General features: G+C 46.2%; 40 protein-coding genes and 1 pseudogene (1 of these 41 running past the window's edge). 34 read left to right on the forward strand and 7 right to left on the reverse strand.

Going from position 1 to position 57,671, the window contains the following annotated elements:
• The 6 genes from AC0YOB_RS23185 to AC0YOB_RS23210 form a co-directional block, all read left to right on the forward strand.
• A partial coding sequence (locus tag AC0YOB_RS23185) for a hypothetical protein (RefSeq protein WP_475794765.1) occupies positions 1–219 on the forward strand: 219 nt, incomplete at its 5' end.
• Positions 220–240: 21 nt separating this feature from the next.
• On the forward strand, positions 241–882 hold the full coding sequence (locus AC0YOB_RS23190; RefSeq protein ID WP_475794766.1) for a nucleotide-binding protein: 642 nt from the start codon (positions 241–243) through the stop codon (positions 880–882).
• 392 nt (positions 883–1,274) lie between these two features.
• Positions 1,275–3,380 carry a sensor histidine kinase gene (locus tag AC0YOB_RS23195; RefSeq protein WP_475794954.1) on the forward strand — a complete coding sequence of 702 codons (2,106 nt, stop codon included), beginning with the start codon at positions 1,275–1,277 and terminating at the stop codon, positions 3,378–3,380.
• Positions 3,381–3,385: 5 nt separating this feature from the next.
• A complete protein-coding gene (locus AC0YOB_RS23200) occupies positions 3,386–5,596 on the forward strand; it encodes a hypothetical protein (RefSeq protein WP_475794767.1) in 2,211 nt (736 codons plus the stop codon).
• A gap of 733 nt (positions 5,597–6,329) precedes the next feature.
• Positions 6,330–7,382 carry an N-acetyltransferase gene (locus AC0YOB_RS23205; RefSeq protein ID WP_475794768.1) on the forward strand — a complete coding sequence of 351 codons (1,053 nt, stop codon included), beginning with the start codon at positions 6,330–6,332 and terminating at the stop codon, positions 7,380–7,382.
• Positions 7,360–7,731, forward strand: coding sequence for an ASCH domain-containing protein (locus AC0YOB_RS23210; protein ID WP_475794769.1), 372 nt, complete (start codon positions 7,360–7,362; stop codon positions 7,729–7,731). Before AC0YOB_RS23205 ends, AC0YOB_RS23210 begins: the two co-directional genes overlap by 23 nt.
• Before the next feature lie 22 nt (positions 7,732–7,753).
• Here AC0YOB_RS23210 and AC0YOB_RS23215 read toward each other — a convergent pair whose 3' ends face one another.
• A complete protein-coding gene (locus AC0YOB_RS23215) occupies positions 7,754–7,939 on the reverse strand; it encodes a hypothetical protein (RefSeq protein ID WP_475794770.1) in 186 nt (61 codons plus the stop codon).
• A 29-nt stretch (positions 7,940–7,968) separates the two neighbouring features.
• On the reverse strand, positions 7,969–8,313 hold the full coding sequence (locus AC0YOB_RS23220; RefSeq protein WP_475794771.1) for a helix-turn-helix domain-containing protein: 345 nt from the start codon (positions 8,311–8,313) through the stop codon (positions 7,969–7,971).
• 219 nt (positions 8,314–8,532) lie between these two features.
• On the opposite strand from AC0YOB_RS23220, the gene AC0YOB_RS23225 reads away from it, so the two are divergent.
• From AC0YOB_RS23225 to AC0YOB_RS23290, 14 genes and pseudogenes are all read left to right on the forward strand, one after another.
• A complete protein-coding gene (locus tag AC0YOB_RS23225; RefSeq protein WP_475794772.1) occupies positions 8,533–8,976 on the forward strand; it encodes a HEPN domain-containing protein in 444 nt (147 codons plus the stop codon).
• 768 nt (positions 8,977–9,744) lie between these two features.
• Positions 9,745–10,746 carry a restriction endonuclease gene (locus tag AC0YOB_RS23230; RefSeq protein ID WP_475794773.1) on the forward strand — a complete coding sequence of 334 codons (1,002 nt, stop codon included), beginning with the start codon at positions 9,745–9,747 and terminating at the stop codon, positions 10,744–10,746.
• A 793-nt stretch (positions 10,747–11,539) separates the two neighbouring features.
• A complete protein-coding gene (locus AC0YOB_RS23235) occupies positions 11,540–12,523 on the forward strand; it encodes a hypothetical protein (RefSeq protein ID WP_475794774.1) in 984 nt (327 codons plus the stop codon).
• An 888-nt stretch (positions 12,524–13,411) separates the two neighbouring features.
• On the forward strand, positions 13,412–14,680 hold the full coding sequence (locus tag AC0YOB_RS23240) for an IS110 family RNA-guided transposase (RefSeq protein ID WP_475794775.1): 1,269 nt from the start codon (positions 13,412–13,414) through the stop codon (positions 14,678–14,680).
• 405 nt (positions 14,681–15,085) lie between these two features.
• The gene (locus AC0YOB_RS23245; RefSeq protein WP_475794776.1) at positions 15,086–15,622 is read left to right on the forward strand and encodes a hypothetical protein; all 537 of its coding nucleotides are present in this window, start codon (positions 15,086–15,088) and stop codon (positions 15,620–15,622) included.
• A gap of 1,019 nt (positions 15,623–16,641) precedes the next feature.
• Positions 16,642–17,502 carry a hypothetical protein gene (locus AC0YOB_RS23250; protein WP_475794777.1) on the forward strand — a complete coding sequence of 287 codons (861 nt, stop codon included), beginning with the start codon at positions 16,642–16,644 and terminating at the stop codon, positions 17,500–17,502.
• Between the two features lie 137 nt (positions 17,503–17,639).
• Positions 17,640–18,701, forward strand: coding sequence for a hypothetical protein (locus AC0YOB_RS23255; protein WP_475794778.1), 1,062 nt, complete (start codon positions 17,640–17,642; stop codon positions 18,699–18,701).
• Positions 18,702–18,766: 65 nt separating this feature from the next.
• Positions 18,767–19,030: pseudogene (locus AC0YOB_RS23260) on the forward strand (HNH endonuclease); the annotation flags it as partial.
• Between the two features lie 21 nt (positions 19,031–19,051).
• Positions 19,052–22,201: a DEAD/DEAH box helicase gene (locus AC0YOB_RS23265; protein WP_475794779.1), complete on the forward strand. Its 3,150-nt coding sequence runs from the start codon at positions 19,052–19,054 to the stop codon at positions 22,199–22,201.
• 12 nt (positions 22,202–22,213) lie between these two features.
• A complete protein-coding gene (locus tag AC0YOB_RS23270; protein ID WP_475794780.1) occupies positions 22,214–22,594 on the forward strand; it encodes a (deoxy)nucleoside triphosphate pyrophosphohydrolase in 381 nt (126 codons plus the stop codon).
• 265 nt (positions 22,595–22,859) lie between these two features.
• Positions 22,860–23,036: a hypothetical protein gene (locus AC0YOB_RS23275; RefSeq protein WP_475794781.1), complete on the forward strand. Its 177-nt coding sequence runs from the start codon at positions 22,860–22,862 to the stop codon at positions 23,034–23,036.
• A 196-nt stretch (positions 23,037–23,232) separates the two neighbouring features.
• The gene (locus tag AC0YOB_RS23280) at positions 23,233–24,123 is read left to right on the forward strand and encodes a glycerol kinase (RefSeq protein WP_475794782.1); all 891 of its coding nucleotides are present in this window, start codon (positions 23,233–23,235) and stop codon (positions 24,121–24,123) included.
• Positions 24,124–24,354: 231 nt separating this feature from the next.
• Positions 24,355–24,900, forward strand: a complete 546-nt coding sequence (locus AC0YOB_RS23285; protein WP_475794783.1) for a nuclease-related domain-containing protein — start codon at positions 24,355–24,357, stop codon at positions 24,898–24,900.
• Positions 24,901–25,415: 515 nt separating this feature from the next.
• Positions 25,416–28,793 carry a DUF4832 domain-containing protein gene (locus AC0YOB_RS23290; protein ID WP_475794784.1) on the forward strand — a complete coding sequence of 1,126 codons (3,378 nt, stop codon included), beginning with the start codon at positions 25,416–25,418 and terminating at the stop codon, positions 28,791–28,793.
• 226 nt (positions 28,794–29,019) lie between these two features.
• Here AC0YOB_RS23290 and map read toward each other — a convergent pair whose 3' ends face one another.
• The gene (map, locus tag AC0YOB_RS23295; protein WP_475794785.1) at positions 29,020–29,766 is read right to left on the reverse strand and encodes a type I methionyl aminopeptidase; all 747 of its coding nucleotides are present in this window, start codon (positions 29,764–29,766) and stop codon (positions 29,020–29,022) included.
• 27 nt (positions 29,767–29,793) lie between these two features.
• A complete protein-coding gene (locus tag AC0YOB_RS23300; RefSeq protein WP_475794786.1) occupies positions 29,794–30,528 on the reverse strand; it encodes a TetR/AcrR family transcriptional regulator in 735 nt (244 codons plus the stop codon).
• 568 nt (positions 30,529–31,096) lie between these two features.
• On the opposite strand from AC0YOB_RS23300, the gene AC0YOB_RS23305 reads away from it, so the two are divergent.
• The 9 genes from AC0YOB_RS23305 (at position 31,097) to AC0YOB_RS23345 (ending at position 41,476) form a co-directional block, all read left to right on the forward strand.
• Positions 31,097–32,290: an MFS transporter gene (locus AC0YOB_RS23305; RefSeq protein WP_475794787.1), complete on the forward strand. Its 1,194-nt coding sequence runs from the start codon at positions 31,097–31,099 to the stop codon at positions 32,288–32,290.
• 11 nt (positions 32,291–32,301) lie between these two features.
• A complete protein-coding gene (locus tag AC0YOB_RS23310) occupies positions 32,302–33,468 on the forward strand; it encodes an iron-containing alcohol dehydrogenase (protein WP_475794788.1) in 1,167 nt (388 codons plus the stop codon).
• 202 nt (positions 33,469–33,670) lie between these two features.
• Positions 33,671–34,186 carry a hypothetical protein gene (locus tag AC0YOB_RS23315; protein WP_475794789.1) on the forward strand — a complete coding sequence of 172 codons (516 nt, stop codon included), beginning with the start codon at positions 33,671–33,673 and terminating at the stop codon, positions 34,184–34,186.
• A 411-nt stretch (positions 34,187–34,597) separates the two neighbouring features.
• Entirely contained in the window at positions 34,598–35,551 is a 954-nt protein-coding gene (locus tag AC0YOB_RS23320; protein WP_475794790.1) for an aldo/keto reductase, read from the forward strand.
• A 123-nt stretch (positions 35,552–35,674) separates the two neighbouring features.
• Positions 35,675–36,706 carry a sugar phosphate isomerase/epimerase family protein gene (locus AC0YOB_RS23325; RefSeq protein ID WP_475794791.1) on the forward strand — a complete coding sequence of 344 codons (1,032 nt, stop codon included), beginning with the start codon at positions 35,675–35,677 and terminating at the stop codon, positions 36,704–36,706.
• A 21-nt stretch (positions 36,707–36,727) separates the two neighbouring features.
• Positions 36,728–37,633, forward strand: a complete 906-nt coding sequence (gene garR, locus AC0YOB_RS23330; protein WP_475794792.1) for a 2-hydroxy-3-oxopropionate reductase — start codon at positions 36,728–36,730, stop codon at positions 37,631–37,633.
• Complete coding sequence (locus AC0YOB_RS23335; protein WP_475794793.1) at positions 37,630–39,078, forward strand: four-carbon acid sugar kinase family protein; 1,449 nt, start codon at positions 37,630–37,632, stop codon at positions 39,076–39,078. The genes garR and AC0YOB_RS23335 overlap by 4 nt, the downstream gene beginning before the upstream one ends.
• A gap of 247 nt (positions 39,079–39,325) precedes the next feature.
• Positions 39,326–39,877, forward strand: coding sequence for a GNAT family N-acetyltransferase (locus AC0YOB_RS23340; protein WP_475794794.1), 552 nt, complete (start codon positions 39,326–39,328; stop codon positions 39,875–39,877).
• A gap of 273 nt (positions 39,878–40,150) precedes the next feature.
• The gene (locus tag AC0YOB_RS23345) at positions 40,151–41,476 is read left to right on the forward strand and encodes an ATP-binding protein (RefSeq protein ID WP_475794795.1); all 1,326 of its coding nucleotides are present in this window, start codon (positions 40,151–40,153) and stop codon (positions 41,474–41,476) included.
• A gap of 101 nt (positions 41,477–41,577) precedes the next feature.
• Here AC0YOB_RS23345 and AC0YOB_RS23350 read toward each other — a convergent pair whose 3' ends face one another.
• Together AC0YOB_RS23350 and AC0YOB_RS23355 are read right to left on the reverse strand one after the other, a co-directional pair.
• On the reverse strand, positions 41,578–42,672 hold the full coding sequence (locus AC0YOB_RS23350; RefSeq protein ID WP_475794796.1) for a sensor histidine kinase: 1,095 nt from the start codon (positions 42,670–42,672) through the stop codon (positions 41,578–41,580).
• The gene (locus AC0YOB_RS23355) at positions 42,669–43,355 is read right to left on the reverse strand and encodes a response regulator (protein ID WP_475794797.1); all 687 of its coding nucleotides are present in this window, start codon (positions 43,353–43,355) and stop codon (positions 42,669–42,671) included. The genes AC0YOB_RS23350 and AC0YOB_RS23355 overlap by 4 nt, the downstream gene beginning before the upstream one ends.
• 152 nt (positions 43,356–43,507) lie before the next feature.
• Here AC0YOB_RS23355 and AC0YOB_RS23360 point away from each other — a divergent pair, with 152 nt between their 5' ends.
• The gene (locus tag AC0YOB_RS23360; RefSeq protein ID WP_475794798.1) at positions 43,508–45,574 is read left to right on the forward strand and encodes a multicopper oxidase family protein; all 2,067 of its coding nucleotides are present in this window, start codon (positions 43,508–43,510) and stop codon (positions 45,572–45,574) included.
• Here the strand turns inward: AC0YOB_RS23360 and AC0YOB_RS23365 are convergent.
• Positions 45,563–47,131, reverse strand: a complete 1,569-nt coding sequence (locus tag AC0YOB_RS23365) for a histidine kinase N-terminal 7TM domain-containing diguanylate cyclase (protein ID WP_475794799.1) — start codon at positions 47,129–47,131, stop codon at positions 45,563–45,565. The genes AC0YOB_RS23360 and AC0YOB_RS23365 overlap by 12 nt on opposite strands.
• A gap of 297 nt (positions 47,132–47,428) precedes the next feature.
• On the opposite strand from AC0YOB_RS23365, the gene sigJ reads away from it, so the two are divergent.
• The 4 genes from sigJ to AC0YOB_RS23385 all read left to right on the forward strand — a co-directional run.
• Positions 47,429–48,286 carry an RNA polymerase sigma factor SigJ gene (sigJ, locus tag AC0YOB_RS23370; RefSeq protein WP_475794800.1) on the forward strand — a complete coding sequence of 286 codons (858 nt, stop codon included), beginning with the start codon at positions 47,429–47,431 and terminating at the stop codon, positions 48,284–48,286.
• Between the two features lie 634 nt (positions 48,287–48,920).
• Complete coding sequence (locus AC0YOB_RS23375; RefSeq protein WP_475794801.1) at positions 48,921–52,397, forward strand: PA14 domain-containing protein; 3,477 nt, start codon at positions 48,921–48,923, stop codon at positions 52,395–52,397.
• A gap of 27 nt (positions 52,398–52,424) precedes the next feature.
• Positions 52,425–54,101 (forward strand): S-layer homology domain-containing protein, encoded by a 1,677-nt coding sequence (locus AC0YOB_RS23380; protein WP_475794802.1) that lies wholly within the window; start codon positions 52,425–52,427, stop codon positions 54,099–54,101.
• Between the two features lie 26 nt (positions 54,102–54,127).
• On the forward strand, positions 54,128–57,671 hold the 5' portion of the coding sequence (locus tag AC0YOB_RS23385; protein ID WP_475794803.1) for a GH92 family glycosyl hydrolase. It continues 2,258 nt past the right edge of the window; 3,544 of the gene's 5,802 nt are visible here — the first part of the coding sequence; the start codon lies at positions 54,128–54,130; its stop codon lies beyond the right edge, outside the window.

Here is a 57,671-nt window from a genome sequence, read left to right on the forward strand (position 1 = left end):
GAAAATGTCTGGGCATATGCTGGCTGTTTACTGGGCGCTGGTGCAGAGGAGTTGTCTGGAGGAGCCAATGCAAGGGTCGTAGAAGGAAAATGTCTGGGCATATGCTGGCTGTTTACTGGGCGCAGGTGCAGAAGAGTTGTCTGGAGGAGCCAATGCAAGGGTCGTAGAAAGAAAGTACCTGGGGAGAAACTTGAAGGATGTATCATAATTTTAATATAGAGTAATATGGAAGGGGCTCCAATGAAACCAAGAGTATTTATAGGGTCATCCGTTGAAAGTTTGGATATTGCTAAAGCATTACAATCTTCTTTAGATTATGATTGTGAAACTGTTGTCTGGAATCAAGGAGTTTTTAAATTATCTAGTACAACAATGCATGATTTATCAAAAATTGAAGATATTGATTTTGCAATATTTATATTTTCTCCGGATGATTTAACTATCATAAGAAATCAAGAATACAAATCTGTTAGAGACAATTTAATTTTAGAATTCGGAATGTTTGTTGGGAAGATTGGCCTGAATCGAGTCTTTTTTGTTATACCTAAAAATACTGATCTTCACCTACCAACCGATATACTAGGCATCACACCTGGATATTATGAAGCAAATCGAAAAGATAAAAATATATTAGCGTCTTTAGGGGCTGTTTCAACACAAATATTAATTCAAATAAAGCAATTAGGCAAAAATATTTTACCCATATCGGAAGGAAGATGGGAGATTATTTTTAACAATAAGAAATGGGTCTGGAAAAGATACTCAACTAATGGGAAATTAATTGGTGCTTCTTGTAGTGAGTACGTTAGGAAAGAATATTGTATTGAAAATGCTCGTTTACATGGTTATTCTGTTCCTAGTAACTATAGGATACCTGATTAGTAATTAAATCGATAAATTTGACTTGTTTTTAAAATATTGTCTTTATGGAGTTCATTTTGATGTATTTTGTCCTCAACCCAAGCTGAAATGAAGCATCTTGAAGGACTCTAGTCAAATGTGGAGAACCTTATTTAGTGTGGTTGATAGCAGGACATTTTTTCCACTTTGTACCTATCTTGGTTGTGTCTGAACAGTAACGTGATTCCGTAATACCAAATACTTAGTGCAAATTAAATAGGAAGGATCCAAGTTATTGTGTTGGAAATCCTACTGAGAGGGCAGCTTATTTTAAATCCATCTAGAGAAGCATAGCCCGGACGATTCGGTTTGGCTGACAAGACAAAATATCAATTATTACTTTTTTATCACTTTACTGGGGGTGAAAATTGGAAATGGCTCAATTTCGACCTATGGCAAGGATTATTTCCCATTTAGGAGAAAGATTAATAAGTAGTAGTAAGGTTGCAATTTTAGAACTAATAAAAAATTCGTACGATGCAAAGTCAAAATTTGTTGAAGTAACCATTGATCAAAAAAATAATAAGATGATTATTTATGACGAAGGCCATGGGATGGATAGTTATACATTAGAAAATTATTGGCTAGTGGTGGGAACAACTCATAGATTGGAGGATAAAAGACAAGTAAATGAAAATTCTGAAGAAATTCCACTTGGAGAGAAAGGTCTTGGAAGATTCGCAACAATGAAGTTAGGAGATTTCTTAGAAGTAGAGACAACAACCTCTAAATCTGATAGAGTGTGGCATCTAGAGATAGATTGGAAAAAGTATGGGTACAGAAGTAATTATTATTTAGAAGAAGTAGAAAATAAGTTGTATTCAAGTGAGAAAGAAGAATTAGACAAATCTTTCACTAGGATAACTATTCATGGTCTTAAAGATTTTCTGGATGACAGTTGGACAGAAACAGAACTAGAGAGTTTCGTTAGCGATACTGCATTTAAATTCTCTAATCCATTTCTAGAGCTTCCAAGAAAATTTAAAGTGAAATTGATCCTTATTAATAAATATGGTAAACGAATACCAAAGACAGTTGGCAATGCAGATGTCACTTTATTAAAACAGGCGCATCACGAAATATTTGGAGAGTATAGAGCCGGCAAATTGACTTATGGATATGTCATAAGGAGAAACGGCCAAGTTATTGAGGAGGATAGAGAATTAGAGGATCAATTTGATTCGAAAATAGATGTTAAGAATATTAATGATGAAGGTTATGTTGGTGCGTTTAAATTCCATTTCTATGTATTTAACAGAAGTAGGCTTAAAGAAATACGAGGGTTTGAAAGTATTGCTCTCATTAGAGAGATGCTTAATAGATATACTGGTGGTCCAATGATTTTTAGAGATGGGTTCAGAGTATATCCGTATGGAGACCCGGGAGATGACTGGTTACAACTGAATAAAGAGAAGTTCAGACAAGGCAAGGTTAAGATCGTCGGGGAACAAACGACAGGATATATATCAATTAATTCATATAAGTCCCCGTACTTAATGGATCAAACTAACCGTGAAGGTTTAGTCAAAAATAAAAGCTATGATAATTTCCATGGAATGGTTAGATCGATTTTCACTACTCTAGTTTCTATTGTAGTTAGAAATGAACCTAAAGAAACCTCTTCAGATATTACTACTTTTGCTAGAAAATCAGCAGATAATATTGAAAAAGCTGTATCGAATATTAAAGACAGTGGAAATATTAATCTGTCTCAGTATAAGTTGATAATTAGTGAATCTAAACAGATTAAAAAAGGGATTTTAGAAATAAAGAAACGAGAAAGGGCTATGGTTGAAACTTCTGCTGTTGGAATGACTTCAATGCAGATTGCTCATGAAATTCATAACTTTATTAGCAAATTATATTCTAATCTTGAAGAATTGAAAATTGTAGTTCCTGATTCTGCGAAAACAACAATACTTATGTTGGAAATGAATCTAAGGTCCTTGCGAACACTTATTTCTCAAATTGATGAGCAGGCAGCGACCTTGAGAAGGGCAAAGTCGACTATTAATTTAGTCACACAGCTAAAAGAAATCATAAAAGCAATGCAACCGGTAGCTAATACACATGATAATTATACTATAAAGATCAATTTTTTTTCAGAGACTGATGAGTTTTTAGTAAAAGTTAATAAAGGATTGATTATCCAATTGGTTGATAATTTATTATTGAACTCGATATATTGGATAAATTCATTAGGTCCTAGTGATGGCTCATTGGAGGGCAGGATTGATATTCAACTCGGGGAAGATGGTATCGTTGAAATCAGTGATAACGGTCCTGGTATATCGAAAAATGATGCTGACTCAATTTTTGAACCTTTTTTCTCAAGGAAAAAAGGCGGGAAAGGGCTTGGCCTTTTTATTTCAAGAGAAATCGCAGCTTTTCATGAAGTCGATCTTCAGCTACTACCCAATACTAATAGTAAAAACAGGTTATATTGTTTTCAGTTAAATTTTGATAAAGTTAGGGGCTAAGTTATATGGAACAACCTATAGCTTTACAGGATACATTGATCGAACGACTAGGGATTGGAAAAGTTATTTATATTGACGATGAAATTAAAAAGATAACTACAGGGCAAATAGAGACTCTAAAGGAATACTTAAAGCATTTTGCTGAATCGAATTCGTTAATTGATATTTTTGGTGAAAATACCGAGATAATGGAAGCTGTAGAAGAGATGTATGAGTCTGGGGATTTCAGTAAATTTGACAAAGATACTGAGTTGCAATTTACTTCTAAGAAAGCATTATTGTCAAAAATGCCCGAGTTAACGACAGAACTTGCATCCACAGCGGATAACATTTCTACTTTATTAAGTTCGTATTTTAAAAATATACAAATGACAATAAGCGATAGTCTAACTGAGAATATTTCGGATTTCGAATTAATAATAATGGACTATGATTTTTCAAACAAACTAAATGCCTTAGAACAAATTCAGCAAATGAGTTTAAATGAAAATAAATTTTATTACATTATTTTTGTTAGTTCTCATGAATATTTTGATTATGATAACAAGCAATTTCGAATGCTTAATCCTGAAACAAAACAGGATCTTTTTAGAAAATATGTAGGTGATAATAATCTTCATTTTCAAGCAGTTCTAAACTATATCCATAAACCTCACGCAATTGAAATTGGGATGTTATCGGCGGAATTAAACAAGATATTCGTTGAATTTGAAGCAACACAGATAATCGTGGATGTAATGAATGAGATAAAGAAGCTTCTTAGGGGTGGTAGTGAAGAGGTAGTTAAGCAGCTTTTACTTACAAATACAAGGACATTAAAGGCATTAATAAATGAGAAGTTGGAGAAAGAAGGAATATCTGAATCGGTATATCTCGTTGAATTCTCTTTAGGATTAATTAAAAATTTAGTGAATAAAGATATACCTACGATTGAAACGGTCCATGAAAAGCTACAAAGAATATTAGTACCTACTGTTAATATTGAATATGAAACTGACAAACATATGAGGGTTTTGCGAGAAATTCAATTAATTGACTATTATGTAAACGATAGATTCTCCCCGATTGAATTCGGTGATATTTTTGAACTTGAGATTAACCAAACAAAAATACGTGGATTGTTACTTTCGCAATCATGTGATTTAGTAATTCGAAAAGTTGATGGAGCCGCAATTTACAAAAGAAAAGAGGCAATGGGAACTGTTGTATTAGAAGTTCCTCAAAAAACTAATGATGGTTGTTATGAAATGAGAATAGGTGATAAGGATATAGTCTGGGATGTAAGGAATGTTTTTATGGTTCCAACTGAGATTCTTGATCTAGTTTCATTAAATGTTGAGGGAAAATCTATTTTTAGTAATTCTGAATCTTATTCACGCAAGTTTTCTTGGGGGAGTTCCTATTATACTTATATAACAAGATTGTGTGGAAATTTTAGCGATCTACATAGACAGTTAATCCAGGGGCAAGATAATTATTTTCATTATAATGGTATGTACTATAAAATGGATGTAAATGCCGAAAGTTTAAATTTTAAAATAAAGAGAATTGGTAGATTAGATAATCTTCAAACATATTCAATTTTGAAACATCATACAGATATTAAAACTAGAATTCCATTGATGTTAGATCCTTCAAACAGAATTTACGAAAAGATTGAAGCGACTTTAAATAATACAGCAACAACAATTAATTTTTATTCGCAAATGGATAGTAATGATAAACCTAAGTTTTTTATGGACGTAAGTAGATTTATTTCCAAAATGACTTCGGAAGGTTATAATTTACCAGAAGCATTTTTGGAGAAAATTGATAGATTTCTTTCTAGCTATGAATACTACATATACAGTGAGCAGTTAGAAACAAGATTAATTGAAGTAAATAGCAATACACAAGGTGTTTTTAACAAATTTGGTATTAACATAATAATTGAAAATGGAAAAGTAGTGGTAGAAGTAATCCATGTAGCAACGTTAAGTTATTTCGATAGAGAGTATCAATTTGGTACTGATTTTTTGATTGCGCCATCTAGTTCAAAAGTGCCGAAAATTTTATTGAAAAAAGAACACGTTAAAAAGGTGCCTGAGGGTGTAGACCTTGAGTTTAGGGAGAACTTCATTTTCGTAACCCATGAAGCATTTAATCCCATTATTGAATTTAGTGGAACATCCATTACATTAAGGACTCAGCCTAAAAAGGCTGTGAAAGTCGGATAGATGTTTAGGAAGATTACTTTTCGATTTTGGGGACGAATTGGGGACGAAAGCTGTCATTTGTGAGCAAACAGCAACCATATAGAACAATATCCGAACGTAGAAAACCCTTATAAATCAAAGCTTCAGCGCGCCGCGGCAGACGGGAACTAAATAACCTATGTTCCCGCATACGGTGCATGTGGAAGCAGTGGTTTTATTTTATTAGTCAGGCATAGTGTAAATGAATAATAATATTGTGCTATACCAAATAAAGTCCTGCTAAAATTGCAATAAACTCCTAGTATCCCATAGATCCAGCATCCCAACGAAAGCCCCAATCCATACCCCAATCCGAGCGTTATTCAGGCTCTTTTCTCTGATACCGCTCGGCTTTTTTATTCCACTCAAAAGGTGGCAAATGATTCGCCGCGGCACCGGATGCCCTTGATATTACATTGTTTTTTCCCAGGCTTATTCTCATCCAATTGCCTTTTCCCAATCGATCCCTATCAATTACTCAATACATTTCCCCAATGGATTTTCTGAATCGTTTACCTTGGTTTTCCTTGCCTTCCTCAATCCTTATACCTGCCTCTGTCAAGACTTTATTACGAAACTGAAAAGTGTTGTGCTATGAAAAGTGGAGTGAGAAAGAGGGAAAATAGGCGAGTTGTAGCAAGACTTTAATTATCAGTTATGAATTACCTATATTATGGTAACATGGAATCAACAATTTGCTTAATGGGGTGATTTTATGGAACCTTTTATCCAATACAAACGATTTGGTGAAATTGATTTAAATGATTCTTTCTTTGATAGTCTGAAGGAAGACTATCCCGGTTTTGAAGGTTGGTTCAATCGAAAATTTGAAGAAAAAGCATATGTTATCTACAATCAAGATGGAAAGCTAGATTCTTTTCTTTATCTAAAGACGGAATCTGGCCCTGTAACTGATATAACACCTGAACTAAGCGCATCTCATATTATGAAAATTGGCACTCTGAAAATTAATCCTCATGGTTCACGCCTTGGGGAAAGATTTATAAAAAAAGCACTTGATTTAGCAATTAAAGAGAGGGTTGACGGATTATACGTCACTGTATTTCCGAAACACGAAGCTTTGGTCATATTGTTTAAAAAATACGGATTCATCGAGCATGGTTACAAAGAATCGAGTTCAGGTAAAGAGTTAACATTATGGAAATCACTTCATGACCGAAGAAATGATCTTCTACTTGATTATCCAAGGTTGAGTCAAAAGGGAAAGAAAAAATACATGTTATCCATATTCCCAGAGTTCCACACTCGCCTTTTTCCAGACTCTATACTTAAAACTGAAAGATTTGATGTGATTGAGGATGTATCCCACACAAATAGTATACATAAATATTATATTAGTTTTGCAAATGTTGGCTGTCTACAGCAAGGGGACATAATTGTAATATATAGGACTATTGATACTCCGGGGCGAGCTTATTTCCGCTCAGTCGCTACTTCAATTTGTGTTGTTGAAGAAATTAAATCTAAACAAGACTTCACTGATTTAGACGAGTTCGTGAATTACTGTCATAAACTTAGTGTGTTTTCAACTGATGAACTGAGAAGTTATTATCAGGGGCGAAGGAAACTATTCGTGATTAAAATGATCTACAATATTGCTTTACGCAAAAGGTTAACCCGAGAACGTCTTATTAATGAAGTAGGATTAGACGAAAAAGAGCGATGGACATTTATAGAACTTACGGATAATCAGTTTGACAACATCCTTGTGGCAGGTGATTCTCATGAAAGTCTTGTTATCGATTAAACCGGAGTTTGTTAAAAAGATATTTACAGGAGAAAAGAAATATGAATATCGAAGATCAATTTTCAAAAAAGAGGTAGAGTCGATCATTGTTTATGCCACCAAACCACAAGGGCAAATTGTTGGTGAATTATTTATCGAAAAGATTATTAGTGACTCCCCTGATTTCATTTGGTCTACAACAAAAAAACACTCTGGAATAAGCCATGCTTTTTTCAAGGAGTATTTTGGGGATCGAAAAGAAGGTTATGCAATTAAAATTGCTAAAGCCATTCTTTATGAGATTCCTTTAGAGCCTTATGATTTTGATGAAAACTTTCATGCACCCCAATCCTACTGTTATGTTAAATAGAATCATTAAAAAAATCAAATCGTCAACCTCTCTTAACGGGAGGTTTTTTCATGTGAACACCGGGAATTGGGTTCATTAGATTATCATAGATTTCACATTTTCCTTCCTGCTGAATAGCTCTTTTTAAGCGGCCTATTTTATCTAAAGTAAAAAAAAGCCGTTGATTATCAGCGGCGGCAATAAGGAAAATATAATTATCAGTCTTCAAACACACGCTCCTACTTGGATAGCTCAGCACTATAATTTATCTGAAAAAGCTGTGAGAATTTCATCCAAAATATTTTTAGCCATTCGGATTTTTTTGATATCCTGATTCCGAAGTATAGAAAGAACCTCCCGAAGAATGACTTCCTTCCCTTCAGTTGAATCTTCTTCGAATAGGAAGAATTGTGCCATGCTTACATCGAGAGCTGCCGCAATCTTAGCCAGATTTTCGAGCGATACGTTCCGCTCGCCTCTTTCAACCCCACCAATATAAGAATAGTGAAATCCGCATTTTTCCCCTAACTGATCCTGAGAAAAACCACGTTGCTTACGAATCTCCTTTATTCTACCACCAACCGAACTCAGTATATCGACCATCGAAAACACCTCTAAATTGAGTGTAGACAACAGGGAAGGAGCTTGTAATGGGTATTTACGTACAAAAAATGATACTAATAAGTATCTATTTTATGTATAATGATTACGTAAGGAAGTAACGATCTAATTCATTGAAGCGGCAAATTAAGATGACAGCAATTTGGAGAATTAGCAGAGCTGTCTCTTCCTTCAAGCGGCTAGCGAAAAGAGGCTATAAGGATGGAGCGATTGGATAAGTGGAATATATCATATAGCTTGTTATTGAATCCTCAATACTGGCACGACATCTCCCAACGATACATGGAATCGGCTGTAATCTTCTTGAATCATGGAATGTATGAGCAATGTCAGTCCGTCGCGGAAATGGCTGTAAATGCCATGCTCAAAGCGTTTTATTTGAAGATCAAAGGAGTTCTCCCAGAATCCCCTCAAACACCTAATGTCTGGATAAGTTATGCCCACTTACTCTCTGAAGTAAACGTCGATATGGGCCTACTCATAGGTGTTCTTCGATTGCAGTACCATTCATTCAATATAGAAATGACGTCTGGATACTCTGAGGAACAAGCGAGAGAGCTGATGGTCCAATCGGATATCTTCTTATATCAATTATCTCCAAGTGTAGTGGATGATAACTCCACTCCATATAGATCTGTCCTCTAAAATCCTCAAATACTAAGGAGCCATATATGCACATCCCAGTTAAAGACACTAAAGGAAATATTCAAATGCTTCATGTGTTTCATGATACTGTGTTCATGCAAACGAATGGGAGCGGGAACCTTCTATTCCATACAGATCATGGGGCGTATCAGTCGATCCGAAGGGTAGAGGAGTGGGCTTCATTACTGTATACGGCGGGTTTCTTGCGAGTGGACCGGGGAACCATCGTCAATCTAAATAAAGCTTGGTTGTTCGATTCGGAATTACGAGCGTTGAAGTCACAGGGGATAAATAATTCCATTGTTATTCCGGTAGCGGGAACATCGGTTCATAAGCTATATCGAGCCTTGGACTTGGAGTCCTAGGCTCATAATGGAATCTAGTTATTGATGGATAACACATCTTTAATTGGTACTTTAGGGAAGACGAGAAATGGCATGCCTCCAAAAAATATCTGCAATTTGTTGTAAATCATGCGCTCTCCCTGATACATAATGCGTTACGACTTTCTTGCCGGACGATTTCGTTAAAAGCAATCGATAACTCGATTGAAGGACAGTGGAAGATGTTTGCCTCATTCGTATAGATATAGTTTTATCGATCTGCGCAAGACTACCGACGAGCATAAAATAATCCAACATTTATCAAACGATAGGTGCTAATTGTTTTATCGTAATGAATTAGGAAAATTGTTACAAAACTATTTGGTAAAGTAGTACAATAGCAACAGAACCACAAGCTATTTTACTCCATCAATCGAGGTGCCCAATGTCTAAGAAAATGTGGTTGGTTAGAGCTGGTGAGGGAGCTTATCTATTTAGCGAGTTTAAACAAAAACAGGCAGTAGCTATTGGATGGGAAAAGTTAAAGGATCTTTCCAATGTAACGTCACTCCAAGAGGTCAAATCATTGCTGAAGTCCGGATATCCAGAGTATAAAGACGGGAAAATCAACATTACCGCAGGACAGATTTATAGATTTGCCTGCGAGTTTCAAGTGAATGATGAAGTAATCACATATGACCCTGGAGAGCGACTTTATTATATTGGAACTATTATTTCGAAATATGAATATGACCCGACTTATATCACAGACAGCCAGCATGTTCGCAAGGTGTCCTGGAACGGCACTGTATCAAGGGATTCGTTATCAGCGAGCACCAGAAATACGCTGGGGTCAATTTTGACGATAATTGCCATACCTGATGAAGTGCGATCAGAAGTTTACAGTCAGATGGGGAAGCAACCAATTATAGTTGCAGAAGATGAGGAGACAGAAGCGGAAACAGATGAATTAGAACTAATTAAAGAAGATGTGATACTGAAATCGCATGAATTCATTAAGGACAAAATTGCTAATCTGGATTGGGAGCAGATGCAGGAGTTGGTTGCTGGCATACTCAGAGGAATGGGATACAAGACTCGTATTTCTCCTAAAGGTCCGGATCGCGGGAGAGATATCTTGGCTTCCCCGGATGGGCTGGGCCTTGAAGAGCCCCGAATCATTGTAGAAGTAAAGCATCGTTCAGGCCAAATGGGCTCTAACGAGTTACGCAGTTTTACCGGAGGACTTCGCTCAGGAGATCGTGGAATCTACGTTTCCACGGGAGGTTTTACGAGAGAGGCTAAATACGAGGCTGATCGGTCTAACAATCCGTTATCTCTAATAGACCTGGATCTCTTAGTAGAGCTTGTGATTCAGTACTATGATCAGTTTGATACGGAGACTAGAACATTGGTGCCTTTGAGAAAGATATATTGGCCTGTGTAGGGTGATACGTAGCAAGTGTTTTAATTGAAAGAACGAGGAGAAATATTTGCCTGATTATTTGGGGCTCCCCTTAGAGTCAGTTCTTGACTATTTAGCTCAAAAACCATTTGCGGTTGCATTCAACCTAAAATACCAGCTATATACCGATCAAAGTTTCGCAAATGCAAGAAAATACTCAGCCAGTTTAAAATAACGTGTGGAGTCTGTGTAAATTATAAAAAACGAATCGCTTCAAATAAAGAGTACCTTCACTTTGTGCTGTCCTAAAGATGAGTTTTACTCGAAAATTTTTGACGCTTCCATTTAGAGCAAATTAAGTGTACTAGACCACGTTACGTTTGATGTTTCAGTAAAAAACGCCTGGAGTGAGGCATTCAATCTTTGTGAACTTTGGATTGAAATGAATTGGTATCAATGGGAATAGACCTTCAGGAAGGTGAGAACATATAATATTTCAATCGAAGGGGAATCCAAGGTAGTTCGATCGGTAAATAACATACAAGCGAGAAGGGCAGATGCTGATGCATCCTTTTGAATAAACAAAGGACCGATTTGCTCGGTCCTTTGTTATCCATTATCAGTCCATTAGCTGCTTAAGTTGTTGGATCTTTGATATAGCAGCCCTGAAAGTAAGAAGTAAACTGATACTTACGGCCAATATCTTTATCGTCTTGTACATCTGATAACCTCCTTTTTTTACGTCGTGGAATATATCTTGATTATAAAAAATGCCTCTTTGAGACTTTGTAGTTTTGGCATACCGATGCTTTTATAAACCAAGGAGGGATAGGAAATGACGCGCGATGATCTAAGAGAATTTGCTCTTGCGAATGGACATATAGTAACGAATGATCAGCTCGAACGTTGGCATAAGGAAGGAATATTACCTGCTCCAATTCAAGATCATCTTAGTGGATTAAGCGGTTCAGCCTCTGAGTACCCCGAATGCGCAAAATACAATTTATTATTAATGCAAACCTCTGAGCAGAGCGAGAGAAACTTAAAAGGACTTTTGCTAGACGTTTGGCTCCGTGGTGGAACTGTTGATATAAATAAGATTCGTAACCTTTTATTAGGCGGAATCTTTAAGAATATTGAATCATTATATAAAAAGAACAGCCTTAATAAACTAATGATTTGGTTTGAGAAAAAAATAATGATGTATTTGGAGAAAAAGGGGAACATTTTTCCTTATGTAAAATCTATGGATACAATTACTACATTTAATGTTTTATTAAGTGTAATGTCTCCTAAGAAAAAAGATAAGTATTGGGAAGCTTCCGGAACCGAATCGTATACTGGAGATGAGCCTGCTGGAACAATTACTCATCGAATACTTGGTTTCGATGAAATTCTCACTCCCGATTCATTCCATTCGGATTTAATTTTTGAAGAACTAAAAGATAATCTTAACATTAAAACATTACGTCAAATTGTTGAAGAAGCGGCAGAAGAAGATTTTAACAAGGTTAGAGAACACTTTTTTGTAGCTGAAAGAATCTTATTAGCATTAGATGCATTAGAAAGTTTATTGGGGAATCAATTAAAAATACTCCGTTTGTTTCGATTCATGACGATGAGTTCTGTATCAATGCGCAGTATGATTACTTTAATATTGTTTGTTATAAATAAGAAGGATCCGGAGTCTCTTTGGTTAGAACAGTGGCAAACCAAATTACCGCTACTAGAGCAAATCGCGGGTTATTATCAGTATATGAAAAAGTTTCCTCCATTAAAAAAAACGCAAAGATTGGAATTATTACTTCGAATCTTGTAGCCCTGAAGAGTTAGAACGTATCAAATCGCACCACAATGACTATTGCAAACTAAATCCCACTTTCTCAAAGACTATGTCTTGCTTTAATGTACTTTAACCGGACTACTGCGAAGACTTTACCGAATTGGATGATACTTGCACTCGACCAGCGTTTATTGATTTAGCCAGGATCGCTAGTAAACTTGATGAAGTCGTGCTGTTCACCAACAGCAAGCTGAGATTAAGCAATAATTAAAGCAGAAATTCACTTCTATGCAGTTCAAAACTTTTCCTCAAGCGAGAAGAAATACTCAATTGGCAAGCGATTGAAAAGCATGCAAATGGCGCGGATCTTTCAAACCCTTTTTGATTCAGCGTATTAATGCAGGCAACTGAAAACCTCACATCCCGCTCATATTTGTCTTCTCGGCCCTTCCCCCTGTCTTTTCGTATTCAGCATCTAATATTTTGGATGACCTGATCTTCAGCACTTTGCAGAGGTCGAATATTTTCGAGACGGAAGGTTTGTTTCATCCTGTTTCGATCATGAAATAAAAAAGCGATCCACTCTTGATAAGACAGTTGATGTTATACAGCAAATACGGAAGAGAAAGAATGAACATCAGCTGAACAAATAATCAAAAGGAACTAAATCCAAGTATAAGTAGGTGGTGGATTTACTGGAAATAGGATTTTACCTGTATTTTCATGAAGTTAATAGTCGACTCGAAATTTTCGAGAAAAGAGAATGCTCACAACGTAATTATTTCATTAAGTTAATGAAAAAACGATAGCATTCCTGTAGAGCGTTAAATTACCGCTTTGCAAAAAAACGAGCGCCTCGGTACGATGGGAGTACGCAACGGGTCATAGCCCTTTAAATCCCATCATCCAGGAGGACGCTCTATTATGAAGTTTAAATCGCAGGACAAACAAAATCAACTCATTGAAAAAATTACGGCCCAACATTTAGTCGTTGGGATCGACATTGCCCAGCAAACACATGTCGCACGTGCCGTTAACTTTCGAGGGATCGCGCTTGGTAATCCCCTATCCTTCTCCAATGATGAGGAAGGTTTTCACAGCCTTCTTCGGTGGATCCAGTCGCTGCAATCCGCTCACGCTTTAACGGCGGCCATTGTTGGTATGGAGCCTACCGGACATTATTGGCTTAACGTATCCAAGTGGCTCTCGGATCTCCAATTTGAAGTCGTTCTCGTCAATCCACATCTGGTGAAAAAGAACAAGGAGAACCGCGACAATACACCCTCCAAGAGCGACAAGAAGGATGCTCTGGTCATCGCCGACATGGTCAAAAACGGATACTACTCCTTCACTCGTACAACACCAGCAGCCTTTGAAGAACTCCGTGTCTTTCTCTCCAATCGCGACTTTGTCGTGAAGAGACTCGTTAGTGCGAAGAACCAAATTCATCGCTGGGTCGACGTGGTTTTCCCGGAGCTGCGGCAAGTCTTCACGAACATCATGTGCACCGGTTCATTGGCCACACTTCGTCTTTTTCCAACGCCCGATGACATGTGTACCTTACAGCCCCAAGATGTCATACAAGGTTGGAAATCACTCATGAAACGGCATGCTGGTGAGCGAAAAGCCCGAACCCTTATCGATCTTGCTAGCCGTTCTGTGGGTTCTAAGCAGGCCTTGCATGCCTACAAGCTTCACTTGAAGCAGCTTCTCGATGAGTACGATCTTGCTTGCCTGCAGCTAGAAACGGTAGAGACGGAGATTGTTGCCGTTTTAGAACGGATTCCATTTGCGAAATTTATGCTTGCTGTCAAAGGGATCAGCGCCATTTCACTGGCTGGTATTCTAGGCGAGGCAGGAGATTTGAGCGGATTTGTTCATGGTAATGCCCTACTGCGGCATGCTGGCCTTAACCTCGCAGAAGCAAGTTCAGGCAAATGGACCGGACAAATGAAGATTAGCAAACGAGGACGATCCCGACTCCGACGTTTCATCTTCATGATGACGATGAGTTTAGTTGCGAACAATCCGGAGTTTAAAGCGATGCATGCCTACAATGTGCAGGTGAAGAAGATGAAAATGAGGTCCATTATGAAATGGTGTGGCAAGTTAGCGAGAATATTAGTTGGAATGGCTCGCAGCGGCGAAGCCTACAACCCTCCTAAAACAATGCCAATCCAGCTAGCAGCTTAATCGATACCTACCGTTTCGTTGCACGAATTTTGGCTTATTCGCGGGATTTCAAAGAAAGCACGGCGTACCGGATGCGTTAAACCAAAGGGCACCGACCCGTAACGATAGCAAGACCGGCCTCCACCCCTTGGACAGGCGTAACGAAGGAATGAAAGGGCATCGACCCGTTGAGACATGGGAGTGAAAGCCTCCAGGGACGGCGTGGAGAATACGTGCAGGATATGGAAGAACATGGGGGAATAGTCTCCCCCTCTATTTCCTTACGCCTCCATGTTGTCCAGGTCTATGAAGTGGTCACCCGAGCGTCCTTCATACATGTCTAACAAGGGTGAAATCCTGCGAATAAGCGAGCATTCGTGAGAAAATATAATCGTACCGAGGGAGTTTAAAAGGGGGTTAAGGGTTATGTCTTTAGGTGGGAATTTTGTAAGTGACTTAGATAATCATTTGAAAAATAATATTCAAGTTATTAGTTGCAAAGATTTTTCTAACCTCTACTTTGATTTCATAAATACAATTCGATATTTAGGTGGAGATTCAACGAACCTTACTGGTCTCACCGAATTTCTCTTCTATAGGGCTTTTTATCATCTGAACATCAGTGTCATAAACCGAGATGGCTTAACCATTAAACGAAATGTTACAGGGACAAAGCGACAGCCTGATTTGGTTGTTTATAAAAATATACACCCAATCATTTCAGTAGAAGTCAAATCTAACTACAATAATATAGATCAGGACTATGAAAGACATAAAGAGGTAGTAGATAGTCATCCAAATATTATAATCAGCACAATTGCATTTTGTGTAGAAATATCAAAAAATACTAATAAAATTAATTATTACAGAGGTAATAGTAGTTTTTATCAATGTTTAATTTTAAACGATAGTCAAAATAAACTCTCCTATGAGTTGGAAAGAATGAAATTAATTCTGAAATAAATTGACGAATTTAATCTATAATGGAGGTGATATTGATGGATTTGAAATTTAAACTAGAAGATTAGAGCCGTGTCTATAATGATACGGGTTACACGAAGGTTCGATGGATGGGCAACCGATATGATAACGAGCAGCTGGCTGCAATTCAGCTAAGAGAGAGCCAAGCAGTTAAAATCTATAAATCATGGTATAAGCATAAACAAACCCGGACGATTGGTTTCTGTTCTTCATTCGACAGGCAGATTATCTGGCTCATTATTATCATGAGAAGGAAATTATTTAACTTAGCCCTGTACTTGGGTAGCGACAACGAAGATAGTTTGTTCAGGGGAATATTTTTTTCTAAAAATTTTAATACTATATATTCCAATAACGACTTGCCCTGTGTGGTTTTAGGTAGGTAATTTGGAGGGTTCGGGGGCGTGCGTTTATACACGACTCTTTTTTTTGCATTTTAATCCGGATTCAAATCAATAAATTAGGGTTTTATAGGAAGATCATAGGGTGTGATTAAGATAAGGCTTGCTATTATAGGAAGGAGCTAGAAGTATTTTGTCGAATTTTAGGAATACATCATATTTAGGTGGTGATATTATAGTTCATTCGACGGAGAATTTTAATATTATATAATCACGTTGAACATATATTGGCAAAAATGCGGTCAAATTGTTTCAGATACTCTATCAAGTATCTATGACCGTACAGGATGGAGTAGGGCGTTCGATATTCTGAGCTTATGATATGTCTACCTCCACAATGGAACGATATTACTAGCTTGTGCGGGGGCAATACGGTCCAATATGGTACGACAGCTAATATGAAAAACAATACATGGGTGTCTCTAGTCTTCATAGTTGGATGTTTCACCAAAGTTGTTAGTAAAACGGCAGTAACGGTCAATAACTTTTAGCGGGTGATTGGTTACGACACAGAACGAAAGATAAAACTTATGAAAAAAGAAGTAGCAGATAGTATTTATTAGATGATTCATATTTCTAATGGGAGGTCATTTCAACAAAATGATTAACATACATAATTCTACGATAGCAGAACTTATTGGAGTGGTTTATCTATTAATGGGTTGCTTGATTGCTATGTGGTATTTAATCAAACAATTGAACAAAGATAAATTTGGTGTAATTCCGCTAAGAGTTTTTGGTGTTTTAATCTTATGTGGACTAGCTTTACTTTGTAACTATTGGATTCCGAATGTTTTAGCGATGCTAATTATTGCACCTTTGGTATCCGATAAACAATATTTGCTGCATATTATTCAAATGTTCGAACGCCTTATGTCGGGTAGATCGTCAGGAAATCAATTTGAAGTACAATCAATGTCACCGACTCAGATTCAAGAAGAGACTGAAGGGAAGATATTGTTGCTCGAATCTGAAAGTGGGCATGTTAATACTTCAAGCAATTTACTAGAGGAGCCTAGCACAAATTTGCTAATTGAATTAGAGTCTAATATCTTTGACCTTTTAGAAAATCGACTGTTTGCGAATGCAGTTGCCTTTAGCCGATATCAAACTCTTATTGATAAGAAAAAAAATAAAACTCAGAGTTTTGGGGCTATTGCTCAATTTTCATTAAAACAATATTTTCTAATAGATATACAACCGTCTTTTTTTGAAGAGAAGGAGAATGATTATTTGAAGAATATGTTCTCAAAAATAGAATTCTATGAAAGATATCTGAAAAGCATCGGAGTAAAAGAAAAAGTGAGAGGTATTATTGTGATAGGTGGTGATGCGGATGTGTCAAGTGACATTCATAATAATATTATCTTTGCAAAATATAATAATTTATATAATCAGCTAGAAAACGAATCTGTTATATCTGAATGGATATTAAGAAATAACAATAAAGCTGGTGAATGATTATAAATAAGATATATATGGGGTTTATACTGGCATATTTCTTGCTTATTTGTTCTATAATTAGCATGTTACTTCAAATTATACTTCTTCTATTCATAGTTATGTTCTATAATCATGTCTCTTATATAGTAATTCAATTGGTTGCTGTTATTGCTGTTATAGGGATACTAGGAAGAAGAATTATAAAGCAGCGTAAGGCAGAATTATACGTAGATAATGAAGATATGCCTTTAGAAGATGTACATCCAGCACTAAGTATAAAACTCTCTTTGATTTTTAATGAAATAAAAATTAAACAAACCGTTTACGTCTTCATACGTTCAAAACTTACGGTAAACGCAATTTCAAATGCGAATGCTCAAGTAGGCTACATTGTTATTCATCAAGGGCTTTTGAATTTACCCGAGAAGAATTTAATGGCTGCTATCTATCATGAGATCTATCATCTAATCCATTGGCCGATTCATTTAATAAATAAAGAAGCAGTCGATCTAATCAATGATGTAATAATCAAACTTGATATGTTTAGAGTTAGAGTTAGGCAAATTTTTGTATTATCTAGAATATTTTTAGCTGGTGAATTTGTAGGTTTATTTATTCATGTTTTAATCGTTATTCGAGGAGTCCTGAAATTTTTCTATCATTTTTTTTGCAGTTTAGTAGATGAAAATTTAGCGGATAAATTTACAGTTGATTTAACGGGGAAAAAAAATATAATTCATCTTATTGAACATCATATTAACCAAACTAGCCTTACGGATGAAAGATATTCTAATTTAAATTACGTGCGCCATTTAGACCCAAGAGTTAGAAAAAGGTTAATTGAGAGATATCATTTTCATAAATTTATAAAAAATGACTGGGAAGTATATCGTTATGTGTTATTTTTGAAATATATATTGTATTTTATAGTATTATTTCTTTTTCTTAGAGCTATAATTAGTTATTCTCCGCTGGTATTACAAACAATATTCGAATTTGTTGCTGATAAGTGGTATATCTTATTTTCATTCAACAAACACGTTGCAATGATTTGGGGACTGCTTCTACTTGGTAGCATATATTTTATGTGGAATTGTTTCAAGTTCATTAAGTATTATCGAATTCTTAATTTTATCTCCAAAAAGAGGCTAATACTGAAATTATTAATGATATTATTTTTTTGTGTATCACTTACAGTAGTAGTAATAAAAGAGTAATTTAATTTGATCTAAGCCGCAACTGACTTGACTGAAAAGATACTCCATTCAGTATTAGACCTTTCCCAGATGTCGAAGAGAATGGTATCGCACTATGCTCCTTGCATCATAAGCTGTTCGACAGTGGGGTGTTCACGATTACGGATAAACGTGATTTGCTCGTTGCTGAAGAGGCACATGGAACTGCCGGGTTCGAAGAGTGGCTGATGCGATTCCATGGGAAGCCCATCCGGTATCCGGTTCATCCGCTATATCAACCCAAGGATAATTTTCTCGAATGGCATGTCCGGGAAGTGTTTCGAGGTCCAGCAAGATATCTTGTCAAATAACAACTACCATCGAGGTGCCTCATGAAACAAGGCCTATACGAGCAACTCATCAATAAATTAACGAAGGATCAGCTTGCTGCATTGGACCCTTCCTTGTTCCAGATTGGCAAAGAACGATTGGATTCGGAAGAGGCGCGGAAGCTTCTATCGACTTATATATCGGCCGTAACGCGAAGAGCTCTGAAGATCGTCAGAGAAATGACGGATGATGATGAGGCCGTATTGGCACAGGTACGAATGTGTAACGAAATCATATCAACCTTGAGAACTAGCCTTGATGATCAGGAGCTCGATGAATGGAAGCTGGATGAGCAGGGTGAGTTACTGACGTTCGTCTATTCGAAACTCAATCATATCAGAGGCATCAAGGACGAGAAGGTACTGCGTCCGGCCACACCGCTATCGCAAAGCTCTCTGTTCACAGGCGCGCATTCCGAACCAAATATGATGAGCGAGCTTCAGCATGAGATTGTCACCTCGGATCGTATAGATCTGCTTGTCTCCTTCATTAAGTGGAGTGGACTTCGCATTCTTATGGAACAGCTGGAACACTTTACCGAGAACGGCGGGCAATTGCGGGTCATTACAACCACGTACATGGAAGCCACGGATTACAAGGCGATCGCAGAACTAGGCAGACTCAAGAACACGGTCATTCAAATCTCTTATGATACCGACCGCACGCGTTTACATGCGAAGGCGTATATTTTCAAGCGTGACACAGGGTTCACAACGGCTTATGTAGGATCTTCGAATCTATCCAACCCCGCCCTTACAAGCGGCCTGGAGTGGAATATCAAAGTGACGGAGAAGGACTCCCATGATGTTCTGAAGAAAATTGAAGCGACCTTCGAGAGCTATTGGAATGATCGTGAGTTTAAGGGCTTCACAGTGGATAACGAGGAGCATCAACTGCAGCTGAAGGAAGCTCTAGGCCGCAAAAAGCTGCAGGAACAAGAAGAGTTCCACTTTCATTTTGATATCCACCCATACGATTATCAGAAAGAGGTCCTGGAGAAGCTCGATGCCCAGCGGAGGCTGTATGGGAGAAACCGTAATCTGCTTGTCGCCGCAACTGGAGTCGGCAAAACGATTATTTCAGCCTTCGATTACAAGCGCTTCGCACAGCAAAACCCCAGCGCCAGGCTGCTCTTCGTTGCACATCGGGAAGAGATTCTCAAGCAAAGCCGGGATACGTTTCGTTTTATCCTGAAGGATCTGAATTTCGGAGAGCTTCATGTTGGCGGGGATCGTGCTTGGTCTATTGATCATCTTTTCATTAGCATCCAGAGCTTCAATTCTATGAAACTTGCTCAAATCACAGTCTCAGAGTTCTATGATTTTATTATTGTGGATGAGTTCCACCACGCCGCGGCACCATCTTACCAGGTGTTACTCTCACATTACTCGCCTCAGATCCTGCTTGGCTTGACCGCAACGCCGGAGAGGATGGATGGCAAGGATATTTTACGCTACTTCGATAACACGATTGCGGCAGAAATCCGTCTCACGGATGCGATTGACCGGAAGCTGCTTAGCCCCTTTCAATATTTTGGCGTTACGGATAGCGTCGACCTCACCCATGTCAAATGGTCCCGACGTGGTTATGATCTCAGAGAGCTTGAGAACCTCTATTCGAACAACAAGATCCGTGTGACGCAGATTTTGAACAGCATGAGAAAATATGTTACGGACATGGAGCAGGTCAGGGGGCTCGGATTCTGCGTCGGCGTGGAGCATGCGGAGTACATGGCCAAAGTATTTCAGGAGGCGGGAATTCCCTCCATTGCTCTGCACGGTAATTCAAGTGATCAAGATCGTGACCAGGCGAAGATCAGGCTGGTCCGTGGGGAGATCCGTATGATTTTTGTCGTGGATCTCTATAATGAAGGTGTGGATATTCCAGAGGTCAACACGATTCTATTTCTACGCCCGACGGAGAGTCTGACGGTGTTTCTTCAGCAGCTTGGTCGTGGATTGCGGCTGGCGGAAGGTAAGGAATGCCTAACCGTTCTTGATTTTATCGGGCAAGCTCACAAAGACTACAATTTTACGGATAAGTTCCGCGCCTTGATCGGCAAGACGAAGCACTCCATTCAGCACTATATGGAAAATGGCTTCTCCACGCTGCCGCGCGGCAGCTTCATTCAATTGGAGAAGCAGACGAAGGAATATATTCTCAAGAATCTTAAGCAGGCTGTACTGAATCGGAGAAGTCTCATTAACAAGATGAAATATTTCGAAGGCGATACAGGATTGCAGCTGACGCTGGAGAATTTTGTTCAGCATCACCATATGAGCTTGCAGGAGTTCTACGGTGGTCGCACCGGAAACCGGACGTTCAAGGGAATGATGGCGGAGGCGGAGCTCATTGCTCCCTTCGAGTTCGAGAACGGGGATTTCGTCACCAAACGCATTCCTGCTCTGCTTGGTCTGAACTCACGACGGCTCCTGGAATTCCTGATTACCTATCTTGAGGATGGTCGCGCGCCTGTTTCCGAAGAAGAGCATCTGATGCTCAGCATGCTGTATTACACCTTCTACCGGTCAGAGCCGGTCAAGCAAGGATATGAGAGCATCGAGCAGGGGATTCTGTCCGCTGTTATGTGCCCGGAATTCCGGGATGAAGTGCTTCAGATTCTGAAGTACAATTATACTCATATTGATTTTGTTGATAGAAGGAACCCATTCCCTTATGCGTGTCCGCTGGATGTCCATTGCAAGTACTCCACGGATCAGATTCTGGCGGCTTTCGGGTTCTGGAACGGGGAGAAGGCGCCAGCTTTCCGTGAGGGAGTCAAATACTTCGAGGATAAGAAGACGGACATTTTCTTCATTACCTTGAACAAATCGGATAAGGATTTCTCGCCTTCCACGCTGTATGAGGATTATGCGGTCAATGAGCGCTTGTTCCACTGGCAGACGCAAAGCCGGATTGGCGAAGAAACCAACACCGCACAGAGATATATTCACCATCGGCAAACCGGGAATCGCATCGTCTTATTCGTTCGCGAGTACAAGGACGAGAATAACTATACGTCGCCTTTTTTATTCCTGGGTGAAGCTGAATATGTGAAGCATGAAGGCCATAAACCAATGAGCTTCGTATGGCGCTTAAAGGAAGAGATGCCACCATCCCTGGTCCCGGCAGCAAACAAGGTTATCGTATAGGACGTGAGCATAATGATCCGAGTAGCGGCAGCGATTATTGAGAATGAACATGGCCAGATCCTGATAGCCAGGAGGAAGCAGGGGAAATCCCAGGAGGGCCTGTGGGAGTTTCCGGGCGGGAAGCTGGAGATTGATGAGAGCGCCGAGGAGTGCCTAAGGCGGGAGCTTCGGGAAGAGATGAATATTGAGATTGAGCCGTATTTGTATTTTGATGAGAATGATCATTGGTATGGTCAGACGCATATCCGGTTGATTGCTTATCGGGCGAGGCTCGTGAGCGGGGAGATCCGGCTTGTGGATCACGATGAGTATTACTGGGTGACCCCTGGCCAGCTGCAGGAGTTTACTTTTGCCCCCGCGGATATTAAGTTTGTTGAGATGCTGTCAGAGTAGAATGGGATGAACGATAAGAGCTGGACTTGGGGCTATCACATAGCCTTTTGTCCAGCTTTTATTTGTCTTCACAGTCATGGCTATGCGCGGCGATCATTATTTGCGGCAAGTATTATTTGAAGATAAATCCATGATTCGCTCTAAAAGCTGGGTCCGAATTAAACCGGAATCAGCTTTTTGTTATTTTTGCAACCGAGCTCACTTAGCCCAAAGTTTAATTGTGTTATTGTTTGCAGATACATAGGTTATAGGATGGTGAAAACGCATGAATCAAATCAAAGATCTCCAAAAGCTTATCAAACTCACTGGCGATCGAGCAAAGTTGGATGCTAAGGCTAATGAAACATATATTGTTTATAAAACTGTAGAAGGCCAGATTGTAAAGGAATACTATGACGGTCAAGTTATTCCAGTTACTGAGCATGATGCTCTACATCAATGAATTGTCACCGATCATGTACATATTTGCTGGGAACAATGGGAGCGGGAAAAGTACAATTCGAAATCTCATTGTTGATCGGCTCGGAATAAGTGTGAATTACACATTGAGAAGAATTTTTTTTAAGGAAGAATATTCATTCAGATTCTAATAAAGCCGATATTTACTAGTAAAAGTCATGAAGTGAAAGGAACTGCCGATGTCCACGACTAAATATATTTCCACTTCCGCACTATCCAAAGAAATGAAGATTTCAGCAAAAGAATTATTTCAAAAATTACAAGAAAAAGGATTCATTAATCGTGAAAATGATAATTGGACACTAACGGCTTTAGGGAAAGAAGTCGGAGGTGTAATGAAATTTCATCCTCAATATGGATCTTATATCGCTTGGGATGAAGACAACAAGGGTCTGCTATTGACTCCCGATGATGAAGAAGACAAGTTGGTCAATACGACTACGTTAAGTAAGTATTTTAATATTTCGAAGTTAAGAATGAATCCCATATTATCCGAGCTGGGAATGGTCCAAAAGTCCATCAAGGGATGGACATTAACCAAGCTTGGTGAGAGTCTTGGTGGTAAGCAGTTTGAATATGTCCAAACCGGAATCCCTTATGTTTGCTGGAATGAAAGTATTTTGACCAACAAACGTCTTCTGGAGACCATTCAAAGTATTAAGGGTGTTAGTAATAATGACGAAAAAGAGGCGAAACCAACGTCAGCGGCAGTAGGTTTTCGTGATAAGTTCGAGGCGAAACATCGGACAGCAGACGGTCACTATGTTCGTTCCCGGGCTGAAATGCTTATAGATAATTGGCTGTATATGTCCGAAATTGTACATGCTTACGAAAGAAGATTACCGATTGAAGAAGAAGTTTACTGTGATTTTTATCTGCCAGTCGGCAAGGTCTACATCGAATACTGGGGATTAGAAAATGACGAGAAGTACGTTGAACGGAAAAAAGTAAAGCTTGAGATTTATAATAAATATGGATTTAAGTTAATAGAGCTTGATGACGCGGATATTCAGAATTTAGACGATATCTTGCCTAAGAAGCTTTTAAAGTTCGGAATTCAGGCGTATTAAACTTCAGAGTGAAATGTTCATGACTTTCGAAGGAGATCAAACGGAGGAAAAAGTGTAAGCTGAAGTGGGGAGAATCGTAGATGATATACAAATTGCTTGCTCTATTAAAAAAAGCCAGTCCAAAGAAAAAACCTAATCCAAAGAATGATAGAGTTCAAAAGAATTAATCACCGTAATAGGATAGAGCCTACTCGGATTGGTGAACTAGGCGAGCATAAGATAAACATTCAATTGGATCAGCTGCCAAAGAATTGTAAATATCTAAGTGACCTCCTAATTCCTAATTCAAAATCAAGATCCGGCTATTCGCAAATTGACCATCTTGTTATAACACCTTACGGGCTCTTTGTTATTGAAACCAAGAACTATAATGGCGAAATAAAGGGTGGACGCAATGACAAGAACTGGAGCGTAAGTAACCGATTCAAAATGTATAATCCTCTAATGCAGAACTACGGACATATAAAGGCAATTGAATCTCATTTGGATGAGTATAAGCAAGTTAAATACATCTCGATGATTTCGTTTACCATGAGATGCTCATTCAGTCTCGATCCGGATCTCCGAAAAATTCATTCTGACGAGTTAGTTGTTTATGATGTGGAATTATCAGAGTTTATTCAAAGAAAACTTACTAGATTACAAACAGAGCATCCAGCACCATTACTTTTACCAGAGGATATTAGATTGATTTACGACAAAATGGAAAGAATCAATATAACTGAACCAAGGGTTAGAGTTGAACATATTGAGCGAATAAAGAAGAATAACGAATAGACTGAGATTATTTCAGCAGAACTTAAATAGGTCGTACGTTTGAGCTGGACTAGGGGCTATCACGCAGCCTTTTGTCCAGCTTTTATTTGTCTTCACAGTCATGGGTATGCGCGGCGATCCTTATTTGCGGCAAATATTCAATTAAGTCGGAAATTTTGCGCAAATTAATCGTTGACAATTTGCGGAAAATTGCGTAAATTGAGAACAGAATTTGCTGCAAATATTAACAATTTGCACAAACGAGTTGAAACAGCAGCAAGGCCAAGCGCATGAATGTGGCTATTACCCTGGCGTCGGCGGCATGGAATTCCCATAAGCCGTTCCCGCCAAGCAGCACGCAAATCCGGAAGGAGGAGATATGCTCCAATAGATATTCACTACCCACCCAATAACAAATAACACCAACAGGCGAGGACACTTACATAAGTAGAAGACAGCTAGAGCAAGCCAACGTTTGTCGATTCGCAGAATTGAGTACGCTTACATCGAATGGGAGGTTAAGGGAGGCTATGACAATGTTCACAACAATTCAGACGCGGCGGTGGCTAGGCTCAGCATTAGCGGCTGTTCTCGTTTCTTCTCTGGCTGTTACAGGAGTTTGGGCACAAGCCCCCGATGCTTCGGCCGGAGCTGGCGCAGGTTTTGAGGGAAGACCGGAACAATGGGCAGACGTGCCTCATGCTTCCACGAGTTTAACGCAATCCTTGCAAGAGATTAAGGCGGTACAACAGGATGGAAAGCTGCAATTGCTGGTTCAAGGGCCCGGATTGGAGAGCCAGGGTATCTGGTATATCGATACGGATGGCAACGACAAGACCGGATCGGCTGTTTCGATATGGAACAACAGCTCCGGGATCGATGCGAAAATTTCGGGAGGAAAGATATGGCGTGCCGTTGACGGGAGCTGGATTGAGGTCGGAACGGTTCAGCAAGCTGTAAAAGGCGATATTTTGGAAACAGAGGCTGAATTGAGCGTTCTGGGCGATGGAGTACCCGCTAATATAAGGGTAGGCTTCGCTTTGGCAGGCGATCAATACTTGCCGGCTCCGGGGAAACTGATGCTGACTGTTCCGCCGCCGTCCGGCAACGTGTTCGGACCGGATGTGAACGTGACGGTCGATGCGGATGCGTCGGATTGGTCGGGTGTAGAGCCAGCCGCCATGTCCGCAGACGGCTTGACTTCGCTGTACGCGGCAGAGGATGCCAATAGTCTGGTGCTGCTGGTGACAGGCAACATGGCGGAATTCAACGACATTTATCTGGATACCGACCGCAGTGCCGACACCGGATACACCGATGTGGGATGGCCGGAATTCGGCGGCAATTGGCTGATTGAGAACGGTGCGTTGTTCCAAAGCACAGGAGCAGGCTGGAACTGGGCGCCGGTCAACGACGCGGTCCTGGAGTACAAGCAGAAGGATGAGAATGGGATCAAGACGGTGGAGTACCGCATTCCGTTTACGAATATCGGCTTGACAGGGCCCAAGGCATTCTCGATTGGATTTACCTCCAATGACATTACGGTGCCGGACAGAACTCTTCTGGCCCCGCTTGTTGCCCCTCCGATTCCCAAAATAACGGTGGACGGCAGCTCCGATGAGTGGAGTTTGCTGCCTGTGACAGCCCAGGGGGAAGCATCTGTCTCCGCGATGAAGGCGTTTGTAAAGGACCAGCAATTGTACGTATTGGCCCAGGCCACATCCTTCGATGTGGAAACGAACGTATTCATCAATAGCGATAATGATCCGGATACCGGATACCTCGGCTGGGAGTTCAAACGCACCGGGGCCGACTATCTGATTCAGAACGGCAAGCTGCTTCGCAGCGCCGGCCCGGGCTGGACATGGGAAGAGATTGGTCCGGTGGACTGGAAAGTGTCGGATACGGCTGACGCTTCAGGATTCCGTAACATGGAAGCTCATGCCGACCTGTCCGCATACCCCAATGCCGGCAAATCGATGCGTGTGGCGATAGGCATTGGTGAGAACTATGCGCCGGCCAAATCTTCCGATGGCGAATATGCCCTCGCTTCCGGCGGCAGCGGCGCTCCGATTGTGATCGACGGCGAAGCAAGCGATTGGGCATCCATTGATAATTCTGTCACCGGAACGGGTGAATCCCTGGAAGCGAAAGTGGCTCAGGATGATTCCAAGGTTTACCTGTTCATTGACAACGATGCCGTGGATACCCGGAACATGTTTTACCTGGATACCGACAATAACGCTGCAACAGGCTTCCGCGGAACGGGCTGGGATGACCTGGGGGCAGACGCCAAAATCATGTATAACAAGCTGTACCTGTACAACAAGAAGAACGGGCAGTGGAACGACGCCGGTCCCGTGCGTGCGGAAATAAACGACAGCTACGCTCTCATTTACTTCTATCAGGATCAAATCGGCAGAAAAGCTGCCAAGCCTTTGAAAATGGGCTATACCGGCAAGGAAGTCTATCATCTTCCCGCAGCTGGAGGCCACTCTCTTGCCCTTAAAGAGGAAATATCGGTCAAGAAGCATAACGATGACTTTGTGCCGCAGGAGCGGTTCGATGTCCTGGATAATCCCTTCATGGGCTGGGCCGGATGGGGCGATACTAGGGAGCCCCTGCCACAGCCCCACAAGCTCGTATACGCGAACATTAACTGGCGGGATTTGGAACCGGTGAAAGGCACTTTCGATTGGGCCGGGGTGGAGCAAAAGTTCCAGTTCGCCAAGTGGCGCGCTGAGGGCGACCGGTTGATACTAAGACTCGTGCTGGACGATCCCGGCAACGATCCGGAGATGGATATTCCGCAATGGCTGTATGACGAATTGGTTCAAGCGGAAGGCGAGAGCGGCGCCGGCAAATGGTACGATACTCCGTCTTCTGTGGTCGGTAAAGGGTTTGCGCCAAACTACAGCAGTCCGCTGCTCATTCAAGAGCATGGACGGGTTCTTGAGGAATGGGGCAAACGCTACGATAATGACCCGACTATCGCATTTATTGTGATTGGCAGTCTCGGCCATTGGGGGGAATTTCACAACTGGCCGGAAGAAGTATCCGGTAAATTTCCGAGCGTGAAGGTGTCGGATCAATATGTGCAGCAATACATCGACGCATTTCCTCATAAGAAAATCGGCATGCGAAAGCCATACCCAATCGCGGCCTCCAATCAGCTTGGATTGTTCAACGATGTGTTCGGCAGCAAAGGCGCAACCGACACCTGGGTGAATTGGACCGTCGACGGCTGGAATGAGATCGCTCCGTATGTGGAGGAAGGCGAAGATCCGGCAGCTGTGCAAGCCGCATCGAAGATGCCGGATTTCTGGAAACACGGTTATTCCGGCGGGGAATTTTATAACGGAAATCCGTTATTGTCCCTGGGCGATGATACAATCATGGAGACATTGCGGGAAACAAGGGCAAGCCATACCTCCTGGCTAGGACCTTCTTCACCGGCCAGGTATGAGCTGGGCGAGGACATAACGGAAGGCCAACAAGCCAATATCGATTTGATGCATAACACCATGGGGTACAGGTTTGTGCTTGAATCGGTCGCTCATGACAAGAAAGCCAAAGCCGGTAAATCCCTGGGAATCCACATGAAATGGAACAACAAGGGAGTGGCTCCGTTTTACTTTGAATGGCCGCTTGCGCTCGCGCTTGTCGATTCCAAAGGAAAGCTGGTATCGGGAAGCATTCAGCGAGTGGGGTCGGAGGACGTGACCGAATGGCTCCCAGGTCGTCGCGATGTCAATGTAAGCTATACACTGCCGCGTGATCTGCATCCGGGAAAATACACATTGGCCATCGCAATGCTCGATCCGGACACCGGACTTCCGGGCGTTAGCTTGGCTATTGAAGGCGCAAGAAAGGACGGCTGGACAACGCTGGATTCCTTCCAGGCAACCCGTTGATCGTCCTTGCGAGCATCGACATCATAAATAACCGATAAAGAATGGCCGTTGACCTGAACCCCGGGACAACGGCCAGTTTGTCGTCAAGTCAATCTTGATCCTTTCCAGATCGGCATCATGATGGGGCTGTTCCCTAGTAGATTGATCCAAAAATAATGTAACTATATTCCAGTCGCTTATACTCTTCATAGAACACTTCGAACGGAGAGATACCATGCCTCTATTCTTATTGTGCAGTTAAAATCAGCGGTCCGTCCGGCGTGATTGCGATCGTATGCTCATATTGCGCCGACAACTTGCCGTCGGCCGTTCTCGCCGTCCACCGATCGTCGTCGATCGTGATACGGAACGTACCTTCGTTGACCATCGGTTCAATCGTAAACAGCATGCCTTCCTTTAAGCGAATGCCTTTGCCGGCTACGCCGATATGCTCGTAGTTCGGCTCCTCGTGCAGGCTCCGCCCGATCCCGTGCGCCAGCAGATCGCGTACGACCGAAAACCCGTTCGCTTCCGCATGCTGTTGAATCACCGACGTTATGTCCCCGAGCCGGCCCCCGGGGAGCGCCCGGGCGATCCCCAGATCCAAGCATTCTTTTGTCACCTTCATTAATTTTTGCGCCTCCGGCCGGATATTGCCCACCGCATAGCACCAGCACGAATCGCCGAACCATCCACCGTATTCCACGACGATGTCGAGCTTCAGCAAGTCGCCGTCCATAAGCGCCCGGTTCGAAGGAATGCCGTGGGCCACCACATCGTTGACCGAAGTGCAGGTTTCGGCGGGGAAACCGTTGTACCCTTTCGTAAACTGCTTGCCGCCCAGCTTGGTGATGTGTCTGGCAACAAAGTCATTGATTTCCCGGGTGGTGATCCCAGGCTTGATCAGTTTGGCCACCTCGCGGTAGCAGTCCGCAACGATTTGGCCCGCCGGCTTCATCTCTTCGATTTCCCTAGGTGATTTTAAAATGATCATCTTTTGTTTATTCGCTCCTTATTAATTCTATAATTTTAAAAACCGGGCGATATCCCTGGCCTCCTCGTGCAGCTTTCCGCGGCGAAGCGAAAGCGAGGCGCAGCCGACCAAGGCGGCCAGCAGCATTTCCGCGCGCTGCAGCCGATACGGCGGCTCCGCCGCATTTCCGCCGGAAGCGGCAGCCCCGTCCGCCGCACGCCCGGTTTCCAGCAGCGCGGCAAGCGGCGCGAGCACCTCCCTGCGAAAGGCGTCCGAGAGCGGGGTCGAGCGCGCTTCAGGCAGCGAGGCAAAGCCTTCACCGGCCAGCTTATACAGCAGGTACAGGGCGTGGTCCTCCGCCCAAAGCTGCAGCAGCCGGACGCTGGCGGCGGCGGCGGGGCCAAGCTCTGCGGAAGCGGCCGTTTCGCGGCTTCCGCTTCGGGAATCCGCGGCAGCCGAGTTCCCGGTGTCCGCCGCAGCAGCCAAGCCGAAATGCCCGCCCGCCGGCGCCTCCCCCGAAGCCGAAGCGCGCGGAACCTCCAGCGGGGCCTCCAGCCATCCCCCGGCCCGCTCCAACGCGTCCCATAGCAGATCGTGGAGCAAATCGCCCTTATTGCTGTAATAATGGTATACCGTGCCATAGCCGAGTCCCGCCTGCGCGGCCACATCGCGGATTTCCAGTAAAGGCCCTTTATTCAAAAACACATCGGCAGCGGCTTTACGGATTTGCGCCAGACGCCGCAGCCGGATATCTTCGTTTTGTTCCTTCGTGCGTGGAGTCATCTCGTCCGTTCACCTCTTTTATTTTTGACCTACTATTATGTCAATATAAAACATCGGCTTGCGAATAACAAGAGATCAGCTGGAGGATTTCCGGCTCAACCTGGAAATCGGCGCTTGACCAACGGGTTAGCCTCGAACGAGTGACCTGTTTGGAACATTGCCAAGCTAACGGTTGTCATAGCGCTTAATCGGCCCAAAAAACGGAGGTTTCTTTTCTAACGGTTGTATGCGCGCTTATTTGGACGAAACAGCCCCTCTGCCTACGTAAAAACGGGAAATAGGGCCCGCTGGCAACCGTTGCATTTTGTAAATCTCCATTTTTACCCAAATAGCGTCGCTCACAGCCATTAGATTTTTCGCCCGCTTTTATGCACTCGCATCTACTCCTCTGGTCCAGCACCGATATCGGTTTTGAGCCGGAATTCCCGTTAATCCCCGGGCTGGGGCTTAAGCACGTTATTTCAGGATCTTTCTACTAGTTCCCATTGTCAGCTCTATAAATCAACAGATGCAGCTGTATAAATCTATGGTATTGTAATAGATATGACAGGAATAACGAGAGGTATCCATGCAAATCATTCGTGACGTCCGCAAGTTTGTTGTGATCCCCGGAGCGGGGACGCTGCTCACCATGTTGTTTCTCTACGGTATAGGAACCGGCATTTTGGCTCCCATGAACGCTGTATATCTTGACGAGAGCATCGGGCTTTCCAAAGTACAGATCGTTGCCGTCTTCGCGGTATCCCTGTTCTGCAACATGGCTATTACCATTACAGTGGGCTGGATCAGCGACCGTCTGAAGAACAAGAAGCGGCTCCCGGTATTGGCAGCTTTCCTGTGCATGATCGGGTTGTTCATCTACATGAACGCGACGGACTTCCGGAGTGCGCTCATCGGCATGACGATTACGGTCGCACCATCGGGATTGATCATGGGTCAGCTGTTTGGCATGGCCCGCAATCATTTCTCCCGCACTGCCGGCGACATTGTGGAGATGGCCCAGCTGTGGCTTCGGGCTTCCTACAGCGTTGGATTTTTTGCAGGGCTGCTGCTCGGAGCGAACATCTTCCTCATTGCCACGTTTAAAGGCGTGCTGTGGGGCAATTTGGCAGGCTATGTGTGTCTGGTGGCTCTGCTGCTGTTGTTTAAGGAAACGACAGGAGAACCGGGAGTGAAGCATGTGGTCAAGGGAGAACCCTTCTCCCTTATTATGCTGATTGCCCTATTGATGCTCTCCTGCGCCGATGCCATCCGCGGATTATATTTGCAGCTTGTCGTACTCAAGCTGTTCGGCAAGCCGGAGATCATGTCCTACATATGGAGCGCACAGGCGGTATTCGAGCTGTTGTTCATGACACTGGGCGGATATTGGGCGGCACGGTACGGCAGTAAGAAGATTATCTTTGTCGGCGGCTGCTTCGCGCTCGCCACTTATTTGATTTATACGGGCAGCTCCGCGCTTCCTGTTTTCTTTGCCGTACAGCCGCTCTATTCGTTCTTCGTATCCATTCTGTACGGAGTGGCCATGGGATATGTGCAGCGGATGTTCCTAAGCCGGACAGGCTTCGGGGCCAGCTTGTACGTGTTCATTTCACAGACGGCGTCTCTCATTGGATATTTCCTGCCGCTGTTCATTGAGGGCATAACGCCGGATATCTTCTTCATACCGAGCGCTCTGGTAGCTCTATCCTTGCTCATGATCGGAATTGTGCTGTACCGGGAGAAAGCGAGAGGCTCGATGATCAAATCTTTAGAAGGATAGGGGAAGCATTGATGACGGATTATAGCTACTATTGTAATACGAGAATCGAGATGGGGATGGGCAAATCCGGCCAGCTGCCCGAGTTGCTGCAATCCTTGCAGATCGGTTCATCCATTCTGCTGGTCAGTGATCCGGGCGTCGTGAAGGCGGGATTATCCGCACCGATTCAAAATGCGCTGGAAGCGTCAGGATTCCGGGTTGTTCTGTTCGATTCCCTCTCGCAAAATCCAAGGGATACGGAATGTCTTGCCGGGGCCAGGCTGTTCGCTGAGCAGGGCATGGATGCTGTCGTTGCCATTGGCGGCGGAAGCGCAATGGATACGGCCAAAGCGATCGCCCTGCTGGGTCCGAATGGAGGCACCCCGGTTGACTATTGCGAGGGCAGACGGGCGTACACCAATATCGCCCCGATCATCTGTATTCCGACCACGGCAGGCACCGGATCGGAAGTAACGCGTTCCTCGGTCATTACCGAGTCTTCCACGCATCGCAAGCTTACGCTTAAGCATGCCTCGCTGCGGCCTCTGCTTGCGGTTCTTGATCCGCAATTGACCTTCACCGTGCCGAGGTCCGTCACCGCAGCAACGGGTGTTGACGCCTTGGTTCATGCGATTGAAGGCTATACATGCAAAGTGACCAATCCGATCTCGCAGGCGCTTGGCGCAAGGGCGATGCAGACGATTGTTGCTGCTCTGCCGACCGCCTTCAGCCATCCGGCTCATGAGCAGGCCCGTTATAGCATGCTGGAGGGCAGTCTGCTCGCGGGATTGTGCTTCGGCTCCAGCGATGTTGCGGCTGTCCACTGCCTGGCCGAGGCGCTTGGCGGATTGTACGATACCCCTCATGGGGTGGCGAACGCGGTGTTTTTGCCGTATGTGCTGAAATTCAACACGCAGGAAGAGAAGCCGATCCATGCCTCGCTGGCGCGTATCATGAAGTTTGCCGCAGAGTCGGATGATGACGAGGCCGCCATTGATAAAATGATCACCGGAATCCGGGAGTTTACGGCAAAGCTCGAAATTCCGAAGCTGAAGGACCTGCCGGGCGTGCGGAGAGAGGATTTCCCCCGGATCGTCGAGCTGGCTGTGCAGAATAATTCAACGCCAAGCAATATCCGCCCGATTGGCGCCGGGGACTACCTGCATATTCTTGAGCAAGCCTACGATGATGTGATTTGAGTTATCGGAATTAGCGGATGGCGATCTTAAACTGGAAAGCATCCGCGGCGCTGGCGGCGATTAAGAAAGCAGGCACACGGAATATGCCGCCTAAGCACTAGTAGCATGATCAGGGCTCGGGTAATAAAGTATTGGCAAAATGAGGGAACCATGGCATGATGGATACGAATCGCTATCTCGAAAAAAATGGAGGGATTCATTTATGCGGATTCGGAAATCTATTATTGCAATGGCTATAGTTGTATCCATACTCTTTGCTTCACAGTCAGTATCTGCAGCTCCTGCTTCAACTCTCGAAACGACAGATGTTCATTACTTTATTGGTTATGGTTATCATATTAAGTCGAATGAATTCTTTATGGGTTATCTTGGTTTTTATTGGGATGTCGATTCATTTGTATGGACGAACAATACAGATCATGATATTGCAATCGAACCATGGCTGTATTCTCCGTCTGGCCTGCAATATGATATGGACATTGCTTCAATTGATTATTATCAATTGCCTGATGGGCGATTGGAGAATTTATTGGTTGAACCCGACAGGGAAGGTCAATATGTTTATAAAAAGTCAGTTGGCCCTAATGATGGTCCCGCTGGACCGATAACAATAAGGCCTGGCAAAACAGCTTACTTTTGGATTGAACCAGCAGAGCAGGACTTCAGTAAGGCACAAAACTATGTATTTTGGATCAATGAGGTGCCTATCAAAAAATAACGCATACGTATAATAGGGGCCGCTCATACAGAGTGGCTTTTTATGTCGTGTATCTAAAACGTTTATTTTACGACAATTTCTAACAAAGAAAAGGACCTTAGTCTAATTATCAAGAGAGGGGAAAAATGGCATTCTTACGAATAGATAGAAGCCCGGCTTCGCGTTATTCCCGCGATGGTTCGGAGCGCAAAGCTCGTTCGATAAGACAAAGAAACACAACAGCTTCATCGACAAGTGACACGCACCAGCTTGCTTGCAGTACTTGCGAAATATCGAAAAGACGTTTCCGCATGCGCAGCCTGTCTTTTTCACCGGGCTTTTAAGGAGCTAGTTTTTGACTCTATTCGACAGCGTAATAGAGCTTTCCATGCTATACTAATCGGGAAAATGAATAGATTGGAGGAATATGGTATGCGATATCGGAATTTGGGAACAAGCGGATTGGAAGTCTCGGTGCTGGGATTGGGAACGAATGCATTCGGTGGACGGGCAGACAAGGAAACATCGATTCGGGTGCTGCATCACGCTGTTGACAACGGGATCTCGTTTATTGATACCGCCAACATCTATACAGGCACCAAGTCGGAAGAGATTATCGGCGAAGCGTTCGAAGGACGGCGCCATGAGGTGATCCTTACGACCAAAGTGGGCATCAAGCACGGAGAAGGTCCGAACACCAGGGGTTCCTCGCGTCAGCATATTTTCAAGGAACTCGAAGAAAGTCTGCGCCGCTTGCGGACGGACTACCTGGACCTGTACCAGATCCATGTTTTTGATCCGAAGACCCCGCTTGACGAGACGCTCCGCGCTCTGGATGATCTGGTTACATCCGGAAAAGTGAGATACGTCGGGGCTTCGAATTATGCCGCGTGGCAAATGATGAAATCCCTTGCTATAAGCGAAAGTCAGCATCTGATCAAGTATATATCGGTTCAACCCGGCTATTCGCTGGCAGACCGCGGCGTGGAGCGGGAGCTTATTCCGTTCTGTGTGGATCAGGGAATCGGGGTCATTCCTTATTTTCCGCTGGCAGGTGGAATTCTGACCGGCAAATATTCGGGAGGCTCCGTTCCAGGCGGCTCGCAGCTGGACAAGAATCCCAACTTTGCAGGGCGGGTAAGCTCCGCACGGGTGCAGCTGGGCGAGCAGGTGGCCAAGATCGCGGCGGAGATCGGAACAACTGCTACGGCGCTCTCGCTGGCCTGGCTGATGCACCAGCCTGCGGTAAGCACCGTCATTGCCGGCGCGACGCGTGAATCGCAAATCGACGAGAATTTGAACGCGGTGAACCTCGATCTCTCTGCAGACGTTCTGCAAGCGCTCGATGATATAAGCAAAGACTTTATCTACTCGCCTCCGTTTTGAAGCATACCGTGCCGGAACAGAAGTGTGAATTGCGTGAGCTAGTGAAATTTAGTTTCCTGAATTAGGGTACCCTCGGGTGCCCTACATTTTTCTAAAGGTGTCTGCCTGAGAGGAGCCAAGTCAATGAGTAATGTCCAAATCAATGAACAATCGCTAGCCAGGGTATACGAACAAATTCCAACCAGCCGCTATTTGACTGAGAGCCATAAAGGGCCGTATTACACAGGGGATTACAAGCTGGGCCTTAACTTATACAGCTTCAGCCATAATTTGTTTTCGTGGCTGCAGGGCAGCCCGGACGGCGCGGCGCCTCCCGTCGATACAATGTCGCTGATTCGGTATGCCAAAGAGGCGGGCTTCGACTCGGTAGATATCACCTGCTACTTTATCCCCGGCTATGAGAATTTCACGCTGCCATCCAAACCGGATGAAGAAATCTATGAATATGCCCGAACGATTAGAAGGCTATGCGATGAGCTGGGACTTGAAATAAGCGGGACGGGAATCAAGAACGATTTTGCCGATCCCAGCGCCGAGAGACGGGCTATGGACATTGAGCGCATCAAATATTGGATGGATGTCGCGGTCGTGATGGGGGCGCCCGTCATGCGCGTGTTCAACGGTGAAATCCCTGCAGATATTCTAAGCACGGATTGGGAAGCGGTTGCAAAGGAAAGAATTGTCCCTGCTCTGATAGAGTGTGCCGAGTATGGTGCGCAGCGGGGAATCAGGATCGGTATGCAAAATCATGGAGATATCACCTCGACTGCCGATCAGGTCATCCGGATTCTGCAGTGGGCCAATCACCCCAATCTGGGTGTGGTTAATGATACGGGCTGCTACAAAACGTTCGGGGCACCCACCGGTGAAGGCTATGCCTGGTATGATGACATTGAAGCCGTTCTCCCCTACACGTATAACTTCCAGGTCAAGAAATTGCCCGGCGGACTTCATACGGAGACCGTGACGGATTTGGACGAGCTTTTTACCCGAATCCGGTTCAGCGGTTATAGAGGGCATATTCCATTGGAGACGATATGGGCGAACTCGGATGCAAGTCATCCCAAAGCGCTCTCCGGGCCTCCTTATGATCAAGTCCGCGGGTTTCTTGAACAGATCCGGGCTGCGATGAATCGTACGAAGGTGCAAAAGTGATCGTCTGAGGGAGGAAGCATAATGAACAAGCGGATTGGTTTTATCGGATTAGGCATTATGGGCAGGCCGATGTCCCTGAACTTGATCAAGGCAGGCTATCAGTTGACAGTATATGATATTAATCAGGAAGCGATAGATCAATTAGTTCTTGCCGGCGCCGCGGCGGCGGATTCTCCCCAAGAGGTTGGCGAAAACAGCGATATTATCATTACCATGGTTCCAAACTCGGGGCATGTCAGAGAAGTGGTGCTGGGGGATAAAGGGGTTATCAAGGGGGCGAAGGCAGGAGCGGTCATCATTGACATGAGCTCGATTACGCCCGTTGCTTCCCGGGAAATTGCCGGCGAGGCGGCCGGGAGCGGGCTGCATATGCTGGACGCGCCGGTGAGCGGCGGGGAACCGAAAGCAATAGATGGAACCTTGGCCATTATGGTGGGCGGCCGGGAGGATATTTTCGAGAATGTAAAAGATGTGTTGAACGTGATGGGACAAGATGCGATCCTGGTAGGCGGGAACGGTGCAGGCGCAACGGCGAAGCTGGCGAATCAAGTCATGGTGAATTTGAATATTGCCGCCATGTCCGAAGCCCTCGTGCTGGCTGCAAAAGCCGGAATTGATGTGAATAAAATGTATCAGGCCATTAGAGGGGGACTTGCTGGAAGCGCTGTCCTGGATGCGAAGCTGCCGCTGATTCTGGAGAGGAACTTCGTCGCAGGCGGAAGAATCGATATTAATTTGAAGGATATCGCCAATGTGATGGAAACCGCCCATGAAATCGGTGTGCCGCTGCCCCTGACGGGTCAGCTTTTGGAAATCTTCCATGCCTTAAAGGTCGATGGCAAAGCCCATCATGATCACGGAGGCATCGTGCAGTATTATGAGAGATTGGCGAACGTCACCGTAAGCGGCGCGGAGGAGCGGCAATGAGGGAGGAAGGTAACGGGTTATCCTATTCCACCATCCACTCGCAGCTGCCGCCGGTATGGCAGGGAGATAATCCTCGGGAGCAAATCAGGCAGGCCAATCAATCCGGCAACCGGAAGATCATTGTATTGGATGACGATCCGACAGGCGTCCAAACCGTTCATGATATTGACGTCCTGACGGAGTGGGACAAGGTTCTGCTGCGCGAGTCGTTTGATAATCCGGAGACGGTCTTTTATATCCTGACCAATACACGCGGCGTTGAGGCGAGCGAAGCGGAGCGAATAAACCGCGAAATTGCCCGCCATGTGCAGGAGGTGGCGGATGAAACGGGAAAGGGTTTTGTTTTCGTCAGCCGGAGCGATTCCACCCTGCGCGGATATTACCCTTTGGAGATCGATGTGTTATCTTCGGAGATACGCCGCTTAACGGGCAAAGCTTATGATGGACATCTGCTCGTTCCGGCCTTTTTCGAAGGCGGGCGCGTAACCTACCGGAATACGCATTACCTTCTGGAAGGCGGCACGCTGATTCCGGTGCAACAAACCGAGTTTGCCCAAGACAAGGTCTTTGGCTATGAACATGGGGATTTGACTGAATGGATCGCGGAGAAAACAGAGGGACGGATTCAGCCGGAGGATTGTACGGTCATCACCTTGGAACAGCTTCGCCGGGGGCCAGCCGCAGTAGAAGAGCTTCTTCTTCGGGTTGAAGGAAATGTGCCGGTGATCATCAACTGCATGTCCTATGAGGATCTCGATGTTCTTTCCCTGGCGCTCCTGCAGGCAGAGAAGCAGGGGAAAAGGTTCATCTTCCGGACCGGAGCCTCTTTCGTTAAATCGTACGGGGGCATCGGGCATCTGGACTATCTGCCAAGAGAGCGGCTGACAGCGAAGGGACAGGAATCCCGCGGCGGGTTGGTTGTTGTCGGGTCCTATGTGCAGAAGACCACGCGCCAGTTGGTGCAATTGCTGAGCGGCACCGATATATTCCCGTTGGAAATGGAAGTGGGGCGGATTTTGCAGCCTCGTGAGCGGGCGGGTGAATTGGGACGGCTGATTTCCGAGGTGAACCAGCGTCTGGCTCAGGGGCAAAATGTCGCGGTATACAGCAGCCGCAAACTCGTAGCTGCGGACAACAAGGCGGAGAACCTGAAAATCAGCCAGGCGGTATCCGCGGCCCTCGTGGAGCTCGTGCGCTCCCTGCAGGTCATCCCCAAATTCATCATCGCAAAAGGCGGGATTACGGCAAGCGATGTCGCGACGAAAGGATTGAACATCCGCAAAGCAAGAGTGCTCGGTCAAGTGTCTGCGGGCGTGCCGGTCTGGCTGACCGGTGAAGAAGCGAAATTTTCCGGAGTCCCTTACATCGTTTTCCCTGGAAATGTAGGGGATGACCAAACGCTTCTGGAAACGGTTCAGAAGATAGAAGGTCAGCTGACAGAGTAGAATTGGAGTTAACCATTAGAGCTGGACTTGGACTGCTGCGGCAGTCTGATGTCCGGCTTTATTTGTCTTGCCCATCATGTTTGACGGAATCAGTGCTGCAATTCGCTCTTTTTTTGCTGGAGGTACTCCGTTTCGACAGGATGCTGGGCAGAGGGGATAAATGGTAAGGACAGAGTATTACGCAAACCTGTTTATTTTGATAAACTGAAGCAATAATCAGGCTTGCTTTAAGAGGAGGAATATGACGGTGCCATCATTTGCGCGTACGGATTCAATCGGAGTTATTCAAGGGAACATCAATGTTTTTCAGGCCAAGCCGGAGGATACGGAGGCTGTATTGCAGCTGCTCGTCCGCACGGCCGAATGGCTGCGGAGCAAAAATTCCACGCAGTGGAGCGGCTTGCTGCAGGGCGAGGATTCACACCGGACACCGGAGGCTATCAAGCGCGGCGAGGTTTATATTTTCATGCAGGGAGAAGTATTGGCGGGCATGGTCATGCTTATGCTGAAGGAGAGCGCTTGGGACCGGGAGCTGTGGGGGGAGGAGGGTCATGAATCCTCCGTCTATCTGCACCGCCTTAATATCAACCGGGAAGCTGCGGGTACTAATCTGGGCGAGGCTATCGTACGCTGGGCGGGCTCCGGCATTCATTTTGCGGGCAAGGACCGTATCCGGCTGGACTGCATCGCGAATAATCCGGTGCTGAACCGGTTCTACCGGACCTGCGGCTATGAATATATAGGGCTGGCCTCCAATCCCATGGGGGAATTCAGCAAGTACGAGAAGCGGTATGACTGAACGGGCTTGCCCTTGCCAGTGGAAGTGCACCATTATCTGTCATGGGTTTCATTTCTGTCCGGGTATGAGGGGCTTAAGACAGACATCGATAATCGGAGTTCTATGAGCTGCTGCCGGCACTTACGGCATTATTCGGGCTGCCGTGGGACGGCAGTATGCCGCGTTAAATTGATGATGAGAAGCAGAGGCTGCCCGTCAGGTCTTGATCGACCTGATGGGCATTTTTTTTGACCTTATAGAATTGATAGTTTTACGCCTGTAAATGCAGGAGATATGCCTCTTTATGTTGAAAATCTAAACTTAGATAGAAGAACTGAGTTTTATTACTCGAGAATATGGCAGGTAAAGAACATGACGATGATAAAGGATTTTGTGCTGCAGCTGACGCTTATAGCACTGCCTATGTTTATTTACCATACATTTGTCAACGACAGGCTAAAGAATGATAAAACTCAGAGGTTGGTATTGTCAGCTTTATGGGGACTCTCGCTTATATTTTGCATGTCCTTTCCCGCGATTGCTTCAAATTACCGATTGGACATAAGGATCATTCCTCTGCTGATGGGGACGTTATATGGTGGATTTGGAACAGGTGTAATCCTGGCAGCTCTTGTCATCCTTTATCGGCTTTATATTGGAATGGACACCGGATTTTATACGACAGTTCTTGCCTTACTTACCGCTATGCCGGTTATATTATATTTCCAAAAGCCCTTTGAAAAAGCAAAAAAAGCCAAGAAGGTCAAAATCGCCATCTTTCTTTCTCTTTTCTATACGCTTGTTGGCATTACCTGGTTTTGTACGCTTAGAGATGTTTCGTGGGAAAGCCTTGGCGTACAGGCTGTTCACCTTGCATTTATATTGCTGGTGATCTGGTTCTTCACCACCTTAAACGAAAATATGAAGGAGATTCACCAGCTGCGATTAGAGGTGCAGAACGCGGGGAAGCTGCAGGTGATCAGTGATTTAACCAGTGTTTTCGCTCATGAAATAAGGAACCCCATGCAGGTTACCCGCGGTTTTCTTCAGCTTCTGAACGAGCCTGATCTAACGGATCAAAAGAAGAAATATATCCGGTTATCCATTGAAGAATTGGACCGTGCGAACGAAATTATCAATGACCTGCTCTTATTCGGAAAACCCTCAACAAACTGCACGGAAAGAGTAAATGTGGGAAATCTGCTGCAGCGCATCCTGAATATTCTCGACAGCTACACGACATCTCAAAATGTTACGGTTACGACGGATATCAATGATGATTGCTGGACAAATGCGGTTCCCCAAAAATTGAATCAATGCCTGGTCAATATCTTGAAAAATGCCATTGAGTCCATGCCCAATGGGGGAACGGTCTGGGCAAGCTGTGCCCCAACGGGTGATGGACAGATACAAATCAGCATTAAAGACCAAGGGATCGGTATGACAAAACAGGAGATTGACAGGCTTGGTTCACCCTTTTATTCCCTGAAAAAAAGCGGAACAGGATTAGGCATGATGATCAGTTTTCAAATTATCCGGTCCTTTCACGGCAAAGTGCGGGTAACCAGCGAGAAAGACATTGGGACGGAGTTTATTATTCTTCTGCCGAAAGCAGACTGAGACGAAGTGCCGGTGCATGAATGGACCATTGACTCTCGGCCGTCACGTTTTGGTCGTTATATTGGGAGTGCCGCATCCATAGTTTAATTAAAGCCTGATTGTTACAAAGCAGACTTCTCCGGAAGCAGCACCGCAAATTCAGCGCCGCCTCCGGCGGCGTTCTTGACTTCAATCCCCCCTCCGTGGGCAATCACGATTTGCCGGGCAATCGCAAGACCAAGACCCGCTCCTGATGACTTCCGTTCTCTCGTGCCGGCGCGATAGAAACGGTCGAACAAATACGGGATCGCTTCTGGCGGAATGCCGGGCCCTGTATCCCTGACGAAGATGGACACGAATCCAGGAGTTCCCGCAGGAGAAACTATAATGGAAATAAGACCGCCTGGCGGCGTGTGATGAAGCGCATTTGCCACCAGGTTAAGGAACACCTGCTTGATCCGTCTCGCGTCAAGATCGGCCCAGACCGCTTGATTATAATCCGGTCCGTGAAGCTGAACACCATGCGCCTCAGCTTCCGGTTGGACAAGCTCCGCCAAGCCGGACAATAGAGCTGCGAGATCGGTCTTATCTTTACTGAGCTTCAGCTCGCCTGCCTCTGCTGACGTTAGAAGCTGAAGTTCATCGACCAATTGAATCAAACGGAGCATTTCATCATGAAGCGGCAGCAGCGTCTCGGGCCTCACCTCGGAAGAAGAGTGCTGAATAAGTTCAAGCTTGTTCAGAACGATGGATAGAGGGGTTCTTAGTTCATGAGCGACGTCCTCAACCAATTGTTTACGGCTCTTCTCCGCATCGCGCAATTTAAGCGTCATCGTGTTGAACGCATGACTTACCTGTCCGTACTCGTCAACCCTGTTAACAGGTACTTCCGTATCCAATTCCCCCTCGGCCACTTTTTCCATGACCCTGATCAGTCTTCTGAGCGGCTTTATGAGCATACCCGAAAACCAGTAACACATGACAGCGGCAATTCCTGCCACATAAAGCGTGACGGTCAGAGCTTTATGCTCCATCCGCTCCAGAATATAAAGTCTTATCCCTTCCAGCTGTTCCGGACGGACATCGCTTCCGCCCTCTTCCGTGAAATACCGTGCAAACAAACTCCCCAAGTAACCCTGCGTCGTCCCGATAAACGCCGCACTTACCAAACAGACAAGCACCGCCATAACGGAGAAAATTTTGCCCCTTACTGTCATGGCTGTTCACCGAACCGGTAACCGAAACCATAAACGGTCTGAATGTATTGCGGGCTGCCGGGATCAGGCTCCAGCTTTTTTCGGAGCTTGCTGATGTGAGAATCCAGCGTTCGTTCATAATTCATCAAGTCCTCGTCCATTGCCGCCCTCATAAGCTGCAGACGGCTAAAGACGATTCCCGGCCGCGCAGCCAGGGTTAGAAGCAGCTTAAACTCGGTTGGCGTAAGCGGCAGGGGCTGCCCGTTTCTTGCCGCCTGACATTTGGCTTGGTCAATGGACAGGTCTCCCCGCTTCAGAACAGAGGGCTCATTCTGCTTCTGTCCGATCCGCCGCAATAAGGCGCGTATGCGGGAGGCAAGCTCCCGTAAACTGAACGGCTTGGTGATGTAGTCGTCAGCCCCGAGCTCAAGCCCAACGATCTTATCGGTTTCCTCGGATTTGGCCGTGACCATAATAATGCCGCAGGAGATGGATTGTCTGAGCTCCCGGCACACGTCGATGCCGCTCATGCCCGGCAGCATCCAGTCAAGCAATACGATCCCCGGAAGCTTCTTCCTTGCGATATCCAGCGCATCCCGCCCATTTGCCGCCGTTAGGACAAGGAATCCCTCCTGCTCCATAAACAGCTTCATGGTTTCAAGCATGGCAGATTCATCTTCCACGATAAGAAGGGTTGTTTCCATGATGCGGTCATCTCCTTCTTTTTTTAAATAGTATATCACCCTTTTTTTGAACAAAAGGGAACATCCATACAAAAAGCATGAGTTCTCCAACTGTTCTACACATTCGTTTCGTACACTAAAGACCAAACCGAAACAAAAGGAGAACAACCGCTATGAGAATCTGGCTGCTGATTGAATATGAGATGACCTTTTTACTTGTGTTTTTTTGGTGGATGGTTTATGCAAAAGCCAAAGGCCTGCTTCGTTCGCACACAGAGGCGGCTTTGCGCTCCAATATCCGAAAGGTCCATCTATGGCTGTACACGGCGGTCGCGATGACCGGGATCAAGGCGGGGGCGGTCATTATGCTGTGGTCGACGGATTGGGCATACGTGGAGGATAAAATTATGATCCAGCTTCCGCTGTACCTGTTATCCATTGCCGCCATTTTCACATTCTCGCTGCCGTTCATAAAAGCTGCTGCTGCGGACTCCGCCCCGTCAATGGAAGGGCAGCTTAAGGGAGACCTTCGTTTGCGGCTTTACGATCCGGTTATTACGATTCCGTTCGCCGCGGCTTTTATAGCCTCTGTCGTCAACTGCCTGCATATGCTGCTCTTCTCGCAATCGCCGCTCCGGTTTGGAACATTGTTTTTGATATGGAGCGGATTCGGGGTCTGTGCTGCCACTCTATGGTATATGAAATCAAGAGTCTATGAACGTATAGCCGCAAGTGGAGCATTCCCGCCAATCCGGCCGCTTCGCCAGAGGCTTGTGAGAACGGCAATCGTAAGTCTGTCCATTGCCTCCTTGCTCGCAATCATTATTCTGAGCGGCATGAACGCTTCGCGATTGCCGGATCGTATGAATATGGCAGATCATGGCGGCCACTCGCAGCACGCGGCAGATCCAGCTTCCATGATCAGTGTGGACAGCTTGAAGGGCCCGCAAGGCGGAGCACCGGATCGCATATTTACCCTGTCCGCCCAAACCATGGAGCGCGTACTGCCGTCAGGTGAAACAGAAGAAGTATGGGCCTTCAACCAGCTAATCCCCGGTCCTGAGCTGCGTATCAAAGAAGGGGAATTGATTGAGGTTATTCTGGTCAATGTGGATATTGAGGAAGGCGTGACCCTTCATTGGCACGGGCTGAATGTTCCTAATGGAGAAGACGGAGTCGCCGGATTGACGCAGGATGCGGTGCTGCCGGGGGAACGGCATAAATATCGTTTTATTGCAGAGCAGACGGGGACGTACTGGTATCATTCGCACCAGCAATCCTCGGTCCAGGTCGCGAAAGGACTGTATGGCGCATTGGTTGTGGAAAATCAAGCTTCTGATGAGATCGATAATGTGGATCTGGCTGTGATGTCGCATCAGCATGGAATGAGCAACGGAACGACAATCACGCTGGGGTTGCCAGGGAAGCTTCAGCGTGTCGACGTCCGGCCGGAGACGACTGTCCGTTTGCGTCTGATTAATGCCCGCAATATGCCGCAATCCTTCTATTTGTCCGGCGTACCCTTCCGGGTAACGGCCATAGACGGGATAGATCTTCATGAGCCGCAGCTGATTTCCAATCAGAAACTGTCGCTTGCCGCCGGGGGCCGATATGACCTATTCTTTCAAATGCCGTCCAGTGCGGTCGGACTTGCACATTCCAGTGCTCCCATATCGGAAGACAGCGAGGCTCTCGTATTGGCCGCCAATGGTCAGGATCTGCCCCCTGATTTCCAGCAGGAATCAACCTTTGATCCCGCGGCATACGGCACTCCAGTCATTACGCCGTTTAATCTGGAGACGAAGTTCGACCAGAGCCATACCCTCGTCCTGGATAATCGCATAGGGTTCTATAATGGCAAGCTTACCAATCAGCAGACCATTAACGGATATGTATTTCCCCATACGCCATCCCTTATGGTCCGGGAGGGAGATGTCGTCAAGGTGAAATTCGTAAATCGCGGGTTTATGGACCACCCGATGCATCTTCATGGCCATCATATCCTGGTTCTAAGCCGTAATGGCAAACCGGTTAAGGGCAGTCCCTGGTGGACAGATACGCTCAACGTGGCGCCAGGCGAAATCTACGAAACGGCTTTCCTGGCCGACAACCCGGGATTGTGGATGGATCACTGTCATAACCTGGACCATGCGTCCGCCGGAATGTCCATGCATTTGATGTATGAGGGCGTTTATACGCCATATGATATCGGAAAGGCTACAGCCAATCTACCAGAGTGACACGGGGGAGGATTGCTGCGCCAATTCTACCCGGTTGCGTCCGCCTCTTTTGGCTTCGTACAATGCCGCGTCTGCGGCCCGGAGCAGCGATTCAAGCGTATCGCCATGCTCGAAGGATTGAGCGGCGCCGAAGCTTGCGGTCACCGTGATCGTCCCGTGATTCGTGACCAGGGGCTCGTTCTCCAGACTGGTCCGGACCAGCTCCGCCAGCCTGCCGGCTTCCTGAAGCGTAGAGGAGGGCAGAGCCAGCACGAATTCCTCACCCCCGTAACGGGCGAACAGCATATCCTGCGTGATCACCCGCCGGCAGACCGTCACCATATGCACGATCACCTGGTCGCCGGTTTCATGGCCATAGGTGTCATTGACCTGCTTGAACTGGTCGATGTCAAACAAAATAAATGACGCGGGCTGATCCTGCAGACGGGCCTGCAGCAGCATTTCCTTGCTTTGCTGGATAAAGTGCGTGCGGTTATAGATTCTGGTCAAGCCATCGTAATAAGCGAGCTGCTTGAGCTGATCCTGAAGCAGCCTCTGTTCCGTCACATCGATCAGCATGAGCAGGCTTCCCGCCCGTTCGCCGCCGCGGCTTCTGACCACGGAGGAGCGGATCTGGTAGTAAGCAGTGCCGTCCTCCGTCCTGATGCTGGCTTCCTGCACACTGTCCGCGCTTTGTATATCCGGAAAAGGCGAGCCTGTCAGCCGCGTCCAGCTTTCATCCAGCTTTCTGCCGATCATCCCGATGCTCAGCCCTGGAAGCATTCGGCTTACGGCGCCATTGAAGTCGATAAGCCGCTCCGCTGAATCCAGAACGATTACCCCTTCCCGCATACTTTCAAAAATGCTTTCCTTGGCTATCGGCACAATTGTCAGCATCCTCGTCGTTACGATCGCCCATATGTACATCGAGGACGTGACGCAGACAACGAGAGGCACAGGGTCCATGCCCTCGGGCGTCAGCCCCATAAGATAGATGAATGCGGATATCATGGGGATGAACTGTCCGCAGATGAGCGTCGCCAGCTGCTTGCGGTAGGCTTTCTTGGTTGCTTTCCATTCCCTGGCAAGCAGCACGACTCCGGCGAGCAAGCATCCGAATGTGAAGGCCCCATGCACAATATACCACTCTCCGATGACCACATCGGTTGCGTGAAGGGGAGAACCTGCTCTGAGCTCCAGAGATTTATAGAATAAATGGTGGAAGTCGTTGGTTGCCACCATCCCAAGCGTAATGACGGGAATAACGAACAGCAGCGCCGCGGTCATGCGTGAAATCGGCCTGTCTATGTATCGCAGAATAAGCATCAGGCCAATCACAGGGGCGAATGAGATTCCGATATATTCCACAATCGTCCACCCTTTGATCGCTGCAAGCGTGGTGCTTGAAATCTGGAAGGCGTAAGCGAATATATAAATGGCCTGTACCGTCATATAGATGATAAACGTACGCGCGCCGGGTATTTCCTGCTTTTTGAAAAACGCATAAAAGCCTAGAAAAATACAAAGTACGCCCGAAGTTGCGATCAACGAAATATACATCGTAATTTGGGATCCCATAATCTTTTTCCCCATTATCATTATAGTTTGTTGGCAGGGCTGAAAAAGTCGAATCAGGGGGGAAGTTGCGGATAGCACAATCTTACCATATTGGACGTTCAAACTGTAGATTCCAAGCGGCGGCTCTTTCCAGTGAAAGACTGTCACAAAAAAAGCCCGTAAATCGTTTTATATGCAAACTGATATAAGGTGATTCTGATCGGCAAAGTTTGGCTGGCCATGAGAAAATTCACTTCGGATCCGGCGAGTGATAAAATAAGGCAATCAGCTGTAGAGGACAAGATTGGAAGTGGTAAGATGCAGGAGTTATATGCGCAGTATAAAGGGCTGCTGTTTACGCTTGCTTATCAGCTGACCGGATCGGCTTCCGATGCGGAGGACGTTGTGCAGGATGTATTCGTGAAGGTGTACGACGTGAAGCCGGAAGGTTTGTCTGAGGAGCCGAAAGCCTATTTGTGCAAAATGGTGACGAACCGCGCCCGCGATTTGAACAAGTCGGCCCGCAAGCGGCGGGAGCGGTATTTTGGAGAATGGCTCCCTGAACCCATTCCAACAGACGATGAAATGTTCGAATCGGTTGTCCGCGGTGAGCTGTTATCTTATGCCATGCTCGTGCTGCTTGAAAAGCTGTCTCCGTCGGAGCGGGCGGTGTTCGTGCTCCGTGAAGCGCTCGGCTTCGAATATCCCGATATTGCGGGGATTGTGGGCAAAAGCGATGCGAACTGCCGCAAGCTGCTCAGCCGCGCGCGCGGCAAGATGGGAATCGGTCCGGATGAGACGGTCCATGCTGAAGCTGCGGGCGAAGAGTGGGTCCGCCAGTTTCTGGAGGCCCTTGAGCAGAATAATGTGGATTCGGTCATAGCCATGCTCGCCAAGGATGTTGTGCTGGTTTCCGATGGCGGAGGAAAAGCGTTCGCCGCCGTCCACCCGATCGCATCAAGCGATTTTGTCGCAAGATTCCTTCTCGGTCTCATTCGCAAGGCTCCCCATTATGAGGGAGCCTTGCGTATCAAGATAAGGGATATCAACGGTCAAACAGGGCTTGTTGTCCATTCTGGCGAAGGCATCGAAGCCGTTGGACTTATGCATGTCGCGGGTAATTTGATCCGCAATATTTATATGATCCGCAACCCGGATAAGCTGGGGCGCTTATAAAGCGTCCTCCCAGCATTGGCAGGAAACGGGAAGGAACGAAATGCAGGCAGCTTTTGCGCACTTATCTGGTGCAAAAGATGCCTGTTTTTGCTATGCGAAAGGCGCCGGGAGGGCGATAGCCGATTCTTCCCGCAATCCGATGTATAAAGAGACTTTCAATACAATTTGATTGAAAATATCTTTTTTATGATCTTTTAATTCACAAAAACGATATATTTACAAAAATAAAATCATATTTTTCTGCTGATAAGCCTCCAAAAAAGGGGGTAAATACCAGTAAATTTTTACGCAGAGCTAACAAATCCCGAATAACCATTAATTTCCTGACACACCCTCCGCAAAGTTTCGGTAAAGCGATACCAATTGCCCGTGCGACTGAAAGCAATAGAAATACCACAAAGCCCGAAGGGTGGGACTATTTATACAGAAGAATTTTCTTTCTTACAAATATAAGGAGAATTGAGGCCATGAACCGGTTGTCAGCAAGAAAAAATTTACAATTTTCGGGAGATGGAGCTTCCCCAGTTTACATAGAATTGATTTTCGCTTAACACAACATGAATTGAAAGTATCGGTATGAATCCCTATATTGATCTATTGGAATCAATATATTTTTTATGGGAGGGAAAGAGAAGTGAAAAGGAGTTTCGCGCTGACAACCCGCGTGCTTGCAGCCATCATGCTTTGTACTTCGTTGTTCTCCGCAGGCTATTTTCTGTATGGCCCGGCAAATGCGGAGCCTTCCTCAACGAATGTCTTTGCTGAAGCCGGGGTAACGGCAACCGCGAATGGATACATGTCGGAGGAGGCCGCACCATCCCGTGCAATTGACGGCGATATGGAGAGCGGCAAATGGATGTTCGAGGGTGACAAGAATCTGCCCGGTGAGGCAAACCCTTATTGGCTGAAGATTGACGCTGGAGCAGAAGTGACGGTTCATCAGTTTGTACTCGCCCATGCGGGCGCGGCAGGAGAACCGGACAGCTACAATACACGGGATTATACCATTGAGACCAGTGATGACGATGAGAGCTGGACTCCTGCGTTAACCGTTACGGATAATACATACGGCATGACGACTCATGATCTTGATGTTCCGGTTACGGCAAGATATTTCAAGCTGAGCATCACCGATCCGGGAGAGGCGGATTCATCGACCGGTCTCTATGCAGCCAATATCTATGAATTTCAGGCCATTGGGCACAGGGGTTCCGAACCTGCCGCGGCCGAGGCTGCGCCGCTTGCGGCTGGTGAAAATCATGGCTTGATCGGTGAATATTATACAGGCAACGAAGATTTCAGCTTCAAGGATCTGAAGGCGAAGACGATAGACCCGCAGATCAATTTTACCAATCTGGATCCGGTGCTGCAGAACTGGACCGGACAAGCGGATCATTCCAATGCCCGCTGGACGGGCCAAATTATGCCGCCGCAAACGGGCGACTATACGTTCTACCTGATTGGCGACAACGGCTTCCGCTTGTGGGTCGACGATCAGCTTGTTATCGATCACTGGGTCAATGACTGGGATCTGGAGCAGACAGGCGTTCCGATCTCGCTGGAAGGCGGGAAGAAACACAATTTTAAAATCGAGTATTTCGAATACTCGGGCGGCTCCAATCTGTATCTGCGCTGGTCCGCGCCAGGCATGGCCAAGGATATCGTGCCAAGCTCGGCGTTCTATCTGCCGGCGGATTACGCGGGACCGGCAGCGGCCAGCGTCTCCAAGGACGGTCTCGACATTTTGCTTTCCATGAGCTCGAATTTGAATGAACTTCCTGACGCATTGCCGCTGCACTTTACTGCAACGGCCGACGGTCAGCCCATTCCGATTCAAAGCGCGGAGCAGGGAGCGGATCCGTCCGAGCTGAGGCTGCATCTGGCGGAAGCGATCAAGCCCAATCAGGCCGTGAGCCTGGAGTATGACGGCCAAGGCGGCTTGCAATACGCCGATGGAACGGCTGCCGGAAGCTTCAAGCTTGCTCCGGTCAATCTGTCCGAGCTGGTGGATTATTCGCCGATCGCCATCGCCATGTCATTCAATGGAAGTCCGATGACGAACCGCGCTTTTGCCTGGTATACGAGCTATGAGGTACCGCAAAACGCGCCGGCCAACATTATGGACAGCATTGTGGAGGTTGTGCAGGGCGATCAGGATTTCGACTCGGCCAAGGTGCTCCGTTTCACCGGCAAGCCGGAGGAAACCAAAGCCTTGAATCTTAAAATCACCAATTCGACGAACGGCTCGTTTATCAGCCACAAGGTGCTGGCGGACGGCCTGACCCCGGGAACGGCCTATAAGTACCGGGTGGGAAGCGACGGCAACTGGAGCGCGGCCGGAACTTTTACGACCGAAGCGGATAACGAGAACAGCTATGAATTTCTGTATATGACAGATTCGCAAGGCTCCAACTCGCAGGACTATACAGTCTGGGCCAACACCTTAAAGAATGGCCTGGAGGATTTCCCGAATGCGAAGTTTCTGGTGATGACTGGCGACCAGGTGGATGCCGGCTCCCTGGAATCCCAGTGGCTCGATTATTTTGGGAAGCCGCAGGATATGCTGATGAATTTGCCGTTGATGGCTGCGGTGGGCAACCACGAAGGGCCTTATAACGACAACTATTACTATCACTTCAATTATCCGAACGATTCGATCAAAAATCCATTGCCGCCGGGCAGCGTGTATTCGTACGACTACGGCGACGCCCACATCATGGTGCTCAACACGATGGATATCGCCTGGGATGACCGGCAGAAGGAGTCGTTCCGGCAGGAATTGGAATGGCTGAAAAAAGAAGTGGCCGAAACAGATAAGAAATGGAAGATCGTAACCTTCCATAAAGCGATCTATTCGGTCGGCAACCACGCGAAAGACAGCGATATTCTGGAGATGAGAAAGATGCTCTACCCTGTCTTCGACGAGCTCGGGATCGATGTGGTTCTTCAGGGGCATGACCATACTTTCATGAGATCCTATCAGATGTACGGCGACAAGCCCGTTGCGGATATTGATACGGATGAGAATGGCAACCCGCTGAATCCCGGCGGTACGCTGTATATGATCAACAATTCCGCCGCTACCAAGTTTTACGATGTCATGCCAAATGTTGACCGCTATTACGCGGCGAAGTTTGAGCAGCCGAGAATCGCGATCTATTCGGGCATCCGGATGACAGAGAACAGCATCACCATCGATTCCTACAAGTCCGGCGAGGACAACCCGTTCGATACGTATACCATTGTCCGGAATGACGGCAGACCTGATCCGGTCGAGAAATTGGCCGCGGTCAAGAACGATGACGGGAAGACAGTCCTCTCCTGGGACAAACCGAAGAATGTGAGCGCGGAGGACGCGGTCAGAGGCTACAGAATTTATGAGGCCGACGGCAAGCTGGGGAACTGGAGTGTTTACATTCCGGCCGTTGATGGCCAGGAAAGCTATCAATATGCGGTAGAGGGCACAGATCCGGGACAAGTCTACAAGTTCGCAGTGACCGCTGTCGACAAGCGGGATAATTCGGACGCAAGCATCGCAAGCCCGACGCCGATGGCGCCGACTGCTCCGGTGGTGGACGACTTAAATAATACATTCGGCTGGACGAACGTCCCCGGATTTGCCGAGCTTACAGATTACGAATACAGTGTGGATGCCGGAGCAAGCTGGCAGCCTGCAGCTGCAAATCCGCAGCCGGTCGGAGATCATGATTATGCGGCGGGCTCGGTTATGGTGCGCGTTGCGGCGGACGAAGCCGCCGGCACTGCCGCCGGTCTGCCGCTTGCTTCGAATAAGCCGTTTACGGCAAGCAGTTTGGAAGGCACCTACTCGCTGACAGGCGTAACCAAGAGAACCAAGGATCAAATTCAGGTCAGCGTTGAGGTAGAGAAGGTGGCCGAGTACAGCGGGGACGCTTATGTGGTGTTTGAGCTGCTAAATGGAGAAACGCCGGTTCTGATCAATGCCGTCCCGCTTAAGCAGGACAAGGCGACGATCTCTCAATATTTCAACGAGACAGGAACGGAATATAAGGTGAAGGTATTTGTATTTAATCAATTCAACAGTGATCTTGCCAAACCGGAACGATTGGCGAAGCCCCTTGTGCTTCAATAACGGATAGAATAGAGAGGACTGGATACGGTGAAAAGATATTTGGCGGCCATTGTGGCGTTGTTCTTCGCGCTCTCACCGGTTTCAGGCTACGCAGCGGCTTCATTCCCGCTCAACTTGAGCGGGAATGAAGTCCTTCGCGGCGGTGAAATCACGCTTTCCGGGATGGCTTCGAGCAATGCGAACGATGTTGTGGTTAAGATAGTAACTCCCAATCAGACGGTATTTTATATTGATGTTATAACTCCTGTGAATGGCAGCTATTCCGTCAAGGTGGCGATTCCCAAGGACGAGGATCTTGCTCCATTTGGCGTCTATAAGGCAGTTGCCGGCAGCGGCGGCCTGACGGAAACCAAGACGTTCTCGGTAGTCGAGAAGCTTGGGGATGGAACCGGTGATCCAAATGAACCGAATGATCCCGAAGGACCGAGCGATCCTGAAGGACCGAGTGATCCGGAGGGACCGGATAACGGAAATCAGGGAAGCGGCTCAAATGGCAGTACCGCTCCAACGGATGCAACTATCCCGTCCGATGCAGGCACTGCGGTCGGCTCCACCGTTCAACCGGTGCTGGATAAAGACGGACGCTATGTGGTTGGCAGCGATACAATGACCAAAGGCATACAGCAAGCAGCTGACTCCGTAACGATCCAGCTGCCGGCATCCGCCGGCGAAGCCGGCAGTGCTCTGGAGTTTCCTGCAAGATCCTTACAGGATCTGAAGGATAAAAACCTGGATTTGATTGTCATATCAGGCAACCGTACGGTCCGTTTCCCGGCCGGCTCCATAGCGGCTTCAAACGAGCTGCTGTCACGGGTTCGCATTGTGCTGAAAACAGCCTTGACGGATGAAGCCCAAAGCTTGATTAATCAGTCGCTTAAGTCCAATCCGGATTATACTTCGACTGGAGCTGTCATCTCCGTCGAAATTCAAGTGATTTCCGGAGGGAAGGTCGTCGATATTCATGACCTGGACAAGCCTGCTGTCGTCACGATGAAGCTGACAGACGAACAGGCGAAATCGATCTCTTCCGATCTTGCCGGCGTCTATTATGTGAATGGCGATCAAGCTGAATATGTGGGGGGCACCCTCAGTAGCGGCATGTTCACGTTCACGGCAGAGCATTTCTCGTATTATACGATTCTTGAATATAACAAAACCTTTTTGGATTTGGCGGGGCATTGGGCGGAGCAAGCTGTAAAGTCGCTCACTGCCAAGCATATTGTCAATGGTGTGGACGAGCGGCATTATGAACCGAACCGGAGCATCACCCGCGCAGAGTTCGCCACCATGATTATGCGGGAGATTGAGTGGACGGGCAAAGTGACGGACAAAGCTGAAGCCAATCCGTTCAAGGATGTGGCAGCCAATCAATACTACAGCGAACCGATTGCAAACGCGGCATCGCTTGGCATTGTCGAGGGTTATGGCGGAGCATTCAGACCGGATGCGAAGATTACGCGTCAGGAAGCGGTTGTAGCGCTTGTTCGTGCGGCCAAGTATTTTGACCTTGCCGGATCGGACAAAGGAAAGCCTTCCTTTACGGATGTGAACGGGATCGCCGCTTGGGCCGTTGCTTCTGTTAATGAAGCCTGGTCGAAAGGCTTGATCCAGGGAGACGGCTCCCATTTCAATCCGAGGAAATCGGTAACTCGTGCTGAAGTGGCAGTCATGATCAACCGGCTGCTGCCGAACGGTTCTTTATAAAACGAAAGCGGGAGGACCCAATCGCAATGTGGAAAAAGCTTATTTCAATTGTAATGACGGCGTTGTTCCTGTATGGCATGCTGGAGCCGTTAACCTGGAGCGCCGTTGCGGCGGCGCCTGTTGATGCGCAGGCAGTTGAGACCAGGAACGTGGCTTTGAATGCGACCGCCACATCTTCAGGGCAGTGCAACGCTAATGAGGCTGCAAGCTTCGCTGTCGACGGCAAGGCGAACACGAAGTGGTGCGACAATTCCACTACGGCCAAGAAATGGCTGGAGCTGGATTTGGGCCAGGTCTATACGATTAACGAATGGCTGATGAAGAACGCCGGAATTAGCGAGAATACCAACAGCCCGTTCTGGAATACGAAGGATTTTCGTCTTCAGAAGAGTACGGACGGCGAAACCTGGGAAGATGTCGATGTCGTGACAGGCAATGTGCAGACGATCGTCGACCGGTATTTACCGGGAGAGCAGGCATTCTCTGCCCAATACGTCAGACTTTATATCGATAAGGCGGCATATGACAATAACACAGTCCGGTTGTATGAACTGGAAGTATACGGGGTGGAATCCGGACAGTCGCCCGCGTATCCTGCGACTAACCTCAAGCCTGTGGATTACGTGGACCCCTTCATTAACACACTGGGCGACAACGGACAGACGAATCCGGGTCCAACCACGCCTTTCGGTCTGGTCTCACTGGGCCCCGACAGTGATGGAGGAGCGTTCAGCGGATACTACTATCAGGATAAAGCTATCAAAGGATTCTCGCATCTTCGCTTCAGCGGCGTAGGCTGCAACGGCGCAGGCGGCAATATCCTGATGATGCCGGAAACAAGGGCTTTTACGAAAGACAGCAATCAGTATAAACAGCCGTATGATAAAAGCAGCGAGGAAGCTTCTCCCGGCTACTATGCCGTGAAGCTTGGGTCCGGAATTGACGTTCAACTCACTGCATCGCAAAACGTCGGCTTTCACCGTTATACGTTTCCTGAGACCAATACCGGCTCTGTGCTGGTTGACCTCTCAAACTCTTATGCCGGGATGGTAGATGCCAACCTGACCGTTACGAGCAACAACGAGATTTCCGGTATGATCCAATCGAAGAATGTGTGCGGACATGGGTATTACACCATGTATTATTCCATTCAGTTCGATCACGATTTTGACTCCTACACGTCCTGGCAGGGCGACGCGACGGGAGCCGTGCCTACGCGCACCGGTTCGAACAGCGGAGTCTGGGTGAATTTCAATACGGCAGACAACAAAGTGGTTCAAGCGAAAGTAGGTCTGTCGACGATCAGTGTCGATCAGGCCAAATACGAACGCGATCACGATGTTGAAGGCTGGGGTTTCGACGCGCAGCATGAGAAAGCCCGAAACATTTGGAGCGACGTGCTGAACAAGGTTGAAATCACGGACTCCAATGAAGAGAACAAAACGGTATTTTATACCCAACTGTACCACTCTTTCCTTCACCCGAATAATGTAACCAGCTCGGATGGAACATTCCGTGCGGGAAGGGATGAGAACACGATCCGACAGGCGTCGGAGCTCGGCGACGACTTCGAATACTACAACGGCTGGTCCACCTGGGATGATTTCCGCAAATATTCCCTGTATTCGCTGCTTGACCCGCAGAAATATCAGAACATGGTGAAGTCCATGGTGGATGTGTACGACACGAGGGGCTCCTATACGCAGTGGGGTGACGGATACTGGCCGAGTCCGACTGTAAGAAACGAGTTCAACGGCGCGGTAATCCTCGATGCCTATTCGAAAGGCCTGGATGATTTCGACGTGTCCAAAGCGCTTAAAGGAATGGCGGTGGATACCGACAACTACGCGGTAAACAACGGTGATATTTCCAGCGGGATGGAAAAAGCGTTCAGCGCCTCTTTCCCGATGAAGCTTGCCGCCATGACCGGCGATAAGAAAACGTATGAGAAATATAAGGATATTGCCTTGTCCTACAAGGATCTCTGGAATCCGGATCAAGTGGACGAGAAAGGCGTTAAACGCGGCTTCTTCACGCCTAACGCGACAACGGTCAACAATGGAGATATAACCCAGGTTGACAAATACGCCTACCAAGGGAATCTCTGGACATACCGCTGGTTTGTTCCGCAGGATTTCAACGGGCTCGCCGATCTGATCGGCGGCAAGACGGAGATGGCGAAGGAGCTGAAGCACTTCTTCGACATCGATGAATACATGGCTGTCAATGAAACGGATTTGAATGTACCGTATATGTTCGATTATCTGGGCTATCCTTATCTGACCCAATATTATGCGAGAGAATATACGACGGAAGTGGTTACCCAAAAATACCATAACCACGGGTTGTACGCTTATCCGATGAATACCCGCATCTACCGTGATGATCCGGAAGGGTATATTCAATCAATGGACGACGACGCAGGAGCAATGGCTTCCTGGTTCGTGTACAGCGCCATGGGCTTGTACCCCGGAAATCCGGGAGACCCGTATTACTTGATCGGTTCGCCTATATTCTCCGAGATGACACTGCATCTGGACAATGGCAAAAGCTTTACGATCAAGGCCAACAATGTGTCCAGCGACAATCGTTTTATCCAGTCCGCTGCGCTTGGCGGCAAGAACTTCAATCAAGCCTGGATCAACTACGATGATATTATGGCAGGCGGCACCCTTGAATTCCAAATGGGTTCGCAGCCGAATATGAGCTGGGGCGCTGTAGCCAGTGCAGCTCCGCCGACAACGGATTTCTCGGCAGATATTGATGATACGCTGATTCATCAAGAGCTCATTTCCGAGGGATCGGAATGGAAGTATTACGATAAAGGCCAGTATGCCGGCAATGGCTGGACAACTACGGCTTATGACGACAGCGCCTGGGCTTCCGGGCCGGCGATGCTCGGTTACGATAACTACAATAAAGTGAAGACCAAGGTAAGCTACGGTCCGGATACGAACAACAAGTATACGACCACGTACTTCCGCAAAACCTTTGAGGCGTCAGATGTGAAGGATATCACCGAACTGGACGCCAGTCTCATCCGCGATGACGGAGCTGTTGTATATTTGAATGGACATGAAATTATCCGGACGAATATGCCGCTGGGCGATGCGACATACGGCACCATAGCGAATGCGACCGTCAATGACGAACGGGATCGGAACAGCTATATCATAGATCCGTCCTATCTGGTGGAGGGTACAAATGTATTGACCGCAGAGGTTCACCAGGCTGCTGCGAACAGCTCGGATATCGCATTCGAATTCAGTCTCGATGCGGCTAGGCAAATGGCGAAGCCGACTGCGCCGACCGCTCCTGTAGTGGACGATAAATCCAATACCTTCGGATGGACGTTTGTTCCTGGATTCGAAGAGGCAGGCGGTTATGAATACAGCACCGACGGGGGCTTAACCTGGAAACAGGCAGCTGCGAATCCATTGACAGTAGGTCCGCTGGATTTCGAGGCAGGCAAGGTTCAGGTAAGAGTCAAGGCCAATAAAGACCTGGGTCAAACGGCCGGACATGTGCTGGTATCGGACGCGGCCTTTACGTCGGACGTCAAGTGGGATG

The organism is Paenibacillus sp. JT31N17 (assembly GCF_056269255.1).

What these genes read in the sequence shown, in the direction of transcription:
- AC0YOB_RS23250 (WP_475794777.1), top strand. Translation starts at nt 16,642, where the DNA reads ATGATTAACATACATAATTCTACGATAGCAGAACTTATTGGAGTGGTT.
- AC0YOB_RS23190 (WP_475794766.1), top strand. Translation starts at nt 241, where the DNA reads ATGAAACCAAGAGTATTTATAGGGTCATCCGTTGAAAGTTTGGATATT.
- AC0YOB_RS23360 (WP_475794798.1), top strand. Translation starts at nt 43,508, where the DNA reads ATGAGAATCTGGCTGCTGATTGAATATGAGATGACCTTTTTACTTGTG.
- AC0YOB_RS23240 (WP_475794775.1), top strand. Translation starts at nt 13,412, where the DNA reads ATGAAGTTTAAATCGCAGGACAAACAAAATCAACTCATTGAAAAAATT.
- AC0YOB_RS23290 (WP_475794784.1), top strand. Translation starts at nt 25,416, where the DNA reads ATGTTCACAACAATTCAGACGCGGCGGTGGCTAGGCTCAGCATTAGCG.
- AC0YOB_RS23310 (WP_475794788.1), top strand. Translation starts at nt 32,302, where the DNA reads ATGACGGATTATAGCTACTATTGTAATACGAGAATCGAGATGGGGATG.
- AC0YOB_RS23265 (WP_475794779.1), top strand. Translation starts at nt 19,052, where the DNA reads ATGAAACAAGGCCTATACGAGCAACTCATCAATAAATTAACGAAGGAT.
- garR (WP_475794792.1), top strand. Translation starts at nt 36,728, where the DNA reads ATGAACAAGCGGATTGGTTTTATCGGATTAGGCATTATGGGCAGGCCG.
- AC0YOB_RS23325 (WP_475794791.1), top strand. Translation starts at nt 35,675, where the DNA reads ATGAGTAATGTCCAAATCAATGAACAATCGCTAGCCAGGGTATACGAA.
- map (WP_475794785.1), bottom strand. Translation starts at nt 29,766, where the DNA reads ATGATCATTTTAAAATCACCTAGGGAAATCGAAGAGATGAAGCCGGCG.
- AC0YOB_RS23195 (WP_475794954.1), top strand. Translation starts at nt 1,275, where the DNA reads ATGGCTCAATTTCGACCTATGGCAAGGATTATTTCCCATTTAGGAGAA.
- AC0YOB_RS23335 (WP_475794793.1), top strand. Translation starts at nt 37,630, where the DNA reads ATGAGGGAGGAAGGTAACGGGTTATCCTATTCCACCATCCACTCGCAG.
- AC0YOB_RS23225 (WP_475794772.1), top strand. Translation starts at nt 8,533, where the DNA reads ATGGAGCGATTGGATAAGTGGAATATATCATATAGCTTGTTATTGAAT.
- AC0YOB_RS23210 (WP_475794769.1), top strand. Translation starts at nt 7,360, where the DNA reads ATGAAAGTCTTGTTATCGATTAAACCGGAGTTTGTTAAAAAGATATTT.
- AC0YOB_RS23315 (WP_475794789.1), top strand. Translation starts at nt 33,671, where the DNA reads ATGCGGATTCGGAAATCTATTATTGCAATGGCTATAGTTGTATCCATA.
- AC0YOB_RS23320 (WP_475794790.1), top strand. Translation starts at nt 34,598, where the DNA reads ATGCGATATCGGAATTTGGGAACAAGCGGATTGGAAGTCTCGGTGCTG.
- AC0YOB_RS23305 (WP_475794787.1), top strand. Translation starts at nt 31,097, where the DNA reads ATGCAAATCATTCGTGACGTCCGCAAGTTTGTTGTGATCCCCGGAGCG.
- sigJ (WP_475794800.1), top strand. Translation starts at nt 47,429, where the DNA reads ATGCAGGAGTTATATGCGCAGTATAAAGGGCTGCTGTTTACGCTTGCT.
- AC0YOB_RS23350 (WP_475794796.1), bottom strand. Translation starts at nt 42,672, where the DNA reads ATGACAGTAAGGGGCAAAATTTTCTCCGTTATGGCGGTGCTTGTCTGT.
- AC0YOB_RS23230 (WP_475794773.1), top strand. Translation starts at nt 9,745, where the DNA reads ATGTCTAAGAAAATGTGGTTGGTTAGAGCTGGTGAGGGAGCTTATCTA.
- AC0YOB_RS23280 (WP_475794782.1), top strand. Translation starts at nt 23,233, where the DNA reads ATGTCCACGACTAAATATATTTCCACTTCCGCACTATCCAAAGAAATG.
- AC0YOB_RS23270 (WP_475794780.1), top strand. Translation starts at nt 22,214, where the DNA reads ATGATCCGAGTAGCGGCAGCGATTATTGAGAATGAACATGGCCAGATC.
- AC0YOB_RS23205 (WP_475794768.1), top strand. Translation starts at nt 6,330, where the DNA reads ATGGAACCTTTTATCCAATACAAACGATTTGGTGAAATTGATTTAAAT.
- AC0YOB_RS23365 (WP_475794799.1), bottom strand. Translation starts at nt 47,131, where the DNA reads ATGGGATCCCAAATTACGATGTATATTTCGTTGATCGCAACTTCGGGC.
- AC0YOB_RS23200 (WP_475794767.1), top strand. Translation starts at nt 3,386, where the DNA reads ATGGAACAACCTATAGCTTTACAGGATACATTGATCGAACGACTAGGG.
- AC0YOB_RS23275 (WP_475794781.1), top strand. Translation starts at nt 22,860, where the DNA reads ATGAATCAAATCAAAGATCTCCAAAAGCTTATCAAACTCACTGGCGAT.
- AC0YOB_RS23345 (WP_475794795.1), top strand. Translation starts at nt 40,151, where the DNA reads ATGCCTCTTTATGTTGAAAATCTAAACTTAGATAGAAGAACTGAGTTT.
- AC0YOB_RS23245 (WP_475794776.1), top strand. Translation starts at nt 15,086, where the DNA reads ATGTCTTTAGGTGGGAATTTTGTAAGTGACTTAGATAATCATTTGAAA.
- AC0YOB_RS23220 (WP_475794771.1), bottom strand. Translation starts at nt 8,313, where the DNA reads ATGGTCGATATACTGAGTTCGGTTGGTGGTAGAATAAAGGAGATTCGT.
- AC0YOB_RS23235 (WP_475794774.1), top strand. Translation starts at nt 11,540, where the DNA reads ATGACGCGCGATGATCTAAGAGAATTTGCTCTTGCGAATGGACATATA.
- AC0YOB_RS23355 (WP_475794797.1), bottom strand. Translation starts at nt 43,355, where the DNA reads ATGGAAACAACCCTTCTTATCGTGGAAGATGAATCTGCCATGCTTGAA.
- AC0YOB_RS23300 (WP_475794786.1), bottom strand. Translation starts at nt 30,528, where the DNA reads ATGACTCCACGCACGAAGGAACAAAACGAAGATATCCGGCTGCGGCGT.